Annotated in this window: 53 protein-coding genes and 1 pseudogene (1 of these 54 running past the window's edge); 36 read left to right on the top strand and 18 right to left on the bottom strand. The window is 46.0% G+C overall.

Annotated elements, in window-relative coordinates; genetic code table 11:
- Positions 1 to 1012, bottom strand: the 5' portion of a protein-coding gene (locus QUA99_RS16450) for a PAS domain S-box protein (protein ID WP_333238459.1). The gene continues 2939 nt to the left of window position 1, outside the view; 1012 of the gene's 3951 nt are visible here — the first part of the coding sequence; its start codon is at positions 1010 to 1012; its stop codon lies off the left edge, out of view.
- A 141-nt stretch (positions 1013 to 1153) separates the two neighbouring features.
- Here QUA99_RS16450 and QUA99_RS16445 point away from each other — a divergent pair, with 141 nt between their 5' ends.
- From QUA99_RS16445 to QUA99_RS16435, 3 genes are all read left to right on the top strand, one after another.
- Positions 1154 to 1501, top strand: coding sequence for a hypothetical protein (locus QUA99_RS16445; RefSeq protein ID WP_333441903.1), 348 nt, complete (start codon positions 1154 to 1156; stop codon positions 1499 to 1501).
- Between the two features lie 147 nt (positions 1502 to 1648).
- Positions 1649 to 2236 (top strand): cytochrome b/b6 domain-containing protein, encoded by a 588-nt coding sequence (locus QUA99_RS16440; protein WP_333238463.1) that lies wholly within the window; start codon positions 1649 to 1651, stop codon positions 2234 to 2236.
- A 7-nt stretch (positions 2237 to 2243) separates the two neighbouring features.
- The gene (locus QUA99_RS16435) at positions 2244 to 3602 is read left to right on the top strand and encodes an anion transporter (RefSeq protein ID WP_333411443.1); all 1359 of its coding nucleotides are present in this window, start codon (positions 2244 to 2246) and stop codon (positions 3600 to 3602) included.
- A gap of 210 nt (positions 3603 to 3812) precedes the next feature.
- On the opposite strand, the gene QUA99_RS16430 is transcribed toward QUA99_RS16435, so the two are convergent.
- Entirely contained in the window at positions 3813 to 7628 is a 3816-nt protein-coding gene (locus QUA99_RS16430; protein WP_333238467.1) for an alpha-mannosidase, read from the bottom strand.
- A 186-nt stretch (positions 7629 to 7814) separates the two neighbouring features.
- On the opposite strand from QUA99_RS16430, the gene QUA99_RS16425 reads away from it, so the two are divergent.
- The 6 genes from QUA99_RS16425 to QUA99_RS16400 all read left to right on the top strand — a co-directional run bounded on the left by QUA99_RS16425 (position 7815) and on the right by QUA99_RS16400 (position 15390).
- A complete protein-coding gene (locus QUA99_RS16425; protein WP_333238469.1) occupies positions 7815 to 9788 on the top strand; it encodes a hypothetical protein in 1974 nt (657 codons plus the stop codon).
- 78 nt (positions 9789 to 9866) lie between these two features.
- Entirely contained in the window at positions 9867 to 9983 is a 117-nt protein-coding gene (locus QUA99_RS16420) for a photosystem II reaction center protein I (RefSeq protein WP_039887172.1), read from the top strand.
- A gap of 443 nt (positions 9984 to 10426) precedes the next feature.
- Positions 10427 to 12955 (top strand): DUF3769 domain-containing protein, encoded by a 2529-nt coding sequence (locus tag QUA99_RS16415; protein ID WP_333238471.1) that lies wholly within the window; start codon positions 10427 to 10429, stop codon positions 12953 to 12955.
- Between the two features lie 248 nt (positions 12956 to 13203).
- Positions 13204 to 14487, top strand: coding sequence for an RNA-guided endonuclease IscB (gene iscB, locus QUA99_RS16410; protein ID WP_333238473.1), 1284 nt, complete (start codon positions 13204 to 13206; stop codon positions 14485 to 14487).
- On the top strand, positions 14471 to 14725 hold the full coding sequence (locus QUA99_RS16405; RefSeq protein ID WP_333238475.1) for a hypothetical protein: 255 nt from the start codon (positions 14471 to 14473) through the stop codon (positions 14723 to 14725). Before iscB ends, QUA99_RS16405 begins: the two co-directional genes overlap by 17 nt.
- Complete coding sequence (locus QUA99_RS16400; RefSeq protein WP_333238477.1) at positions 14722 to 15390, top strand: hypothetical protein; 669 nt, start codon at positions 14722 to 14724, stop codon at positions 15388 to 15390. The genes QUA99_RS16405 and QUA99_RS16400 overlap by 4 nt, the downstream gene beginning before the upstream one ends.
- 131 nt (positions 15391 to 15521) lie before the next feature.
- Here QUA99_RS16400 and QUA99_RS16395 read toward each other — a convergent pair whose 3' ends face one another.
- On the bottom strand, positions 15522 to 16034 hold the full coding sequence (locus QUA99_RS16395) for a phycobiliprotein lyase (protein ID WP_333238479.1): 513 nt from the start codon (positions 16032 to 16034) through the stop codon (positions 15522 to 15524).
- Positions 16035 to 16854: 820 nt separating this feature from the next.
- Here QUA99_RS16395 and QUA99_RS16390 point away from each other — a divergent pair.
- Positions 16855 to 19092, top strand: coding sequence for a hypothetical protein (locus QUA99_RS16390; protein WP_333238480.1), 2238 nt, complete (start codon positions 16855 to 16857; stop codon positions 19090 to 19092).
- Between the two features lie 137 nt (positions 19093 to 19229).
- On the opposite strand, the gene QUA99_RS16385 is transcribed toward QUA99_RS16390, so the two are convergent.
- Positions 19230 to 19946: a Uma2 family endonuclease gene (locus QUA99_RS16385; RefSeq protein WP_333238482.1), complete on the bottom strand. Its 717-nt coding sequence runs from the start codon at positions 19944 to 19946 to the stop codon at positions 19230 to 19232.
- Positions 19947 to 20026: 80 nt separating this feature from the next.
- Between QUA99_RS16385 and QUA99_RS16380 the strand changes: the two genes are divergently transcribed.
- Positions 20027 to 20200, top strand: a complete 174-nt coding sequence (locus QUA99_RS16380; RefSeq protein WP_333238484.1) for a hypothetical protein — start codon at positions 20027 to 20029, stop codon at positions 20198 to 20200.
- On the opposite strand, the gene QUA99_RS16375 is transcribed toward QUA99_RS16380, so the two are convergent.
- The 3 genes from QUA99_RS16375 to QUA99_RS16365 all read right to left on the bottom strand — a co-directional run bounded on the left by QUA99_RS16375 (position 20201) and on the right by QUA99_RS16365 (position 24245).
- Positions 20201 to 20932 carry a Uma2 family endonuclease gene (locus QUA99_RS16375; RefSeq protein ID WP_333238486.1) on the bottom strand — a complete coding sequence of 244 codons (732 nt, stop codon included), beginning with the start codon at positions 20930 to 20932 and terminating at the stop codon, positions 20201 to 20203.
- A gap of 229 nt (positions 20933 to 21161) precedes the next feature.
- Positions 21162 to 22571, bottom strand: a complete 1410-nt coding sequence (locus QUA99_RS16370) for a heterodisulfide reductase-related iron-sulfur binding cluster (protein ID WP_333238488.1) — start codon at positions 22569 to 22571, stop codon at positions 21162 to 21164.
- 285 nt (positions 22572 to 22856) lie between these two features.
- Entirely contained in the window at positions 22857 to 24245 is a 1389-nt protein-coding gene (locus QUA99_RS16365; protein WP_333238490.1) for an FAD-binding oxidoreductase, read from the bottom strand.
- A gap of 97 nt (positions 24246 to 24342) precedes the next feature.
- Between QUA99_RS16365 and QUA99_RS16360 the strand changes: the two genes are divergently transcribed.
- Positions 24343 to 25803: an ATPase domain-containing protein gene (locus tag QUA99_RS16360; RefSeq protein WP_333238492.1), complete on the top strand. Its 1461-nt coding sequence runs from the start codon at positions 24343 to 24345 to the stop codon at positions 25801 to 25803.
- Positions 25804 to 25910: 107 nt separating this feature from the next.
- Here the strand turns inward: QUA99_RS16360 and QUA99_RS16355 are convergent, their stop codons facing one another.
- On the bottom strand, positions 25911 to 26036 hold the full coding sequence (locus tag QUA99_RS16355; protein ID WP_333238494.1) for a hypothetical protein: 126 nt from the start codon (positions 26034 to 26036) through the stop codon (positions 25911 to 25913).
- Positions 26037 to 26149: 113 nt separating this feature from the next.
- Here QUA99_RS16355 and QUA99_RS16350 point away from each other — a divergent pair, with 113 nt between their 5' ends.
- From QUA99_RS16350 to QUA99_RS33150, 3 genes and pseudogenes are all read left to right on the top strand, one after another.
- Entirely contained in the window at positions 26150 to 26521 is a 372-nt protein-coding gene (locus QUA99_RS16350) for a response regulator (RefSeq protein WP_333238496.1), read from the top strand.
- On the top strand, positions 26518 to 27678 hold the full coding sequence (locus QUA99_RS16345) for a HAMP domain-containing sensor histidine kinase (protein WP_333238498.1): 1161 nt from the start codon (positions 26518 to 26520) through the stop codon (positions 27676 to 27678). Before QUA99_RS16350 ends, QUA99_RS16345 begins: the two co-directional genes overlap by 4 nt.
- A gap of 682 nt (positions 27679 to 28360) precedes the next feature.
- Positions 28361 to 28486 (top strand): annotated as a pseudogene (locus QUA99_RS33150) (DUF4079 family protein); the annotation flags it as partial.
- Between the two features lie 130 nt (positions 28487 to 28616).
- Here QUA99_RS33150 and QUA99_RS16340 read toward each other — a convergent pair.
- Complete coding sequence (locus QUA99_RS16340) at positions 28617 to 29600, bottom strand: DALR anticodon-binding domain-containing protein (RefSeq protein ID WP_333238500.1); 984 nt, start codon at positions 29598 to 29600, stop codon at positions 28617 to 28619.
- Positions 29601 to 29958: 358 nt separating this feature from the next.
- Between QUA99_RS16340 and QUA99_RS16335 the strand changes: the two genes are divergently transcribed.
- The 5 genes from QUA99_RS16335 to QUA99_RS16315 all read left to right on the top strand — a co-directional run bounded on the left by QUA99_RS16335 (position 29959) and on the right by QUA99_RS16315 (position 34762).
- A complete protein-coding gene (locus QUA99_RS16335) occupies positions 29959 to 30804 on the top strand; it encodes a Crp/Fnr family transcriptional regulator (protein WP_445251016.1) in 846 nt (281 codons plus the stop codon).
- A 124-nt stretch (positions 30805 to 30928) separates the two neighbouring features.
- The gene (locus QUA99_RS16330; protein ID WP_333238502.1) at positions 30929 to 31597 is read left to right on the top strand and encodes an HAD-IB family phosphatase; all 669 of its coding nucleotides are present in this window, start codon (positions 30929 to 30931) and stop codon (positions 31595 to 31597) included.
- Between the two features lie 248 nt (positions 31598 to 31845).
- The gene (gene mtnB, locus QUA99_RS16325; RefSeq protein ID WP_333238504.1) at positions 31846 to 32475 is read left to right on the top strand and encodes a methylthioribulose 1-phosphate dehydratase; all 630 of its coding nucleotides are present in this window, start codon (positions 31846 to 31848) and stop codon (positions 32473 to 32475) included.
- A 210-nt stretch (positions 32476 to 32685) separates the two neighbouring features.
- On the top strand, positions 32686 to 33720 hold the full coding sequence (locus QUA99_RS16320; RefSeq protein WP_333238506.1) for a patatin-like phospholipase family protein: 1035 nt from the start codon (positions 32686 to 32688) through the stop codon (positions 33718 to 33720).
- Positions 33721 to 33952: 232 nt separating this feature from the next.
- Entirely contained in the window at positions 33953 to 34762 is an 810-nt protein-coding gene (locus tag QUA99_RS16315) for an MlaE family lipid ABC transporter permease subunit (protein ID WP_333238508.1), read from the top strand.
- A 310-nt stretch (positions 34763 to 35072) separates the two neighbouring features.
- On the opposite strand, the gene QUA99_RS16310 is transcribed toward QUA99_RS16315, so the two are convergent.
- Entirely contained in the window at positions 35073 to 36401 is a 1329-nt protein-coding gene (locus tag QUA99_RS16310) for an SGNH/GDSL hydrolase family protein (RefSeq protein ID WP_333238510.1), read from the bottom strand.
- A 530-nt stretch (positions 36402 to 36931) separates the two neighbouring features.
- On the opposite strand from QUA99_RS16310, the gene QUA99_RS16305 reads away from it, so the two are divergent.
- Positions 36932 to 37276, top strand: a complete 345-nt coding sequence (locus QUA99_RS16305) for a hypothetical protein (protein ID WP_015174589.1) — start codon at positions 36932 to 36934, stop codon at positions 37274 to 37276.
- A 158-nt stretch (positions 37277 to 37434) separates the two neighbouring features.
- A complete protein-coding gene (locus QUA99_RS16300) occupies positions 37435 to 37683 on the top strand; it encodes a hypothetical protein (protein ID WP_333238512.1) in 249 nt (82 codons plus the stop codon).
- 247 nt (positions 37684 to 37930) lie between these two features.
- Here the strand turns inward: QUA99_RS16300 and QUA99_RS16295 are convergent, their stop codons facing one another.
- A complete protein-coding gene (locus tag QUA99_RS16295; protein ID WP_333343409.1) occupies positions 37931 to 38131 on the bottom strand; it encodes a hypothetical protein in 201 nt (66 codons plus the stop codon).
- Between the two features lie 283 nt (positions 38132 to 38414).
- Positions 38415 to 39629, bottom strand: a complete 1215-nt coding sequence (locus tag QUA99_RS16290) for a hypothetical protein (protein WP_333238513.1) — start codon at positions 39627 to 39629, stop codon at positions 38415 to 38417.
- A gap of 168 nt (positions 39630 to 39797) precedes the next feature.
- On the opposite strand from QUA99_RS16290, the gene QUA99_RS16285 reads away from it, so the two are divergent.
- The gene (locus tag QUA99_RS16285) at positions 39798 to 40235 is read left to right on the top strand and encodes a hypothetical protein (protein ID WP_333460380.1); all 438 of its coding nucleotides are present in this window, start codon (positions 39798 to 39800) and stop codon (positions 40233 to 40235) included.
- A 275-nt stretch (positions 40236 to 40510) separates the two neighbouring features.
- Here QUA99_RS16285 and QUA99_RS16280 read toward each other — a convergent pair whose 3' ends face one another.
- Positions 40511 to 41797, bottom strand: a complete 1287-nt coding sequence (locus QUA99_RS16280; RefSeq protein ID WP_333238517.1) for a glycoside hydrolase family protein — start codon at positions 41795 to 41797, stop codon at positions 40511 to 40513.
- Between the two features lie 430 nt (positions 41798 to 42227).
- Positions 42228 to 42887 carry an NAD(P)H-binding protein gene (locus tag QUA99_RS16275; protein WP_333238519.1) on the bottom strand — a complete coding sequence of 220 codons (660 nt, stop codon included), beginning with the start codon at positions 42885 to 42887 and terminating at the stop codon, positions 42228 to 42230.
- 118 nt (positions 42888 to 43005) lie between these two features.
- On the opposite strand from QUA99_RS16275, the gene QUA99_RS16270 reads away from it, so the two are divergent.
- The 5 genes from QUA99_RS16270 to QUA99_RS16250 all read left to right on the top strand — a co-directional run bounded on the left by QUA99_RS16270 (position 43006) and on the right by QUA99_RS16250 (position 47907).
- Positions 43006 to 43719 carry a DUF1997 domain-containing protein gene (locus QUA99_RS16270; protein WP_333238521.1) on the top strand — a complete coding sequence of 238 codons (714 nt, stop codon included), beginning with the start codon at positions 43006 to 43008 and terminating at the stop codon, positions 43717 to 43719.
- An 802-nt stretch (positions 43720 to 44521) separates the two neighbouring features.
- Complete coding sequence (locus tag QUA99_RS16265) at positions 44522 to 46735, top strand: ATP-binding protein (protein WP_333238522.1); 2214 nt, start codon at positions 44522 to 44524, stop codon at positions 46733 to 46735.
- A gap of 125 nt (positions 46736 to 46860) precedes the next feature.
- Positions 46861 to 47202, top strand: a complete 342-nt coding sequence (locus QUA99_RS16260; protein WP_333238524.1) for a type II toxin-antitoxin system RelE/ParE family toxin — start codon at positions 46861 to 46863, stop codon at positions 47200 to 47202.
- Positions 47177 to 47488: a transcriptional regulator gene (locus QUA99_RS16255; protein WP_333411441.1), complete on the top strand. Its 312-nt coding sequence runs from the start codon at positions 47177 to 47179 to the stop codon at positions 47486 to 47488. Before QUA99_RS16260 ends, QUA99_RS16255 begins: the two co-directional genes overlap by 26 nt.
- A gap of 17 nt (positions 47489 to 47505) precedes the next feature.
- Positions 47506 to 47907, top strand: a complete 402-nt coding sequence (locus QUA99_RS16250) for a transcriptional regulator (RefSeq protein ID WP_333238528.1) — start codon at positions 47506 to 47508, stop codon at positions 47905 to 47907.
- On the opposite strand, the gene QUA99_RS16245 is transcribed toward QUA99_RS16250, so the two are convergent.
- Positions 47904 to 48032, bottom strand: a complete 129-nt coding sequence (locus QUA99_RS16245) for a hypothetical protein (protein WP_333238530.1) — start codon at positions 48030 to 48032, stop codon at positions 47904 to 47906. The two genes, QUA99_RS16250 and QUA99_RS16245, sit on opposite strands and share 4 nt — an antisense overlap.
- Entirely contained in the window at positions 48022 to 48246 is a 225-nt protein-coding gene (locus tag QUA99_RS16240; protein ID WP_333231765.1) for a helix-turn-helix transcriptional regulator, read from the bottom strand. Before QUA99_RS16240 ends, QUA99_RS16245 begins: the two co-directional genes overlap by 11 nt.
- 184 nt (positions 48247 to 48430) lie before the next feature.
- Between QUA99_RS16240 and QUA99_RS16235 the strand changes: the two genes are divergently transcribed.
- From QUA99_RS16235 to QUA99_RS16220, 4 genes are all read left to right on the top strand, one after another.
- The gene (locus QUA99_RS16235; RefSeq protein WP_333238532.1) at positions 48431 to 48631 is read left to right on the top strand and encodes a hypothetical protein; all 201 of its coding nucleotides are present in this window, start codon (positions 48431 to 48433) and stop codon (positions 48629 to 48631) included.
- A 287-nt stretch (positions 48632 to 48918) separates the two neighbouring features.
- Positions 48919 to 50319 (top strand): transposase, encoded by a 1401-nt coding sequence (locus QUA99_RS16230; protein WP_333238534.1) that lies wholly within the window; start codon positions 48919 to 48921, stop codon positions 50317 to 50319.
- Between the two features lie 4 nt (positions 50320 to 50323).
- Positions 50324 to 50449 (top strand): hypothetical protein, encoded by a 126-nt coding sequence (locus QUA99_RS16225; RefSeq protein WP_333238535.1) that lies wholly within the window; start codon positions 50324 to 50326, stop codon positions 50447 to 50449.
- A 333-nt stretch (positions 50450 to 50782) separates the two neighbouring features.
- Positions 50783 to 52249: a response regulator gene (locus tag QUA99_RS16220; protein WP_333238537.1), complete on the top strand. Its 1467-nt coding sequence runs from the start codon at positions 50783 to 50785 to the stop codon at positions 52247 to 52249.
- 327 nt (positions 52250 to 52576) lie between these two features.
- Here the strand turns inward: QUA99_RS16220 and hisG are convergent, their stop codons facing one another.
- Positions 52577 to 53221: an ATP phosphoribosyltransferase gene (hisG, locus tag QUA99_RS16215; RefSeq protein WP_332956167.1), complete on the bottom strand. Its 645-nt coding sequence runs from the start codon at positions 53219 to 53221 to the stop codon at positions 52577 to 52579.
- A 334-nt stretch (positions 53222 to 53555) separates the two neighbouring features.
- Here hisG and QUA99_RS16210 point away from each other — a divergent pair, with 334 nt between their 5' ends.
- The 3 genes from QUA99_RS16210 to rppA all read left to right on the top strand — a co-directional run bounded on the left by QUA99_RS16210 (position 53556) and on the right by rppA (position 55365).
- Entirely contained in the window at positions 53556 to 53822 is a 267-nt protein-coding gene (locus QUA99_RS16210) for a hypothetical protein (protein WP_333238539.1), read from the top strand.
- A gap of 153 nt (positions 53823 to 53975) precedes the next feature.
- Positions 53976 to 54626 carry a glutathione S-transferase family protein gene (locus QUA99_RS16205; protein WP_333238541.1) on the top strand — a complete coding sequence of 217 codons (651 nt, stop codon included), beginning with the start codon at positions 53976 to 53978 and terminating at the stop codon, positions 54624 to 54626.
- A 52-nt stretch (positions 54627 to 54678) separates the two neighbouring features.
- A complete protein-coding gene (gene rppA / locus QUA99_RS16200; protein WP_333238542.1) occupies positions 54679 to 55365 on the top strand; it encodes a two-component system response regulator RppA in 687 nt (228 codons plus the stop codon).
- A gap of 236 nt (positions 55366 to 55601) precedes the next feature.
- Here rppA and QUA99_RS16195 read toward each other — a convergent pair whose 3' ends face one another.
- A complete protein-coding gene (locus QUA99_RS16195) occupies positions 55602 to 56435 on the bottom strand; it encodes a metallophosphoesterase (RefSeq protein WP_333238544.1) in 834 nt (277 codons plus the stop codon).
- 662 nt (positions 56436 to 57097) lie between these two features.
- Here QUA99_RS16195 and QUA99_RS16190 point away from each other — a divergent pair.
- On the top strand, positions 57098 to 57355 hold the full coding sequence (locus QUA99_RS16190) for a hypothetical protein (protein ID WP_333238546.1): 258 nt from the start codon (positions 57098 to 57100) through the stop codon (positions 57353 to 57355).
- Positions 57356 to 57671 lie beyond the last annotated feature (316 nt).

Raw genomic sequence — 57671 nt, 5'->3', positions numbered from 1 at the left:
GGGTGAATTCGTGTTCTTCTTCCGTCCACTCACAGCCGGAACCCTGGCGTTCGGCGCTGACTATTCCCGCCAGTTGACCTGCTAGCACAATCGGTACGTTTAACAGGGAAGTCGTGCCCCGACCGGAAAAATAAAGACTGGCAAGTTCTCGCGTTCTCGGGTCATTTTCTGCTGCCACCGTTGCGATCGCACTTGCGGATTTTAAAGCTTGAAAATACGCCGGACAGTCGGCGGCTGTAATGATTATTTGTACGGAGTGGAGTTTAGTATTTTGTTCGTAAAGGTCGATGCAGTGAAGCTGCGTTTGGTCTTCGCCGTACAGCCAAATACTGGCTCGATCGCAGTTGACAATACTGACAGCAGTTTCTGTTACTTCGCGGATAAATTCTTCTAGATTTTGGCGTTTTTTAAATTGACTTTTGGCTAATTTTGCGATCGCCAAAGTAGGACTGCACCACTTTTCTCTCTGGTAGGGCTGGGCAGATAGCCGCGCATCGGCTCTAATTTCTTCGCAAACTAACAGTACAGTCGGCCCTTGGAAATTGGCAAGCGATCTACCAGCGGTATTTTCCTCTATTTTCCAGTTGACCGCAGGCATGGCGCGGGCGGTTGCTTTTACCCAGATAATCCTGCCGTCTTTGCAAGTCAAGCCGCCTTCCCAACAGGCAAATTTTGGAGTTGGTTTACCGTTTTCCGGCTGTGCCAATCCGGCAAATTCAGCTTGCATTTTTCCTCGATCTTCGCAGTAAAATATGTTAAAAATTGAATGAAAAATTAATTCCTGCGATTTGTAGGCGAGGCGAGACGCGCCGAATTGATTGAGCGAAAAAACTCTTCCCACAGCGTCTAGAACAAAGTAAATTCCCGGAAAATTGTCGTAGAGAGTTCGATACCAATCCTGTTCGACTTGTTGGCTGCACGAAAGTTTTTCTGCTGCGAACTCGCCCTCCGTGCCTATCGATTGAGAATTGTTGGTTTCTGGGTTGCTTGAATGACTTTTTTTAGCAAACACTTTTGGCTTAACTCGACTGTAATAAATTTTACTTTCTGGAATTTAACTTTCTTGTGAAACTAAATTAAACCTGTTGTTTTAAAAAAGTTACAAATTGTAACAAAAATACAACTTGTCCAGCGCGCTGGTTTTTGCTTCCCAATGCAACCACTGTGTTTGTTTGTAGTTGTTAACCGTTTGCCGGCGATATTTAGCGCTAGTTGCAATGCCAGCAGGTTTAGCTGCAATTACCCGGTCTGTACTTTGAGCATCCCAGACAATGGAAAAAAGCCACAATCAAGGGTTTTAAGTATATATGATAACACTCAAATACCTAGTATTGGGACTGACCTACTTGGATTCGGTTTGGGATATTTGCCGGGACTGGGGATGAACCGGGCGGCGGTTGCAATTGTTGGGTCAGCTTTGGCGGTTGCCTTGGGAATACTTAACCTCAAAACTGCTTGGGAGGCGATCGACCCAAATACGATCGTTTTGTGTTGGGAATGACGATCCTGAATATAGTTAATTTGACTGTTTAATAAATATTTGCAAGAATTAAGTTAATTATATCTTATAATGCACGATCGGTCACAGGCTTTAGTCCGATAGTTTTTACTTAATCTTGTCCAGCAAACGCTAAGGAGGTAAGGAAGAGTGAGTACCCAACCCGCTGCGAAACCCAGACTTAATTCTGCGTTCAAACAACTGATGTCTTTACACTGGGCGATGTCAGCTTGCTATTTAGTGCTGTTTATTACCGGTCCGTTTATGGCTCAATTGCCGAGAGAATTGTCGATCCGAAATCCGCTTTACGCTTTTCACAAATCCGTAGGGGTGCTGACAATGGCTTTCCTGACTTTGCGGATTTTGACTCTCCTGCGGGTATGGTGGAAAAAATATACGAAACGCCTGCCAAAGTTTACGAAGGAATGGTACAAAAATTTGGCTCTGCACGCGACTTTGTACGTTTTTATGTGGCTAGTTCCGGTTGCTGGTTTCTTACTTTCTAACTCTATCAGAAATAATAATGTGCCATTTTTTGGAATTGTTGTGCCGGATATGTTTCCGAAGAATCCCGCAATGGTTGAGGTGGGAAGGAGTTTGCATTTTTGGCTTGGGTACACGTTTTTAGCGTTCGTAATTTTGCATATTTTAGCTCAGAAGAAAGTTGTGAGAGCTAATTGGCGCAGGTTGGCAAACTTTGTTCGCACCAAGTTCGCAAAGTCTCAAAAGGTTGGATAAATTTGCGATGGGTACTATATCTCAATTGGCAATGATAAATTTACTGCAAAACTGGCTATTTTCCACGGCGATATTTAGCGCTAGTTGCAATGCCAGCAGGTTTAGCTGCAATTACCCGGTCTGTACTTTGAGCATCCCAGACAATGGAAAAAAGCCACAATCAAGGGTTTTAAGTATATATGATAACACTCAAATACCTAGTATTGGGACTGACCTACTTGGATTCGGTTTGGGATATTTGCCGGGACTGGGGATGAACCGGGCGGCGGTTGCAATTGTTGGGTCAGCTTTGGCGGTTGCCTTGGGAATACTTAACCTCAAAACTGCTTGGGAGGCGATCGACCCAAATACGATCGTTTTTTTGCTGGGAATGATGGTCGTTAATTCGGCTTTGGGAGCATCGGGTTTTTTTCAACTAGCTTTGGAGTTTTTAACTCGCTTTACTCGTTCTCCTTTCGGCATTATGGTGGCAGTTACTTTTGGCAGCGGCATTTTATCGGCATTTTTTCTCAACGACACTACTGCTATTTTGCTGGCCCCTTTAACGCTGAGTCTGACTCGCTCTTTGTCTCTCAATCCTATCCCTTATCTTTTAGCTTTAGCCGGAGGTACTAATTTAGGTTCAGTGGCGACTGTGAGTGGCAACCCGCAAAATATTCTCGTCGGTTCTTTTTCGGGAATTAGTTATTTGGAATTTGCCCGCTCTCTCGCACCAGTAGCTTTAATTTGTTTGCTGGTTCAAGTAGCTTGGCTGTGGTTGCTTTATCCAGAAGTGCGTTCTTGCAAATCTTTGCCGGAGGTTCCCCAAGTTCGGTATCGATTGTTGAAGCCTTTACTAGCAAAAAGTTTGTGGGTGACAGCAGGACTTTTGGTAGCTTTTTTAGCGGGTGTACCTTTAGCAGAATCTGCCTGGATAGCTGCCAGTATATTGTTAATTACTAGGCGCGTCAAGTCCGATCGCATTTTGCAAGGCGTTGACTGGAATTTGCTCGTGATGTTTGCGGGATTGTTTGTGGTGACGAAAGCAACTCAACAACTGGGTTTGTTGGACAATTTAACTAATTTGACTGGTACGCCGCTGAGTTTGTTGGGAGTAACGGTAATTCTTTCTAACTTAATTTCTAACGTACCCGCAGTGTTGGTTCTGCAATCGGTGATTGTCAAAACAGACACGCAAGCTTGGCTGTTGTTGGCGGCGGGTTCTACTCTGGCGGGGAATTTAACTTTGTTGGGTTCTGTGGCTAATTTAATTGTAGCTGAAGTTGCAGGGAAATCAGGCGATCGGCTGACTTTTAAGGAGCATTTGCGGTTCGGGCTGCCGCTGACTTTCATTACTTTGGGAATAGCTTATTTTTGGCTGTACTAAAAGGCTACGATCGTTGCACTATCATGCTCGTACAATTAAATTTTAGCCTCGCGCTTTTATCTGTGCGAACTGGAGTTGTTTTCCATGAACTACAGAAATTCACAGGCGGGACGCCTGTTCCACAGAGGGCGCAGAGGGGAGATGACAAGAGAATAGATGAGAGGGAAAGAGGTAGGTTGACAAATCCTTGCAGATCTCGGTATAAAGTCTTTAGGTCTCTGTTTGGCGCACAACTGCAAAACTCGCGATTTTCCAAGGCTCTATCTTAAAACCTCGTCCTTCGGGTAACTTTCCCGACAAATTCGCAGGCCGTCCTAACAAATCTACTGGCTCTACAATCTCTAATCCCAAATCACTCTTGAATTCCAGCACAGCCTCCTTCCCCTCGGATTCGCAACACCGCAAAATCCACACGTTAGAATCTTCTTCCGACTGTTTGAAAGCCATCAAAACTAAATTGTCGGCCGACAAATCTAAGAAATTCCCCACTGCGGGTAAACTCTTGTTTCTATTTTCTCCCGACTGTGGCAACACCTTTACTAGCAGTGGTAAATTCAACTCGTACCCGCGCCGAACTGTGCCGGCCTCTTGCCAATTTCCGCTGTGGGGATAGACTGCACAAGTAAATTCGCTGATTCCTTTATCTGCTTGTTCATCCGGCCAAGTCGAACCACGAAGCAAAGTCAGCCGAATTCGATTCGGTTGAAGGTCGCAACCGTATTTGCAATCATTGAGCAAACTCACTCCAAAACCGTCATTGCTGATATCAGTCCAGCGCAAAATCGGCACTTCCCATTTGGCTTTTTCGGCGGGTGTTTGCGGCTTGGTTGTGCGATCGATCGCACCGCCGGGAATTTCGCAAGTTGCAAAATCTGCTTCTACATTTAACCCAAAGGCTGCTTTTACTAAAACGTGACTTTCTTGCCAATCTGCCACTGTCTTGATTTTCAGCAGCGGCGAACCTATTTCTACTATATAATCTTGGCAAAACTCCGATTTGCCAATTTGTCGGACTACGCGCAAACTCTGCCGTATTTCTCCCTGTGCTATCCAGGAAATATCTTTCAGTATCGGCGCTGGTAGTTGATGTTTTTCATAATTTGGGTCGATGTTCCAAGCATCCCAATATTGGCCGCTGTCTTGAAATGCTTGCAGTTGATTGCCGCCCGCTGCATTCAGGACTTCTCGGTTATTTACTTTATCCCAAATGCTGGATAAATCCCCGGTTTTGCCGTCTACTGTTGCCCGAATAAATTCATTTTCTAAAACCATTTGTGCGGCTGCAAAATGCGTTTCTTGACAAGGTGTGTTTTTTTGTGCTATACCGTATGTAAGTTTTGATAACTCTGTATTTTTTTCGGTTTCTGGACTCGCGGACGCATTATCTACAGTTTGAGCGTCTTCGCGACACAGCCAAAACACCCGGTAGCCAAGGGCGGGGAGATTATTTGCCCAGAATAACAGTGTAGATTGCGATTGGAGTCGATCGCCCCTGACAATCTGCGAAGCCAGTCGCCGTCGGGACAAGTCGTAAATTTGCCAAGCTGAATCAGGGGAATCGGGAAGCGTTACAGCGACAACCTCAGAGCGCGACCAATTGAGAGTATTGAAAATCAAAATCGGTTGAGCGTCGGGCTGCGGAGGATTCGGCAGAGAAATTTGAGCTGAGATGGCATCCAAAGATTTTAGCAGGATTTCGCGACAAGTGCGATCGACCTCGGCAAAGGCTATATTAGCATCCGCATAAACTTGGGCGATCGCAGAACCGGGCAAAATATCGTGAAACTGGTTAAACAAAATTTGTTTCCAAGCAGATTCTAGCTCGGATTTCGGATAAACAGCACCAGTACAAATCGTTGCCAGCGTAGACAGCAACTCCGCTTGGTAGAGCAATTCTTCGCAGCGGCGGTTTTGGCGTTTTTGGTCGGCGCGAGTCGTGTAGCAACCCCGGTGGAATTCTAAGTAAAGTTCGTCTTTCCAAATGGGAAGAGTTTTGAGTTGTGAGATGGAATGATTTGGATCCGAAATTGCCGACAAGTTTGACAATTCTCGCGCCCGCAAATTCCCTACAGTTTCGGCAACGAGCAAATTTTCCTGATTGTCCGATTCTGAAACATCGATTTCGGGCTTAGTTGCGGAAATTGCCGACAAGTTTGACAATTCTCGCGCCCGCAAAATCTCCTGATTATCCGGTTTTGCAACATCGCTTTCCTGCGAACTTTCCGCAACTTCAGGCAAAAACTGACTCTCAATCAAAGACAAATAATCAACCGCTTTCGCAAACTCCAACTTCGGGAAGAAAGGCGACATTTTCCAGCGTTTCGCCACCTCCAACATATCACGAGTCGGGCCGCCGCCGTGGTCGCCAACCCCAGGCAACCAAAGAGCATCTTGCAAACCAGTTTTAACTTGCCAGTCAAAAGCATAACTTGCCATTTTCACAGATTCTATACTTTCGCCAATGGGAGGAGACATCATGCTAAATATTTTAGTACCGTCCAACCCTTCCCACCAAAATGCACTGTGGGGAAATTCCGTTGTATCATTCCAACGCAACTTTTGCGTCACAAAATAATCAACTCCACCTTGCCGCAAAATCTGAGGTAATTGCCACCCAAAACCGAAAGTATCCGGTAGCCAAGCCACCCGCATCAATTCGCCAAATTTTTCTTTTGCGTAACGCTGTCCGTAAAAAACTTGCCGCACCATTGATTCAGCGGAAATCAAGTTTAAATCCGGTTCTACCCACATCCCGCCGACAACTTCCCAACGTCCGACGGCCACCTGTTTTTTAATCGCAGTAAATAAGTCCGGCCGATGTTCTTCCATCCAAGCATAAAGCGCCGGAGTTGAATGACAGAAAATTAAATCGGGAAACTCCGATTGCAATTTCAATACCGACTCAAAAGTTCGCTTTGCCGCTTCCCAAGTTTCCGGGACAGGCCACAGCCAAGCTAAGTCTAAATGAGCGTGACCGACCAAATAGATTTTACCTGTATATATAGATGTCAGTTCACCACTTTCTCCTATATATATAGATGTAGCGTTGCCGTTTTCTCCAACCTGCGAAACTTCCTCTCTTCCTCCTCCCTCTGCGGCCTCTGCGGCCTCTGCGCTTCCCTCATCTAAATCCCCAGAAAAAGATGTCCGATCGACACTTTCTCCTATATATATAGATGTAGCGTTGCTATTTTCTCCATCCTCAAAAACCCCCTCCCTTCCTCCTCCCTCTGCGCCCTCTGCGCCCTCTGCGGTTCCCTCATCTAAATCCCCAGAACAAGCCCGCAGATACCCCAGTAAATTGTGCCGCAAAACAGACAGCGAGCGATCGAACTTTTCGCGATCGCCCACCGCCGACCAATCAATCAAATCCATCGCCAAATCAATCTCAGATTTCAGCGTTTCCCCCTTGACAAACATGGGGCGACTTGCTATTGTTTCATTGGAGAGGTATTGGGAATTTACATTTTCTAAATTTCGACTTAGCGAATTTTGCAAAATCTCTAATTCGGCAGCCACAAAACCCGGATCGAAACAAGAAGAGTCAGCAGCTTCGTACAAACAAATCGATCGCACTAAAGCACCTTTATCGTGACCCGGACTTACCAACCGCAAAATTACTAAAAATTCATCTCCGGGATTGGCCGACGAACTCAACAAAACTCGATCGGCAAAATCAAATAAATCTCCCCGTCCGACTAACTCGCCGTTGACAAAAATTTGAGCATCTTCAGCCCACCAAGTCAAACTCAGCAGCAACCGCAAACCAACCACAGGATAGCCGTGCAAATTGTCAGGAATTACAAATTGCTGGCCCAAATACAAAACTTGTTTCCCCGACAGCCAAGCAATATGTCCTTTGCTGTTAAGTTCAGCAACAGGACTGTTACAAATATTTACCGAAGAGACAGCAGAGTCAGAATCGCAGTACCTCCAACCAGACTGAACCTCCACTTGACTTAGGCGGCGCAACTTTTCGACAGTGGCAGAAATATTGTTGCTAGCAGGTGACACAGAAGCGCTCATTTTTAGCTAAAATCAAACTTGTGTAGGAATCAAAGATCGGATTGAACCGCGAAGACGCAAAGGACGCGAAGAAATAAAGGTTTCAGAGGGTTTGAAGCGGAGATTAAGATCTCGCTTTGATTTTACAGCAATATTTCGCAATGCCGGCGCGAATCTAAAATCTGAATTGAATAATTATCAAAACTTATGTCCAACGGTTACTACGGCCCCTACCAAAGCCGACTATTAAATTTTATATCGAAACAGTCCCGCCAAGTTGCCGACAATTGCGATCGAACTTGGCGTCAAATTAAAGAAGCAACTCTCACCGCCACCCAAATCCTGCTTTATCCAGCTTATTTGCTGGTGCAAAGTTCCCGACTGCTAGGGCGACAGTTGCGGGAATCAAGTCAAAAAGTAGATTTACCGGAACTGCAAGAATTTGGCGGCGACGAAAACCCCGATTTGCCACAAAATTGGTATCAGGGGGAAGTTTCCGAGGAAAGTTCGATCGCCGAAATTTTACACCTAGCCGAAAATTTACTAAACTCGTCGCAAACCGCGAAAACTGTAGCCAGCTTCCCGCTGTTAATTAATCAGGGAAATACTGCTAGCGATTTACCTCCGGCTATCAATTTTAGCGGACAAATCACAAAGCATCAAACAACTTCCGTCTTAGAACACCCGCTGGCTAAAACTGGATTAAAACCGCAACCGAAAGTTGAGGGAATTGCCAGTTTTATCCCCGCTCGCACTTTAGTATTGGTCGGAAGAGAAAATCAGATATTAGATATTTTGACACCCGAACAGCAGGAACTGCTCGAAGGTCGCATAACTTGGGAAGTAGCAAACTGCGGGCCCGAACGGCGGGAAATTACCCAAAAAGAATTAAAATTTAATCTCGGTTTGGAGTCGGCTGCCAAAAAAGCGCAGTTGCCGCCGGTGCGTCGTTTTTGGGAATTGATGGCCTGGCTTCAGACGAGCCCGGTTGCTCTGAAAAGAAATCAGTTTGGAGAATCAATCCTCGCAGTTAAAAAATCGATCGACCGCAATGCCATCCTAGTTCAAAAAGCCCGCGCCCAGATCGAATCAAAAACCGCACAGCAGTCAATTGCGGCATCGAATTCGATCGACCACAATACCCCAAAACTAGAAACTAATTTTAACAGCAAGTTCGATCGACCCCCTAGTCCTCTCTCCTTTGTTACATTACTCGATCGCGCCGCCGTCAACCTCGAAGAATTTACCCTGCCGCCATCGGCAAAAACAACCGCCGCACCCACAGACAACCCCGGAGTAAAAATTAATACATCCGGCACCGAAACCAATTTAGATTTGTCCGCCCGCGACATCCTCGAAAAATACGCTCGCAACATCGAACAAATGATTTGGTCGTCAGTAGACCACCTTTTGGGCAAAGAAACGGCAGCAAGTGATAATACGGAGAAATCCCTTGCAATTCAGTATTATTTGAAACAGCGACAAGAACAAGAAAACACAGAAAAAAGCCCAGAGGTCGATCGACCGTGGCTGAATTGGCAAGACTTATTTGGGGAACCAGCACCCCAGCATTTAATCGACGGCAGTTCCGAAACCGAGGCAGCAGCTCAAAGCTCAATATCACAAGCCAGTCAAAAAGTCAAGCATGAAATTGCAGAATTAGGAGAATTGCCCGAAGGTCGATCGACCCCTGTCTCAATCTCCCCTTACCCCGAAGCAATTCACCGGATGCTCGGTCAGCTAAAACAGAGCTTGCTCGCAAAAAGCTCAAAAAGTCAACCCCAACCAGCATCTGATTTAGCAGTTACTCAAAAAAATAGCTCTGCACTCGCAGCAGAATCAACCCCAGGGCGCGCGCCGGAAACCCAAGTGCCAAAAAACACCAACCCGAACACCGGACAAAACAACCAATCCCCAGCAGCAATCACCGCGTCAACTAGCAAATACACCCCCGCAACCCGCGCAGCCGAACCCAAAAATCCCAGCGCAGGCGTCCCAGCAGAAGACGACTACTTAGAAACAAAAGCAGAATCGATGGGATACATTAAGCACCCCCTAGAACAAGTGCTCGAATGGCTCGATCGAGTTATGCTGCGGCTAGAAAACATCGCCGAGCAACTCTGGAATTGGGCAAAAATCAACTTGCCAAAAATCCTCAAAAGCAAAGATAAAATTGACTAATCTTTAGCTTATGATAAAAAAGTTGCTGCAACAGCAGCAAATCCGCTCACTATTATGCCATCTTTGGAGACTCCCACAGTGCTAACCCTCAAAATCGTAGTTAATGTAGTTGTTTTATTTTTTGTTTCCCTGTTCATATTTGGATTTTTGTCCAATGACCCAGCCCGGAACCCCAACCGCAGAGACATGGAATAAACAAGTTATCCCGCCCGCTGGCTGGGGGCTACGCCACCGTAGCCCCCCAGCTAGCCCGCAAACCCGCAAAAATTAGTCGAACAAAACTTGACCGAAAGCATCCAGGATACAAGCCCCCGGATTCATCCGTGGAGAAATAAAAAACCTGTATCCGATGAAACTTTCCCCCCGACTCGATCCGTGGGGTCAATGCTTCAATGTAAAATCTAAAATCTAAAATCTAGAATCGATTGACCTCGCACCAGCAGCGAGGTTATCTTGTGGCGAAAGCAACTTCTGAAAGCAGCCCTATTCCGGCGCGCCAAAGCCACTGCAAATTTTAGATGTCAGATTAATGTTTAAACAGTTGCCTTTTCGATGCAAAATTTTCAATAATTTGCACCCTATAAAATCTAAAATCTAAAATCTAAAATCTAAAATCGGATGACTTACCTGTTGTAACTATGCCCTATCCGGTACCGCCGCCAGAACCCCCTGGCATCATCTACATCGCAAAGCCAAAAAAAGTCGCCCTCACTGTCGCGGCCGGCGATGGAGACACCCTCCGCAACCCCGCAGAAATACCGGAACCAAGCCCAGATATCGTTCAACCAGAACCCACACCGGCCCCAGCAGAACCCGCAGCCACACTCCTGGGCACCACCCCAGCCACGGATGAGCCTTCAGAAATCGCCGACCCCCTAGCGGAAGTGGAAAGTGGCGACGCAGTTCTGGGATTTCAGCGTCGGCATCCTGTGGGAGAACCCGAAACAAAGACTGTTCAGCAAGATTCCTCGTTTACGGCTTACCAATTGGGTTCGGTAGAAAATGCCATTGCCATTCGGAATCGGGAACGAACCGCAGAGGCGCAGAGAAAACAGGAGAGAAATCTTGTCGGAAAGCAGGAAAGTTGGTATCAGGCCCAAGGCCGGCAGTTAGAAGATAAGTCCCCCGAACCTGCGGAGATTCCCGTTCCCGAACCGGCGCTAGAACCAGCACCCAGCGGGCAACAGGAGTTCGACATTCCCGCACCAGGAACTGCCCCCGCACCCAGAACACCCGCAGCGCCGACACCGAAACCTAAACCAGCCGCGCCGGGAGTCCGCACCGCCCCTTCTGGGCGGACGGTTCCTTTCCCCGTGAGTCCGGCCGATACTATTGAAGTTAAGGCCGACAGCCAAGAATTCGACGACAAGCAGCAAATTGTGACGGCGGTTGGTAATGTCGTCGTGCGGTTCCGGCAAACTGTGATTGATGCCGATCGAGCGATCGTCAACTTAGTCACCCGCCAAGTGGTAGCATCCGGCAATGTCGCCTATACCCGCGGCCAACAAGTAGTGCGCGGCCAGCAGATGGAGTTCAATCTCGGCCTCAACAGCGGCGCAGTCGAACAAGCCAGGGGGGAAATATTCCTGCCCGCAGCAGGTAGCGAATTGACCCCCACACTGCCGACAGATATCAGTGCTGGAACGATTCTCGAACAGCCGCTGAGCGATCGAATTACCAGCCAGCAGCCCCTGCGCGGAGTCAAATCCCCCGGCGCTGCTACAGTCACTATCGGCGGCGGCGGACAGCTAGCAGCCCCCCAAGTGGTCGGCGCGGTCAACCGCATCCGCTTTGAAGCAGAACGCATCGAACTGCTGCCAGACGGCGCGAGGGTAGCAACCAACATTCGGATTACTAACGACCCATTTTCCCCGCCGGAATTTGAATACAGGGCCCGGAGGGCGACGATTAGAAGGATTTCGCCCACGGCTGAGGAATTGGTCACAACTAAACCCCGCTTGGTGTTCGACAACCGGGTGAAAATACCCGTGTATCCCCGCAGGCAAGTGTTTGACAGCAGGCAGCAAAACGGCCCGTGTTTGACCTTTGGCTACGACGGGGGAGACAGAGGCGGTTTGTATGCCGAGTGCGGTTTTGAGGTGTTGCAAAACGGGCCGGTGCGGCTGACTCTGACGCCCCAAATTTACTTGCAGCGTCTCGTGGCAGAGAATGGCGGTAATCCGTTTTCTCCCGACAGCTACGGGCTGAAAGCAAGGTTGGGCGCTAGCCTGGGCCCGCGCACCAGGCTGGACGGATCGGCAATATTTCTGAGTTTTGAAAATTTCCCGAACTTGCCGGAAAACAGCTTTCGGGGCAATTTGCGCCTGCGGCAGTCGATCGGCACTCACACACTGGCAGCAGAATACAGTTATCGCGATCGGCTGTTTAACGGTTCTCTGGGCTATCAAACCGTGCAAAGCAGCCTGGGGGCAGTCCTCACTTCCCCAGTCATCCCACTCGGAGGCACGGGCATCAATCTCAGCTACCAAGCTGGGTATCAATTTATCAATGCTGACACCGATCGAGCAGACTTGCTCGAACCAGTGCGGGAAAACAACCGCGTCGATCTGGGCCGTTCCCAAGTTAGCTTCGCCTTGAGTCGCGGCTTCAACCTGTGGGAGGGCGAACCGCTGCCCCGCACTCCCACCCAGGGTTTGAGGTATACGCGGACGCCGGTGGTTCCTTTCTTGCAACTGGCCTTGGGACTCCGGGGAGTTGGCACTTATTACAGCAGTGGCGACAGACAAAATTCCCTCGCCGGCAGTGTCGGCATTCAAGGGCAGTTCGGTCATTTCTCCCGCCCTTTCCTCGATTACACTGGGTTTAACGTGACTTATACCCAGGTGGGGCGGGACGGTATATCGCCGTTTTTATTCGATCGCTTAGTAGATTTGAGAGTCCTGTCTTTTGGACTTGTCCAGCAAGTTTACGGAGGCTTTCGAGTTGGATTTCAAAGTGCTATTAATTTAGAAAGCGGGGAAACAATCAGTACGAATTACACTTTAGAATACAGCCGCCGCAGCTACGCAATCATTTTGCGTTTTAATCCTGAGCGTCAAGTCGGCAGCCTGACTTTTAGAATTAGCGACTTCAACTGGAACGGCACTCCCCAACCTTTTTCCGGGGACGCGCGAACTGTAGAAGGAGGCGTGCGTTTATCCGATTAATTCAAGTCAACAACTCAACGTCAACCCTTCGGGTATGACGGGAGGGCAGAAATTGCTCTAGTTGACCAGACTCAGGTTCTCGTAACCTACGTTACTTGACTCATGAAACCTACAAATGCGTGCCAGTTTGTAGCTCTTTCGTACAATTTTAAACAGGCGTAACGAGTTAAACCAGTGAGTTGTACCCATCAAGGTCAAATAACATTGTCGAGGCAAACTTTACCAACGCAAGTTGAGAGTCGTAAGTAATGCGAGTTTTCGTTCTAGACAAAAACCTCAATCCTCTTGACCCCTGTCATTCAGCAAGGGCAAGAGAGCTACTTCAAAAAGGGAGGGCTAAAGTATTTAAGCGCTATCCATTCACCATCGTCATGCAAGATAGAACTGTCGAGGAGTCTACAGTTCACCCGCACCGAATCAAAATCGACCCAGGCAGCCAAACAACGGGCATTGCTGTTGTTCAAGAAGAAAATGGGCGCGTCACCAATGCCTTAGAAATCTCCCACCGAGGGCAACAAATCAAAGACTCCCTTGAGTCTCGCTCTTCATTAAGAAGAGGTCGTCGCAACCGTAAAACCCGTTACCGCAAACCTCGATTCTTAAACAGAGCCCGTAAGGCTGAGTGGCTACCCCCTTCTCTTGAGAGTCGAATCGCTAATATTGAAACTTGGGTTAGACGAATTAGAAAGATTTGCCCAGTTACCGCAATCTCTCAGGAGTTAGTTAGGTTCGATTTGCAACAACTTCAGAACCCTGAGATTAACGGAGTAGAGTACCAAAGAGGTGAGTTATTCGGGTTTGAGGTCAAGGAATATTTGCTCGCCAAATGGGGAAGAAAATGTGCTTACTGTAGTGCAGAGAATCTCCCATTAGAAATAGAACATATTGTTGCTAAGTCAAAAGGAGGTAGCAATCGTGTCACTAACCTAACACTGGCTTGTCGAAAGTGTAACGAAACCAAGGGAAACTTACCTGTTGAGCAGTTCCTTAAGAAGAAACCTGACCTGCTCAGCAAGATTCTCAGGCAGACAAAAGCATCTCTTAAAGATGCGACGGCTGTTAACGCTACTCGGTGGAAATTGTACAGAAGACTTCAATCAACAGGCTTACCCGTAGAGGTAGGAACTGGGGGTCGCACAAAGTTTCACCGTAAGACCAGAGGGATTGAGAAACATCATTGGACAGATGCTGCTTGTGTAGGCGCGTCTACCCCAGAAAAGTTGTTGCTACAAGGCGTAAAACCTTTAAAAATCGTAGCTAAGGGACACGGAACTAGGCAGCGATGCCGCCCCGACAAGTACGGTTTTCCTGCACATCACGCTCCCAAGGCTAAATTCTTTATGGGATTTGTCACTGGAGACATGGTTAAAGCTGATATCCTGTCGGGTAAATACGCAGGTAAGTACACAGGAAGAATCGCCATTAGATTTAGACCGAACTTCATGTTATTGCTGAGAGAACAACGATTTGATGTTCACCCCAAATACCTGAGAACCATTCAAAGGGCTGATGGCTATGAGTACCGAATCTAAAAAAAACAAGGATGCCCTAACGGGCAGTTTGTTGGTTGGTGGCAATTCCCCACCCGTTAACCTTCGGTACGGGCGACCCCTTGCCGCATTTCAGTTGGGAATTGGTCATTGGGAATTGGTCATTGGGAATTGGTCATTGGGAATTTGGAACCAACAGTCAACAGTCAACAGTCAACAGTCAACAGTCAACAGTCAACAGATAACAGTCAACAGTCAACAGTCAACAGACAACACATGACAGAAGTGACCGCAATATCTGCACAAGCAGCGGCTCTGCTGGTTCACTACGGTTTTGACCTAGGTGGCAAAAAAGCAGAGAAATTGGCGGGTGAATGGCTGACTAAGTATCCCGGCTATTGGCTGCGTTTAGCAGTGGTTGAAGCGCTTTATCAAGGGCGCTACAAGGCTGTTTCTGTCGGACAGCTATTAAGTATGTGGCACCGGATAGGCCAACCTCTCTATCATTTCAATCGCGAGTTTGAACGCTTGGTATGCAACAATTTTCCTCAAAATTTAACCCTTGAAAATGATGCTCAACTGCCACAGGAAGATATACTTTTATCGAACCAGGAATCGGAAAGCGGTGTCGCAGAGTTAGATTTGCTTGGGCTGTCAGAGTCAGAAATCGATCGGGCGCCTGATGCAGAAATCCCGACAACAGAGGCCCACGAAACAGGAAAATTGCCCGCAGCCGATCGCACACAAGAAAATACAGAATTTGTAGTATATGAAGATGTGGATGTTACCGCCCTCGCAGATCGAGCCGAAGCCGATCGCAAATTAGCGGACAAACCTGTGGCAAAATCCTTCCCAGTTGTCAAACACACTGATTTTCACACTAAGTTAAAAGCCATTGCCCGAGAAGGCCGCAGAAAGAAAGGAGAAAGCAGAAATAAGCTGTAATACCATTTTCTATTTTCGATTAAAGAATTGGGAATGACCGCTCGAACTCGCGGTTTGAATCGCGGGCCTACAGTTGAATTCTTCTTGGTAACTGGTGTAATTTTTGGGAATTACATAGTTATTGGTGAAAGTTAAGTTTTCGGGCTTACTCCCATCCGAATTTCCGAACAAAAAGACGCTTGTTCCGTACCGTTAGCTTGCTTGACAACGCTAGTCCGAAGCCGCAGGTTAGGCATGAGATACCACAGCCTTTCTTCGGCATGGAGGGTGTCTGATTCTGTAATCAATGTCAGCACATCGTCGCTGCCCATCACGTAGTGGCCCTTACCCTTGTCTTGCAACACTTTGCCTTCGCAGGGATTATCGGGATTGGGTACGATCGCTAGTATTGTAGAACCGATTTGTTTAGCTTGGTTGCGATCGGGAATACCGTCCCAAGAAACCCGAAGACTGGTTAGCCCAGTTGAGGCTGGGTTAATCGAGTGTTGTTGGCAAAGTTTGACGACTGCTGCATCGCTAGCCGTCAGTATTTCTATTTTGAGGTCGGATTTACCCGCCTGCAATTCCCCAGAATTGAGATTGTGTACGGTGCGCTGGGAAAACCATTTGCCTGCACTTAACTCGAAAAACTCGATAACATCCATGAAATTTGTCTCTAAACTCAATACTGCTCTATTTTCGATCGCGACTTGCGCCCTATGGAGTCAGAAACCCGGTTTCTTCCTGCGTACCTAGCGGTCAAACCAATGATTTTATCTGTAAACCCGGTTTAAGAGTGCAAGTCCTGTTCTATATTTTAAAGGAATGGGGCGCGCCTGCAAAACTTTCCGAGAGCTTTGAATGATAGCAGATTGCAGGTGCGGTTGAGGTACGAAGCCCAACCAGGGGACATCTGCTTCGCTGATGCAACGGAACGGACAGAAAATTAGAGCATCCGGCATCATGTTTCGCTAACAGTCCTGGACGCAAAAACCCGGTTTCTTCAGGTAATTTTGTCATCTTCGCTCGAAGGTGACAACGAGAAACCGGGTTTTTTGGTCGAGTGCGTCCAGGACTGCTTAAAAAAGCCTTGTTCCCACATCAAATAGGATTGCCGCACATCAAAATTTTTAGCTTGAGTGTGTCGATAGAGCGACAATCATTCCTCAAAGATCGGCTATGTTAAGAAAAACAACGATATATGTCAGCTTTTGTCGATCGGTAAATTTTGCGCTGTTGAGTTGAATGATATTAGCTGCGGTTTACTTGAATCGCACTCCTTAAAAATTATCAAAGCAGACTCAGACTAAAAAACGAGCAATTCATCGAACCATCACCAAACCGAGGGCAGCACCCTAGTAGCAAATAGCATTGAAATATGTCATGCTAAGTCAAGAACTAAATCAAGAGAAAAGATTCTCGATCCGGTTTCCAGCAGGGTGCAGCTAGCGATCGTATACATTAAAAAAAGACATCCGTAAATTTATGAGCGAGTTTACACAAGGACTGGAGCAAATGCAGCCCGCAGAAAAGACGCACTACCTGGGAATCCTGCCAAATCAGCTAGCAGCGAGTTCAGACTCAGAAAAATTATACAGCTTACTAACAGATTACAATTTTATTGAAGCCAAGCTGTCAGCATCGGGAGTACAGGCGCTAATAGAAGATTACGATTTAGCAACAAATCCCGATATTATTATAACCTCAGACCAAAAAGCCGACCAACTCAAATTAATCCAAGAAGCCATTCGGCTTTCTGCCCACATTCTAGCCAAAGACCAAACCCAACTAGCAGCCCAACTAATTGCCCGCTTGATGCGCTTTGAAAATCCAGAAATTCAAGCACTGCTAGCACAAGCAAAACACCAAAAAAAACCCTGGCTGCGGCCGCTAACTCCCAGCTTTACTCCCCCCGGCGGGAGATTGCTACGCACCCTCACCGGACATACAGATTGGGTACAAGCTGTAGCAATCACCCCCGACGGCAAGCGGGCAATTTCTGCCTCATCCGACCACACTCTCAAAATTTGGCACTTAGAAACAGGAGAAGAACTTTCCACCCTCAAAGGTCATCTTACCTACGTCAATGCTGTAGCTGTCACCCCCGACGGCACTAAAGTAATTTCCGGTTCTTGGGACAATACTATTAAAATTTGGGATTTAGAAACTGGACAAGAAATATTTACCTTTGCCGGCGATACTTTTGCCGTAGAAGCTGTAGCGGTTACTCCCGAAGGCAATCGAGTAATTTCTGGTTCTTGGGATGGCAGTATTAAAGTTTGGGACTTGAGAACCGCAGAAGTAATCTTTAACTTCAAAAGTCACAGCAGTTTTGTCCAGTCCGTAGCAGTAACTCCTGATAGCAAACGGTTGATTTCTGGGTCTGGTGACAATAGCATTAAAGTCTGGAACCTAGAAACGGGAAAAGAACTTTTTACTCTCACAGGTCATGCAGATTGGGTAAAAAGTGTAGCAGTTACTCCAGACGGCGAAAAAATAATTTCCGGGAGTTACGATGGAACTGTTAAAGTCTGGAGTATATCCGAAAAAAAGCAACTTTTTACTTTAGGAAAACACAGCAGTTTCGTTCAAGCTGTAGCCGTCAGTCCCGACGGGAAACGAGTAATTTCGGCAGCAGGCGACAAAACGCTGAAAGTGTGGAATTTGGAAACAAAAGAAGAACTTTTCACTTTTACCAATCACATCGCCCCCGTCAATGCTGTAGCTGTTACCCCCGACGGCCAGCGGATAGTTTCTGGTTCCTCGGACAAAACTCTCAAAGTTTGGCACTTAGAAATAGGAAAACAAAATTTATCATTTGCAGGTCACGATGACTGGGTAAATGCTGTAGCAGTGACGGCGGACGGTACGAAAGCGATTTCCGGTTCAGGAGACAACAGCATTAAAGTCTGGAATCTCAAAAACGGACAGGAACTTTTTACAATTCCCGGACATGAAGATTGGGTAAAAGCGATCGCAATCACACCGGATAGCGAGCGAGTAGTTTCGGGTTCCGGCGACAAAACTGTGAAAGTTTGGGATCTAGAAACCGGAAAGGAAATCTTTACTTTCACTGGTCATACAGACTGGGTAAATTCTGTGGCAGTGACTGCCGACGGAACGATGGCAATTTCGGGTTCGGGAGACAAAACTATTAAAGTTTGGAGTTTAGAAACAGGAGAGGAACTTTTTACTTTTTTAGGTCATGAGGACGGGATAAAAGCTGTCGCAGTTACTCCCGACAGCAAGTGGATTATTTCGGCTTCCGGCGACCAAACTCTGAAAGTTTGGAGTTTGGGGAAAGAAAAGAATATTTTGGCACATTTCTGGAATTTAGCCGTCAAAAATCTACTTTTCACTCTCAAAGGTCATGAGAGTTTTGTGAATGCTGTGGCAGTTACGGCAGATGGCAAATGGGCGATTTCTGGCGGGCGGGAAAACCATCTGAAAGTTTGGAATTTGTCAAGTAGAAAAGAAATTTTTACTTTGGTAGGTCATGACGATGCCGTAACATCTCTGGCGACTGTGGGAAATAAGGTGATTTCTGTTTCGGATGACAATACTCTCAAAGTTTGGGATTTGTTAAGTCGAGAAGTAATTGCTAGTTTCAGGGGAGATAGTGCTTTGAAATCTTGTGCTATTGCACCGGATGGGGTGACAATTGTGGCGGCGGAAGCTTCAGGACAGGTGCATTTTTTGAGGTTAGAAGAGGGGGAAAAATAACCTACGTGTAGGGACACGGCATTGCCGTGTCCTTACAAATATAATGTGAAATTAGCGGGATTTGATATTAATTATTGAGGGTGCGCAGTCCACACCTTACGGTAATGTAGCCCGATCGCTCTTTTCCCCAATCTAGTTTACAATTGTTCCGGGTCAATGCCCATCGATCGCAGTCTTTCTGCCAGTAAAGCTGCCTGCTGTTCGGCTTGTTGGGCCCGCTGTTCGGCTTGTTGGGCCCGCTGTTCGGCTTGTTGGGCCCGCTGTTCGGCTTGTTCCAAGTTGCGAGAAACCTCCTCATAACTTGCAAACGGTTCGCCGTCAGGGCGATAAATTTGCAACTCTTGACCCGACAAATCAAAGCGAATTCCCAGTCGGGGACTGACCCAATTTTCGATCGCATCAATTACGTCCAAACGCCCCTGCGAACGCATCCAGCCGCTGAAATCGTTGCGTTCCGGGTCGTACAGGTAATACTCCTCTACCCCGTGGCGATCGTAAAATACCTGTTTTTTATTCATTTCTGTTAGCCTGTTACCGGGAGAAAGAATTTCAAACACTACTTGCGGCGCGATATTTTCTTCTTCCCACTGCTTGTAAGAACCCCTATCTCCTTTCGGTCTGCCCGAGACTACCATCACATCCGGGCCGACGCGAATCTTGTTATCTCCTTCGACGGGATACCACAGCAAATCCCCCGCGACAAATACATTCGGGTCATCGGCAAAAAGCCACGCTAAATTTTGTTGGATGATGAGTATCCAGCGAAATTGTTTGGTATTGTCAGACATTGGTTCGCCGTCGCTGTCGGGGTAAATTACATCAGGTTTTTGAGGAGACTTGAGTTGAGTTACCATAACTGTTGTCCGGGGTTAGGGACTGTTTAATTTAATTTTAGCTTGTCGGAAGAGTGAGAAGTGCGATCGGGAGCATCTCAATGAAAGCAGTTAAGCTAGAAATTGGAGTTTTAAGGCTCTCTTGCTGCGAGGAAAGAGGAAGAAGGAAAGAGGAAGAAGGAAGGAGCCAGAAGAAGTGTTTTTACAAATATGAGATGCTCCCAGTGCGATCGACCTTTTTGATCCAATCCAAAACAGCCAAATCTCTAACTTGATTAGTCTGGGTTAATTCCCATTTCTCGCAACCGTTCCACCAAAATCTGCGATCGGCGTCGTTCTGCTGCTAAAGCGGTTTCTGCAAGTTCGGCCCGCTGGCGTTCTGCTGCTAAAGCGGTTTCTGCAAATTCGGCCCGCTGGCGTTCTTCCTCTAACAGTTGACAAATCTCAACGTAGGAGAAAAACCTCGTTCCATCCGGTCGATAAATTTGCAATTGAGAACCCGATAAATCGAAGCGAATTCCCAATCGAGGACTCGCCCAATTTTCCATTAATGCGATCGCATCTAACCCGTCTTCTGCCCGCAGCCAGCCTCTCAGTTGGTTGTTGCTAGGATTGTAGATGTAATATTCTTCAACTCCGTGGCGATCGTAAAATAGCAATTTCTTCTCCATTTCATCCTGCGTGTTGCCAGGAGAGAGAATTTCAAACACAACTTGCGGTGCAATTCCTGACTCATTCCACTGCTGGTAAGAACCGCGTCTCCCTTTCGGTATGCCGAACGCAACCATCACGTCGGGGGCATTAACAATATTCGGTCTTCCCTCGATTGGATACCAAAACAAATCACCCGCTACGAATACATTCTCGTCATTAGCATACATCCATTCTAAATTTTGTTCGATGACGAGAATCCAGCAAAATTGGTCAGTATTATTTGCCATTGGTAAGCCGTCGCTGTCGGGGTAAATAACTTCTTGCTGAGTAGGGGATGGGATTTTAGTTACCATAACAGTTGTCAGGGGTGAAAGACTGTTGAATTTAATTTTAGCAGTTTGGGAAGTAGTCAGAAGTGCGATTAAGATCGGGATAGCTACGCTTCACGACCTTTCTCAATATAATAACCTATTCCTCTTGCTCTCTTTTCTCTTCCTCAGCGCCCTCAGCGCCCTCTGTGGTTCATTAAAAAAAATCTCACTCAGCAGCGAAAATAGGGCAGACACCGCCCGCCCTACAAAACTACTTTCTCAGCAACTTCACGCCGCGAATCGAATAATCCAAAAGCTCAATTGGGTGCATTAAAGTAACTTCCTTTCCCTGCAACTCCAAATGCTTCTTAATTTGCAAAGAACAACCCGGATTAGAAGAAGCAATCAACTCCGCCCCAGTATTCAGCAAATTCTCCACCTTTTGCTGTCCCAATTCATCAGCAACCTCCGGCTGAAGCATATTGTAAACCCCCGCACTGCCGCAGCACAAAGCCGCATCCACAGGTTCTTTTAACTTCACCCCAGGGATTTGTTGCAGCAACTGACGCGGCTGCAAACTAATCTTTTGCCCGTGCAACAAATGACACGCATCCTGATAAACAATTGTTAAATCACCCTCAATCAAAGGATGGAGTTTCGCCGTAATTCCCGCACTTGCCAAAAACTCCTGCACGTCCTTCACATTAGCAGCAAATTTCTCAGCTTTCTCTCGATAATCCGGGTCATCTGCTAAAATGTGACCGTATTCTTTCAAAGTGTGACCGCACCCAGCAGCGTTGATTATCACCACATCAACGCCAGTATTTTCAAAGCTATCAATCATTTGTCTCGCCAAAGCTTTCGCCTGTTCCGCTTGCCCTTGGTGTTCCGGCAAAGCAGCACAGCATCCCTGACTTTTAGGAATCACAACCTCGCAACCGTTAGCCGTCAAAACTCGCACCGTAGCCTCATTAACTGGCGAAAATAACAGCCGCTGGACGCAGCCTAAAATCACGCCGACTCGATAGCGTTTCTCCCCTTGTGCCGGAATTACCTCAGGCAAATTATCCCGGAAAGAATCAACAGTAACTTTCGGCAAAATTGATTCCATCGCCGCCAAGCGGGGAAATACTTTTTTCAGCAAACCTGTTTTGCGGACAAGTTTTGGCAGTCCTAATTTTTGATAAACAAACAGGGGTACAAGCAAAGGCCGCAATCTGTGAGGATAAGGAAACAGATTAAAAATCAGAGTCCGCATTAGATTGTCGGAAAAAGTGCGTTCCTGATTTCTGGCAACTTGGTGGCGAGTTGCAGAAATTAATTTGTCGTATTGAACTCCAGACGGACAAGCTGTAACGCAGGCCAAACAGCCCAAACAAGTATCAAAATGCTGCGAGGTTGCTGCGTTTAAAGGTGCGTCGCCTTCGTTAATTGCATCCATTAAATAAATGCGGCCTCTAGGCGAATCCATTTCTTTGCCGAGTACGCGATAACTCGGACAAGTTGACAAGCAAAAGCCGCAGTGCACGCAAGTATCGATTAATTTCGGGTCGGGCGGATTTTTGGCGTCAAAACCCGGGATTTCAAGGGTTTCTAAGTGGGGATTTTGTGCTAAAAATTTGCTTTCTTTGGCTGGTATTAAATCGTCGCTGGGAACTTGAATTTTTTCTGATGTTTGCATAATATATTACCTAATTGTTTTGGTTCGTAGTAAGGACTTTAGTCCTTTCAAATTGCCAGCCTAAATTCATCAAGCAAACAAAAACTTCTCTTCTCTTCTTTTCTCTTCCTTCGCGCTCTTCGCGCCTTCGCGGTTCGTTAAAAACAAATCTAATTCACAAATAGACATCTCCCGAAAAGCCAGTATTTAACAGGCAGGATGCCTGTTACACAAGAATTATTCCAGAGGTCTAATGATTTAGGCCGGGATTCAATAAAAACTGAACTCCTTACTACAAAATTTAAACTAAATACCGCTGATAAAACGATGGGGACTCAAAAGATTTTCCGGGTCAAACTGATGTTTAATACGCTGCATTAAAGCGATCGCACTTCCAGTATAACCCCAAACATCTAACTGCCGCTTGATGTCGGTCGGCGCTGCTAAAACAGTCAGAAAACCGCCTTTGGCTTCGCACCCCCTGCGTACCTGCAACAGCGTATCCGCCGTCGCAGTCTCAAACCGCAACACCCCCAAACCGCTGCCTGCATGAATCAAAGCGTCCTGTACCGGCAATTCGTTAATGGCCGTTACAGCTTCCGACGATCTGATTCCTATTTTGCAAATAATTGCCGACTTTGTGCCAGAATCCCACATTGTTTCTGGCAATCTTTGCCATAACTGATGCTCATCATTTTCGCAGCAGCTAGTGCCTTGCAAACCCAACTTTTCGGCAACTTGCAGCAAGCGGGCTGATTGTTCTTTAACGCTCTCTGCGATACTTTGAAATCTTACTATCAATCCTTTGCCCTTTCCTAAACCTAATTTTGCTACTAAATCAGGTGACAGCAAATCAACGGCTGTCGGAGTCAAAGCAGAAGACAATAAGATTTGAGTTGCTTGAGCTAAAGCATTAGTTTCTCCTGTGAGCACTACGGTTCCCGACGCTTCAGGCAGCGGATAAACTCGGAAAGTTACTTGACTGATGACGCCCAATGTGCCGTAAGCACCGGTAAACAGTTTCATCAAATCGTAGCCGGCGACATTTTTAACAACTCGACCTCCGGCTACAGCAATTTGGCCGTCCGATCGCACAAAGCTAATTCCCAACAGCATATCGCGAACGCCCCGATAGCGGTGGCGCAGGGAACCCGCGTCAGCAGCAGCGACAATGCCGCCCAAGGTTGCTTCTTGTGGATATGCTGGGTCGATCGCCAAAAATTGATTTGCTCCGGCTAAAATTTTCTGCACGTCGGCAAACTTCATCCCGGCTTCGGCAGTCACCGTTAAATCGCCCACAGCGTGTTGTACAAGTCGATTGAGGCGCGAAGTGCTGACAGCCACAAGCCCCGCTGCATTAGAAGAACCCCCTAAATCTCCCTTAAAAAGACCCACTTGGAGTGAATTCTCCCTAGGGGAGTCTAATTTAACTAAACCGCCCCAATCAAGTTTGCTGCCGCTGCCACAAGACAAGACGGCACATCGATTTTGCGCAGCCCAAGCAATGACAGCCGCCAGTTCTTCCTGAGTATTCGGATAAAGGGTACAATCTACTTTCCTGTCGGCGGCAACAGCTTTTTGTATGCGTTCTTGCCAAAATGGCTCTGTATCTTGCCACAGACAGATGCCTGAAGCGCCGACAATGCTTTCTAATTCTTGTGTGCTAACGTAATTTTCGGTAGAAAAAAATTTCATTCAGGTTATCAGACGCCCGGTAAAACAAATAATCAAATGACTGCCTAAAACTATTAAATATTAAGAAGGGCGCGATATTGTAAACATGAAGAAACAAATGTCAGAAAACCGACTATCAGTAGGAATTACCGGTCTCAACGAAGTGATTGGCGGCGGCCTAATACCTCAGCGCTCTTATCTGGTGCGCGGCGGCCCGGGTACTGGCAAGACTACACTGGGCTTTCACTTTTTGGCCGCAGGTGTGGCTCTGGGAGAAAAGGTGCTGTTCATTACTTTAGGAGAACCGGAAGCGCAATTGCGCGCCAATGCCGAATGGCTCGGTTTTGACATCGAAGCGATCCCGTTCCTCGATTTGAGCCCCTCCTCAGAATTTTTTACCGAAGTTCAAACCTACGACATTTTTTCCGCCTCCGAGGTAGAACGAGAACCCACTACGCAAAAAATTATCGAACAGGTACAAGCTGTCAAACCGCAGCGGGTGTTTTTGGATGCGATTACTCAATTCCGCTACTTAGCTACAGACGAGTTCCAATTCCGCAAACAAGTTCTATCTTTTCTGCGCTTTTTAGTAGAAGGGGGGGCGACGGTGGTGTTCACCTCCGAAGGCACATCAAGTGCTCCCGATGATGATTTACAATTCATCAGCGACGGAGTAATTTATTTAGAACTGCTGCCTGAAGGGCGCACCGTGTCTGTCACCAAGTTTCGGGGTTCCAACTTTCGGGATGGCCGCCATTCGCTGCGTTTGAGCGAGACTGGAATGCAGATATTTCCGCGACTGCTGCCGGATAATTACCAGCAGGATTTTATCTCGGAGCCGATTTCTTCGGGGATTCCAGAAATGGACGAAATGCTGCACGGTGGATTGGAACGGGGTACTGTGTCGGTGATTAGCGGGCCTAGCGGTGTGGGAAAAACCACGGTGGGCATTCAGTTTATGAAGGAAGCAGCCGCAAGGGGGGAGCGATCGGTAGTTTACATTTTTGAGGAGTCAACTTCTACTCTGCTGCACCGCTGCGAATCAGTTAACATACCGATTCAGCAGATGATCGAGCAAAAAAGTCTTTCGGTGATACCTGTCGAACCTTTGCTGTACTCGCCTGATGAGTTTGCCAATATGGTACGCACAGAGGTGGAGGATCGTCAGACGCGGATTGTGATGATTGACAGTATTTCTGGCTATCAGCTTTCGATGCGGGGGCAAGATTTGGTTAGCAATTTGCACGCTTTGTGCAAGTATTTGAAGAATATGGGAGTCACGGTAATTCTGATTAATGAAATAGAAACTCTTGCTGGAGATTTCCGAATGACCGAGGTCGGCATTAGCTATTTGGCGGATAGTCTTGTGTTTATACGCTACCTGGAACATCAGTTGCAGGCTGGAACAGAAATCTGCAAGGCGATCGGAGTCATTAAAAAACGAGTCAGCAATTTCGAGAAAACTATGCGAGAACTCGATATTACTCGCTACGGTATCAAAGTCAGCAAACCAATACGGGGACTGCGCGGCATTTTGAGCGCTGCGCCGCTCTGGATGGATGTAGAAAGTGAAGATTGAAGCGGGGCTATTTCTGCTGTTTTTGGGCTAATCCCGGCTAATTTTGAAATAGTTAGTTTATTGCATAATTTAATGTTAATTTATTAGTACAATCTGTCGGGAGCATCTCATATTGGTAAAAACACTTCTTCTGGCTCCTTCCTTCTTCCTCTTTCCTTCTTCCTCTTTCCTCCTGCCCCGCAGCCTCGGGCCTCGGGCCTTAAAACTCCAATTTCTAGCTTAACTGCTTTCATTGAGATGCTCCCAATCTGTCTCTCTCATTTGTATGGTAGTCTCGCTCCCCCTCGCATCCCCCACCCTGCTTCAATCTAAAATCTAAAATCTCAAATCTAAAATCGATGGATGGATGATTAGCAATTCAAGAATTCTGGCGGTAGATCGCAACCAGCGCAATTTGGAACTGCTGTCGCAATTTCTGCACAAAGAAGGATACCAGACGATGATGGCTTCCAGCTTTGAGGAGTTTGGACGGGCGATCGACGAGCCTCATAAAATCGGGATAGCTTTAGTAGATATTTCTGGTTTCGACCGCCGGATTTGGGATTGCTGCGAACAACTGCGCAGTCACCAAATCCCTTTTTTAATACTTTCGCCCAAACAAAGCGCTGTGATTCAGCAGGAAAGCTTATGCCACGGTGCTCGCAGCATATTAATAAAACCTTTGGCCGTTAGACAGTTACTGAGCCTTGTTCACAGCTTGCTAGGAGAACCTCCGTGAGTCAAATTTTATTGCTTGTCGAACAAAAAGAAAATCGCCGCCTCTTGTTAGAATGGTTAGCAGTTAACTACGTGGTATTGCTGCCCACTTCAACTAATGAAATTGACGATTTATCGCAATTCAATCAATCCTTTGGCATGGGTATTATTGACGGTCTTGCCCTCAAACGCCACTGGCAGTGGGTAGCAAAAAAAAAACAAGCCGAACATCCGGTTATTCTGCCTTTTCTTTTAATTACATCGCGGTCGGATGTGGGGATGGCAACGCAATTTCTCTGGCAGACAGTAGATGATTTAATTCTAGCTCCGATTGAGAAGATAGAATTGCAAGCGCGGGTGGAGATTTTGTTGCGATCGCGGCAGTTGTCTTTAACCCTAAAATTGTCTCACGACCAACTCGATCGCTCCCTGCAAACAGCCCAAGAACTTAACGAGAGCAAAACATCTTTATTGTACATGATATCCCATGACGTTCGCAATCCTTTGAACTTCATCATTGGTACTACACAACTTCTTAGTAAGTACAAATTGAAATTAACAGAGGATAAAAAACAAGAACTGATAGATAAAACTCAAGCAGCAGCAAAAGGCATAGATTTGTTATTAGACGATGTTCTGCTCATCAACCGAGTTGAGTCAGGGAAAGTTGCGTTTTGCATAATCCCGCTAGACTTAGGAAGCTTTTGCAATCAGGTAGTAGAAGAGTTTCAGAACAGCCAGAAATTGAAACCTGAAAATTCTCAGGTGGCGCTGATTTTTGTCAATCACAGCCCCTCTGCGACTGCGTGTTTGGAGGCAAGCTTGCTCCGGCGGATTTTGATAAATTTGGTGTCTAATGCTATTAAGTATTCCCTCCCAAATACTCAAGTAACTCTTGAACTAAAAGTCACCGAAACCGAGGTAGTTTTCTCGGTAGAAGACGCAGGCATTGGTATTCCTGCTGAAGACCAAAAACGGCTATTTGAGTTTTTTTACCGGGCTAAAAATGTCACTCGAATTCCCGGTACTGGACTAGGGCTGAGCATTGTCAAAAAATGCGTTGATTTGCATGGTGGCGATATTACATTTACCAGTACCGAAGGAGTCGGTAGCAAATTTACAGTAACGTTGCCGATCGCAGAAGTTAGCAGCGCTCGAGTGTCCCCTGTAACGGATTAAACTATAGTAGGCATTATAAAAAAGCAATTCAATGTGGAACTTGAATATATAATGGCACTCATCCATTCAGCCCTCGCAGTAGCGGTAGTATTCCCAATTATTGGCACTGTTGTGAATGGGGCGTGACAGACTCGCCTGGGACCGCTGCAAACCGCTGACGGTAGCAAAAGCAAAATTCCCCCGGTTGTCGGCCCGGAACACCTAAAATTGGGCATATTGCTCACTGGTGCGATCGTCGGAATGGGAGCATCTCATATTTGTAAAAACACTTCTTCTGGCTCCTTCCTTCTTCCTCTTTCCTCCTGCCCCGCAGCCTCGGGCCTCCTGCCTTAAAACTCCAATTTATAGCTTAACTGCAAAAGTGAGATGCTCCCGTCGGAATTACCTTAATTGCCCTTGCCTACTCTATTTATTTTAACAGTATTGTGGAGAAGGAGTTGTGGAGCAAATCGCCGATGCAAGTGGCTTTCATTATACTAATGTTTGCCGAGACAATTGCTTGTTTTGGATTTTTATATCTAGCAAAAGAGAAACTTTGGCGGGGAGTATTTCCCGTTTCAACTGGTGTCGGTTTGGTAGTTTGCGGATTTCAATAGGCGATTTTTCGCAGGGATGATGAAAGGCTGGTTTATCATTTTTATTACGGCATCACTGCGGCACTGTTAAAGGTTTTTCCTGGGCAGTTACGCCGGAAATTTATCAGGAGGATCGCTCGCACCGCTGGCGAAAAATTCACACAGTTTTAAACTGCATCGCCCTGCTGCTATTTCTCGGTCAAAAAGTTACGGGTTATCGCGATTTGTTTTAGATTCCTTTAACCTGGCAAAAAGAACACCTCAATCGGTGAGGTTTCAAAAGTTAAAATTGTCAGAAACCAGCGCCCAAAATACAGTAAATTCATCTATTTTTTGTTGAGTATTTTTTTTATTCTGACTAATTCAAAGCTCTAAAGGAGCAATAGCGTTAAAGAAATTTTCGAGCAGCGAGCGCAACAAAGATTGAGTTGCTAAGATTAAACCCAATCGGGCTTGGGCGAGTTTTGGCTGTTCTATTTTAACTTCTCCCCAAATTCGGCACTGGCTGTAAAAAATCTGAAAGGCTTCGCTCAAATTATTGGCTAATTTGAAATAATTGACAGGTTTTTCGAGTTTTTTTGCCTCAAAATTCGGATATAAATTATCTAACACTGTTAACATTTGCGATATTAAACTGCGTTCTGCTGGATGCACTAACCGCAGTCGATCGCCCTCATCAATCCAAGGGATAGGATTTGGACTCGCCAGCGACCAAATTTGCGGCGCTGTAGTGACATCGGGCTGGGCGATCGCAATTATCCGATCGCGGTGGGCCATTCGCAGCAGGGAACAGCAGCGCGCGTGGCTGTACTGAATGGGAAACAGCCGATCGGCACACACAACAGGAGATAATATTCTAGATTCTGGAACTGGGAGGTTCGTTTGAGCTAAACGCTGCAACCAGACGGCTAAACCTGCATCAGTCAACTCCAACTCAATAATTCCCGCCGGCGCGACTTTAACGGCGAAATCTGGGTAGCACAGCGGTTCGAGAGTTTCGGCCAACTGTGCCGCGATTGTCTGCGGTGTCTGCTGCCAAGTTTTAGCCAATTTCAGGGCGATCGCAGACACGTACAGCACCCGCGCGCTATCTTTACTCCGATTTAACGGAAATATTGCACCATTCTCAATTACTTGTTTAGGAACAGGCAAGATGCCTGTGAAGCGAGAAGAAAATTCATCTCTCGCTTCACGGGCATCTTGCCCGTTCTTGAGAATGGTGTCACCTATGAGATTTAACGGAATTTTCCCTAGTGTCTCTTGCTGGGCGATCGCGCTTTGGAACCTTGAAAGCAAGAAACACTTCACTGTAAGTTCTGGGCACTGCGAGAGATTTGCTGTATCCATATCGGCCGCTCCTGCGGTAACAGGGACTGTTGACTGTTACCGCTTGCACTGTTGTTGTACGTTAAACCGCTGATGTCAGAGATGCTCGATCGACTCCCTCGGACGGGGCTACATCGAATTAATCTGCTTTATAGCGATTTTTGGGCTAAATATTACAATAAATTTACGACAAATTTTTTGCTGACCTCTACCATTTTGATGTATTTTTTGCTACATTGAATCTTTCGGTAAAACTAAGAAAAATCTGCACAGTTAAGAAGCGTGCAAGCTTGATCGGGGGTTGGCTGTCTCACTTTGTATCGCGCTGCGAGCAAAAACCGTTTTTGTCAATGATTAAATATATCCCAGAGCCTCACCTATGCAATCAACTTCCACACCTCTAGAGACTATCGATCGACCGTTTATCACTTGGCAGCGAATTATCGACTGGGCCCAGGAACACTACCGCTGCCGGACTTTTAGCAAAGACGAGCGGATTCCCGCAAGACCCGGACTGCTGTATTTAGTCCAGAAAGGTTCTGTGCGGCTCGTAGGCAGCGCTCAAGTTAGCGCCGCAGCGGCGAAGTCAAAATCCGCTGACAAAACTACAGAAGAAGCTTTTTTGGGCTTCGTCGGCGCCGGTCAGCCTTTTGAACTGGTTGCTCAGTCTCCGTTTACTCTCCAAGCTTACGCCCATGCCGATCAAACTCACGTAGTGTGGATGTACTGGCACGACTTGGATAATTGGCCTCACTTTCGCAGGGAAATTTTGGATGCGTTTCGCTACCAGCACCAGCGGAAACTTCTCTGGCTGAGCACTTTGGGACAGCGCCGGACGATCGACCGACTGCTGGGATTTCTCACTTTGTTGATCGAAGAGTTCGGCGAACCTTACGTAGGTGAGGACGAACCGGAGGTGGTTCGGGGCTACCGGCTGCCTTGGACGTTGACTCACGCTCAAATTGGCAGCGCCATCGGCTCAACGCGGGTGACGGTGACGCGGCTGATGGGTAAGTTGCGATCGAAAGGTTTGATTAATACTGAGGATGATAATTTAATCTGTTTGCCGGCTAAGTCTAACCCTCAAAAGACAAAAAACCCAAAGCAGGATGTAGAAGCATTCCTCGAAGATTCTCTCGACGAAGATTCTCTCGACGACGATTCTCTCGACGAAGATTCCCTCGACGAAGATTCCCTCGAAGATTCTCTCGAAGAATCTGCATAAAATCCTGCGGGCAATTGCCAACAAACAGCGCGTCGCTATTAGTTGTTGGCTGTCGCGCTCAGTCGCTCGACAGTGTACGATGAATTGTGTAAACTTTTCCCGTTCTCGAAAGGTGCGACTGGCAATGACCGATAACAAGCAAAAATCTACTATCCCGAACAGTCAGCAACGGGTGGTATTCTGCGACTTTGACGGGACGATAACCGTTGAAGAAACTTTTGTGGCAATGCTCAAGCATTTCGCACCGGAATTGTCGTCTCAACTGATGCCTGAAATATACGCTAGAAGGCTGAGTTTGCGATCGGGAGTGCGGCAGATACTAGAGTCTATTCCCTCGGAATGTTACGGGGAAATTGTGGAATTTTCTAGGGGAAAGCTGATGCGGCCGGGATTGGTGGAATTGCTGGATTTTTTGGACGAGAAAAAGGTAGATTTTGCGATCGTGTCCGGCGGTCTTCGGGTCATGGTAGAGACGGTAATGGGCGATTTGGTACACCGGGCGAGCGTTATTTACGCTGTGGATGTCGACGCTAGCGGCCCTCGCTTGCAAGTCAATTCTGAGTTTGAAGGAGATGAGGAATTGGTGTCTAAGGTGCGGGTGATGGGGCAGCACCCCGCCGAGGAACAGGTGGCAATCGGAGATTCGCTGACGGATTTTAATATGGCTTTGCAGGCTTCGTCGGTGTTTGCGCGCGATCGGCTTGCCCAGTATCTAGACGAACAACAAAAGCCTTATACTAAATGGGATAATTTTTTTGATATCTTGGAAAGTTTGTCCCAGAAATGGAATTGAAACTATCGCCTTTCTCAGGTAATATAAATTCCGTTTGCATCGGTATTGTATGATGTTAAATTTTGTAGGGGCGGGTTCACCAACAATAATTGCCCGTAATAAACAATATAATAAACCCGCCTCCGTGCAGATAAGTCCGATGCGACCGAATTTGATATAAGCTTTGCACGAATTACCCTACGTTTAGATAGGCGAGCGCAATTCCTATTAACCTAAAAAGTAGATCAAAAACTGAGGATTTATAAAAAATGAGTGGCGATTTGAGATCCGATTTAATTGCAGCAGCCAAACATTTTTACGATCGCGGTTGGATGGTTGGTACTGCTGGCAATCTTTCAGCCCGCTTACCAGATGGCAGTTTTTGGATTACTGCTAGCGGCCGCGCGAAAGGGCAGTTAACAGAAGCAGATTTTATCAGAATGAGCTCAGACGGCGCAATTGTCGAGCAACCTGTTCCCGACAGCCGCCCTTCGGCCGAAACCAGCATTCATTTAGCAGTTTACAATTGTTTTCCAGACGCTAAAGCTTGCTATCACGTCCACTCCATCGAGGCAAATTTAGTTTCTCGGCTAACAGCAGGAGATGCAGTGCCTTTACCCGCGATCGAAATGCTGAAAGGTTTGGGGATATGGGAGGAAAACCCGCAGGTGGCGATACCCCTATTTGCAAATTATTTGGAAGTCCCTAAAATAGCCAAGGAAATTGGCGAATTCTTTGCCATTTCTGCACCCTCTGTACCCGCTTTGTTAATTCGCGATCACGGCATCACAGTCTGGGCAAACTCGCCAGCGGCCGCCTACAATTACGTTGAAATTGTAGAATACATTTTTCGCTATACGATCGCAGCCCGCCAATTAAATTTAGATTTGAGATGGTAGATTAGGACAGCAGAGGTAGGGACACGGCACTGCCGTGTCCCTACGGTACTCGCGAACGGGGGTGTACTTCATAAACCTAGAATCTGGTGTATGTAGGGTGTGCCGGGCCGCCCACATTACCGCTATGAGTAGCCCGTCAAACCACTTTTGCGTCCAGGACTGCAGGAAACGAGCAAACATCCAGAATAGACAACAATATAGACAACAATTATGGCTAAATATACCAGGATTTTATCCATAGATGGAGGCGGAATTAGAGGAATTATCCCCGCGCAAGTAGGAGTTAGCATTGAGTCAAAGCTGCAACAGAAAAGTGGCAACCCAGATGCGAGAATAGCTGACTATTTTGATTTAATCGCCGGCACGAGTGCGGGAGGAATTTTAACTTGCATCTATTTGTGTCCCGATCCTGAAAATCCCAGCAGACCTCGGTGGTCTGCCCAAGACGCTGTTAATTTTTCGATTAAGAGCGGTCGCGACGTTTTTAAGAGTTCATTTTGGCAAAAACTCAGATCTATAGACGGTTTGATAGATGAGAAATATGCGAGCGATCGCTTAGAAAAATTATTTTGGGAAAACTTTAGAGATTGCAAACTCAGCGAACTGCTAAAACCTTGTTTAATTTCCAGTTACGACATCGAAAGGAGAAAAGCTCACTTTTTCGATCGAATAGATGCTCAACAATATCCAGCAGAAGACTATTTTATCAGAGATATAGCCAGAGCCACATCTGCCGCTCCCTCTTATTTTGAAGTTCCAAAAATCTACTCTTTGACTAACGAACGCTACGCTTTAATTGACGGGGGAGTATTCGCAAACAATCCGGCACTTTGTGCCTATGCAGAAGTTAGAAATAAATTCAGAATTCCAGACGAGCGCCGCGACAAAGGCCCGACAGCAAAAGATATGGTAATTTTATCCTTGGGGACGGGAGAAGCTCAGAAAAAATTCCCCTACGAAGAAGTGAAAAATTGGGGTCAAGTTGAGTGGGTTGAGCCTTTGATTAATATCATGATGACGGGAGTTGCTGAAACTGTAAATTATCAAATAATCCAAATTTACGATGCGGTTGAAAGACCGAATCAATATTTGAGAATTAGTCCAGATTTGAACCGCGAACAACCGCTGCCGATTGATGATGCCTCGGAAGAGAAGATATCGGAACTGCTGAGAATTGGCAAGGATCAAGCCGAAAAATATAATGAACAGTTGGATAAGTTTATCGACTTGTTGCTTGCCGAATAGTCATAATATTTTAGATTTTAGATTTTAGATTTTAGATTGGGAAATGAGTGATGATTACCGCAGAATCAATCAGTGCCAATCTAAAATCTAAAAAAGTATAGCGTACCAACTGCCGGGCAGGCAGACAGAAAATATATGTTGACAAATCGTGGAATAATTGCTGTAGGATTGCCGAAAATCTCTATGTGGCAGTGCTTCGCCCTGTTTGCAATTAATCGCGAGCCCTCAGTCATTGGTTAAAAAATATCAAGAACGCGATCGACATTTAGATGAAACCTTCAAGAGCAGGTGGTTTCAGCGGTTTTTAGTGACGCTGTTCCTGGGCGGCCAAGTGCTGCTGCGGATACTCCAAGGCAAAATAGACCGCCGCCAAATCATGGAACATTTAGTAACAGTAGGCCTGGATTCCTTCCGCTCCGTGCTGCTAATAGCCCTTTTTGCCGGCATGATTTTTACCGTTCAATCCGGCAGAGAATTGGTTCGGTTTGGGGCGGTTGGGGCGGTTGGAGGTGCTTTTGCTGTGGCATTTTGTCGCGAATTAGCACCACTTTTAACGGCCGGCGTGGTGGCGGGACAAGTAGGTTCTGCCTTTGCGGCGGAGATAGGAGAAATGCAGGTGACGGAACAAATAGACGCCCTGTATATGTTAAGAACAAATCCGGTTGATTATTTAGTAGTGCCGAGGGTGATAGCTTGCTGCATCATGCTGCCGATTTTAACAATTTTTGCGGTAGCGGTGGGGATTTTGGGCGGGCTGTTTGTGGCGGTTAATTTTTACAATTTGGAACCGTCGGTATTTTTGGAATCGGTGCGGACTTTTTTGGGGCCTTGGGATTTAGTAAATGTGGCGATTAAGAGTTTTATTTTTGGGTTAATAATTGCCCTTGTCGGTTGCGGTTGGGGGTTGACGACGGCGGGTGGAGGGAAAGGAGTAGGCCAAGCTGCAACGGCGGCGGTGGTAACTTCTTGGGTGTTTATTTTTGTCGCGGATTTGTTTTTATCGCTGTGGATGTTTCACGAGTTGGGGATTCCGAAAAGTTGATAATCTTGGCGATTTTAGCCGGAGTCAGGAGTCATTCGATTTTAGATTTTAGATTTTAGATTTTGGATTGACTTGCGCGAGATAAATGCTCTTTCTTGAGGATTTTCGATTTGAGATGCTTTCGATTGATTCGACGGATAAATCACGTGGCGGGTACCATCAAGAAATTCGCTTGTCAAGATGCTTAAATATTAAGGGTTTGAAGAATCATCAACGCCCAACGTCGGTAAGGCGATGGCTAAAAAATAACATGAAGATTTTTTCAACCGCAGATGAACGCAAATAAACGCTGATAAAATTGCATCAGCGTTTATTTGCGTTCATCCGCTGATATCTGCGGTTTAAAACTTTCAACTTGAGACTTTAGATTGGAGAAAGGAGGGCGATACACTCGAATTGCTTTAATTGGCACTTTCCCGTCAGTTTCGGGGACGATTTCGAGGGTGTGTTTGGAGTTGCTCAAATTCTGAGCTAATGTTGTAGGGTATTCGCGGCTTGAATCTGCAATCTTTGGCCGAACGTATGAATCAACAAACATCGGGCGCACCTGCCAGGAAATCTCAAAGCCTTTAGGCGTCTGTTTTTTAGAGTATTCATAGGCATTTTTCAGCCACCAGTTTCTCGCTTCAATCACGACGCGGCCAGAGTTTGAGATAAAAAGTTCGCCGTTTTTACCGCTGCCGTCGTAACCTGTTTTAGAACCTACAACGTCAAATTTAAACTTGCTGGCGTCGCTGTTAATCTCAGTAATTACGGCTTTCCAATCTTCGACGATTAGCGGTTTTTGGCTGGATACTTGGAGAATAGCCGGCCAAGCGACACCAAGACTGAGGCTAGGTCTGGTGATGCTGTAAAGTTCAGGAAATTCTGAGGGTTTTTTGCCGTCGATCGCAATTCTAGCAGAAATTGCGTTGCCGTTGAAGGTTTTATCGGCGATCGCATCTATTCTATTTCCTTCAAATTCTAAAACCAACTTCCCATCTTGCCATTTAACATCGCTGCCAACTGTATAGGTTTTAACTAAATCCTGCTGCGGTTGAGAAGAATTTGGGTTGTATCGCAGGTGCGGTTTAATGAAAGCAGCTAGCAGAAAATTTCCCCAATCGTTGAGGTGAATTTCATCCTTCAATAGCTGTTGTGGCTGCAAGCGATTATCTTTCAAATACCTGCGCCAAGGTTCGCGAATTTCGGCGATTTCGCAGCCGTATTTATCGGCTAACTCAGGCAGCCATTGAGTAGAATGAGTATTGTGCCATTCGTATCTGTTTACTTGTTCTGGGTCGTCGCTGCTGCCTGTCGGCATCCAGTCGATGTGGTCTGAATGCAAGAGTATTTCGCTAGCAGTGCGACGGCGGACATTGGCAATTATGGTTTCGTAATCTTCACCGCCTCCGTAGACGTGAAAAATTAGCAAATCAGGATAAAAAGGGTACAAATCGTGTTCGCTGGGACGGATTAAAATTGGGGCATAAAATCCTCCGATCGCCCGATTTTCCACAATTAAATCTGCATTGGGAAATCGCTGTTTCAAATCCTTTACTACATCTTTCCACCAATCTTGTTCTGTGATGGATTGACCGTAGAATAGAATACGCACTTGGCGGCGGTTTTTTGGAGTGCTAGCCGCAAGTAGCCCCATAGTCCTTTGAATCCTCGCTCCAAAAGTAGCATTATTTTCAATAGGAGCGGGTGGGGGAAATGGCGTATCGGCAGCGATTATTTTGATGAGCGGAACTAACAGAAAGCTCACACACAAAAAAAGCAGCCACAAGTAGCGGTAAATTTTTGATTTTATGCTCTTTCCCTGCCGTTTGGCCATTGTTTTATTTGTCCGTTCTGTAAAACCTACTCATAACTAAGCTGTTGGGCATCTAAGTTAGATTTGTGGGCGGGTTATGAGAACCTACCCCACAAAAACTTCATCAAACTTGACTGTAAAATTTAGATACGCTTGGACTTACCAAGAGTAGCTGTAGGGTGCTCTTCGGCGCACCTTACGAGAGCTTTCGGGTACAGGACGCGACCTCACGAGTAGCTTTCGAGTACAGGGCTGGCACACCTCACGAGTAGCTGTAGTTTAGCCTTTATCGAAATATATTACCAAATTGAGCGAGACAAAAAGTGATATAATGCCAGCTAATTAATTGCAGGAGATCGATCGCACGTCAAATGGATTACAAAACAGCCCGCAGTTTTCTGATCGACCAAGGAACCGCCCTCGAAACCAAGAAAAATCCCGACGCCTTCCTGATGCGTCTCAAACAAGGTCAGCCGCCCGTACCGGGACAAGTGACATCGATTTTATTAGCTTTAAAAATATTGTTTGAAGGGCTGCAAGAATCTCCAATGCTCGATCGACAATTAATCTCGGCACTGCATTTACTGTCAGTAGAAGGTTTGCAGCAATTTGAAGCTGGACTGCGCAGAGGAGTTTCTTGGCCGCCGCTGCTGAAGGAAGACTTAAATCGAATTGCCATCGCAGTCAAAAATATCTTTTCCGGCGTCTGGCAATAATTAGCTCGGCAACCACCGATCCCGCTCCCCACCGCCAGCAAACTCAAAATTTTATCCTACAAATTTTTGTAAAATTTTATGTTAATCTGGCTACATTTACCCTCAAATTGTGGCAGTTTAATATAATCGGTTCTAACCAGCAATTGGAGAAACTACTCATGAACGCAGAAGAACAGGCTAGACAACTAATTGCACGAGAAAGGCAGCATAGCGAACACTTGCAAGAATCTATGCTCAACCGTTCCTCCCACGAGCTAGAAACACCTCGGGAGGGAATTGCTGAAGAAAAAGCCAGAGAATTAATGGCTCAAGAAAGGCAGCACAGCGAACACCTGCACGACTCTATGTTAAGCCGTTCCTCCCAAGAGGTAGAGGGATCGATCGCACCCGATGACACTGACAAATAAATTTTGTTAACACAAGACTTACAGACAAAAAACCAAGAAACCTGGTTTTTATACCACAAAAAACGGCTGTCAAAATGTTTTTGTGTAAACAACCAGGTTTCTGCGTCCTGCAATAGTTCAGCAGAGCAAAACTATACTCAAATCGAGGCGGATTTCAGGTGCAATCAAAACAGCCCGTGCTTAGTTTGCAGCCGCTATCACCAACCTCAACGCGCCCTGCATATATAGCAAGAGAAAATGCCAAGTTCTACTGCTCGCGAAAGCTTTCGAGGGATGCCAAAAGACTTGGCAGTCCGGCCAGGGTAGCAGACACCAAAGCCTCATCTTTGTAAACTCGCGATCGGACAATACGGATACTTTTGGACGCAGAGATTATAGAGTCTCGCCGTTCCGAATTTCCGGTTTCAACCCGCCCTAAATTTTTTGTTTCTCGCGTCACACAAAACATAGCAGTATCCTCAGTTTATCCCTAGATATGCGCCCGTCAATTTTCTCAGGGCTTGGCTCAATATTTTTATTATTATTCAGATAGGTAACAGAAAGAAAACCATGAAATAATTATTTACGAGAGTCAGGGATCGAGTAAAACTGCATAACAAGTCTTAAGCTGTTACGCATTTAAACCATTAACGAGCCAGGTAAGGTGCGTCAGCTAGAACACTTACTATACATGGGAAACGCTTCTTTACGCTCCGCACCCTACTATCCTCCTTTAAATGCCGAACAGCTTATTAATTTGTTACAGGCCCCTCCTGTTTAAGCCGATCGCCCGCGACGACACAGACACCAGCAATCAAAAAGGCGATCGCCCCCACAATCGCCGTTGTAACAGCAGGAATCGCCTTTGGTGCCACAAACACCACAGAGTATAAACTCATCCCCAGGGAAAAACCGCCAAAATACAACCCTACGCCGAATCCTCCTCTGCGCGGAGGTACCAGAGACAAAGCAAAAGGAACTGTACCAGTAGCAATCAAACTGTTGGTAAAAATCACAGCCAAAACAGTCGCAGCCACCATCACCAACCCCTGACTAAAAACCATTGCTAACAGCAAAATAGCCGTTGCTACCAATCCACCCAACAGCATCCGCTGGTTTCCCCAGCGCACCGCAATCACCCCAGCTAGCAAAGAAGCAACAGCTAAAGCCAAAGTAAATCCCGCCATTAACAACTTACTATCAACACCGGCTATTTGAGTTTGGAAAACATGGGGCAAAATCCGTTCCCCCATCGCCCGACTTCCCCAAGCAACAGCGATTCCCGTCACCGCAATTAACCCCACCGCTGTGATAGAAACTCCCTCAGAAATTGCACTAGCCGGAAGCAATTCCGACAGCGCAACATCAGGATTAACCGATCGCAAAAAAGCCACCGCACCCAACAATACAAACGAACCAACAGCAAAAGCAAAAGCTGGCCCCAAACTCAGAATAAAATCCCCCGCAACAGGCCTTGCCGCCCCAACCAATCCCCCTACAAGCACCAACAAACTCATGGCTTGGGGCAACTGGCTTTGAGTTGCATATTGGCCCAACAGCGACACTGCGGGCGATCGAAACATCGCCATTGCGATCGACCAAGCTACTATTACCGCAGGCAAAATCCAGCGCAGGGGCGAGACTGGATTGCCGAAAATAAAAATAACCGGAATCGCAATAAATAGCACCGACGACAGAATAGTGCCGACAACAATTAGCGGAAAACGAGTGCCCATCCAGTGACGCTGCTTGTCAGAAAGCCAGCCAAAAAAAGGTTCGATCGCAATTGCCAAAGAATCCTCTAAAATTCCGATACCCCTGTCGAATCCCGCGAAACCAAATCCCGCTAAAAGTTGAGGCAAATACAGTCGGTAAAGCATCCAAGTCAGAGTAATTGCCCCCTGCAAAGCTGCCACGCCTCCCACTTGCCGCCACAAAATTAAAGACTGAGATTGAGATTTTTTCATGTTTTTGACAAAATTTTATGCGATCGGCAGGGGGCCGGTTTATCTCTACTGTTAGCTACCTAAAATATATCTGGTGAAACCCGCACCTTGTATTTTGAAAGAGGTAAATGCCGATTTATCGTTGCGCGGGGGCGGGTTTATGAGATGATTGGTCTTAGGCACTGATGGTTGGTAAAAGCTGCCCCTACAAGTTATCATTCTTTAGCTATGTTTTTTGTACCGCATCCCCTTGTAGCACCAACAGTTATAGCTCAAATTAGACCGACTGTGCAAAGCTTGCCCGATGGAGACTACCGCTACCGAGACTCCTTTGGGATCGATCGACCTTTTCGAGAAATTCAATTTCGCAAACAAGACAGATACATCACCGGCAGCGATTCCGACCAACGCACGGGAAAAAGTTACTGCTTCCGGGGAATCCCCCAGCAGAACAACATTATTAACCTCACGGTAGCGATCGAAATTTCCCCGAAAACAGCACAGAAAACCGAGTGGAAATTAGCACCGGGAAACCCCATTAATTTCGACAAGCTTTATCCGCTGCAAGCAGGGCCGGGATTAGAACTGTACAAGTGTTTGACAGCATTTTTACCAGAATTGAAATAGTGATTATATCAAATCCGGTAGCATCGGAATTAATATTACCCACAGCTTTCGACAGGGCAGTGCCGTTTCCCTACCGCGATTAATTGTAGGGAAACGGCACGGCGCCGTGTCCTCTATATCATTTCTGAGTGCAACCGGAAACGATATTACCCCTAGTAATAGCGGATAAAACCATTTTTTTGCCCTTAGTCCTGAGTTTTATTAAATCTGCTAGATTGCACCGGATATCTCTCGGACACGGCAGTGCCGTGTCCCTACCTTTGTGTTAATTTAACCTAAGAACCTGCATTTTCCAATTCTTCCCGCAGCATTTCCCGGTAGACTTTCGGCAAACTAGAACTCATAGAATTGTTCTCAATTCCATATCCCAAACTCGTCCAAGTTCCCGAAAGCATCCGCAATACCTCAGTTAATCTTTCCTGCCGCAGCATCTCTGAAATATCAGCTTTCCAAAACTTGCGATCGCTCAACCAAGCATAAACCACAGCATCCTGATCTTCTGGTTGAAAACTGTAGTCTTCCCAGAATAAAAAATTAGCACGACGGGCCTGATAGCGCTTAGCTTTCTCCTTCCAAGTCGTAGTCAGAAATTGATACCGGCCCGCAGCGGTAGTACACTTGCCTCGATTCGGGCCATTAACAATCTTCACGCACCAGTCAGGATGGCGGCTCAAATCTAATATGTATTTGCCACCGTAAACAACGTGATAAGGTCGAGCAACATTCGACTCGCTAGCTGAAATAGTTCGCATTAGCGCTCGAATGTAAGGATCGCCGGTTTTCATAGCCAGCGGCGGGAATTTTCTCACCTCACTCCCCGACTGCGAAAACTGCTGATTTCCCGGCAAATTGGCAACTAAAAAAACACCGCCGCCAATCACAGCGCCGATTAAAAGTATAAATCCGAGGATTTGAATTTCCGATCGCCTCAGCAAACCTCTTTTTCGACGGCCCAATTTCTCAGCTTCTAGCCAAGTCATTTCCATTTCCGAAATTTCGGCTAATTTTCGAGCCGCCCGCATCCGGCGCACCCGAAAATCGTATTGATATAGCGGCGCGGCTACCAGCGTTAGACTCGATAAAACGCCCGCCAATTTAATCAGCCAGAAATCTAATTCACCCGCTACGGCAACATTTGTCAGAGTAGATATTCCTGTTAGTAACTGAGCCGGATCGATCGATCGCGCGGGCCAATAAAAAATAGCAAGTTGCACCAGCAGCGACAGATTAAATGCAAAAAAAATCACTACAACAGCATTCAAGCCTTCTCGCAAGTGCGATCGAATACCAGTGTGCCTGCGCTTGAACTTGCGCGCAACCCGCCAGCGCCCCGGCAGCATAATTAGTAAGGGATTTAAGATTTTGACGGCGAACAAATGAAAAACAAAAAACAAAGGCAACTGAATCAGCCAAGCCGCCAGCAGTAGAGTCAGAAAGCCGATATCGTTGCTGACAAAAGGAATGCCCCTGCGAAGGACAAAACTAAAACTCTGAGCGAGAGCAAATGCCCTTAACCACGAAATCGGATAGGGGAACCAAGCTGGCCACTTGAGAGTTTTCATGCTGGGAGAGAGAAAATTTAACGGCGAATCGTAAAACTATTAAGATTTTGCCAGATTTGGCGATCGGAAAATTGTTGTAGGGTGCGTCAGCCCCAATCTTTGACTCAAATCACATCTTGCACCATTCTCGATAAGCCTTTTTTGGGCGGGCAGGATGCCCACCCCACAAGAAAATGCACTTTTGTGGAACAGGCATCTTGCCTGTTCTTGACAATTGTGCAACATCTGCGATCCAAATCAAATGGTTTTTTGTCTGACCGAAAGCATCCAGGATACAAGCCCCCGGATTCATCCGTCCAGAAATAAAAAACCTGTATCCGATGAAACTTGCCCCCCGAATTTATCGGTGGGGTCAATGCTTCAATTCTTTAATCTAAAATCTAAAATCTAAAATCGATTGACGCACCGAACCCAAGCGAGGCTAATTCAATCAAATCACACTGGCAAACAACTCCTCAAAACTCTTTTGCGGAGCCTCCGGCTTCGCGACAATTTCGACAACCTTGTTGCGAGAATTCGGCAGAAACAGCGCTTCCACGCACACTTGGGCTACCTTGGTGCGCGAAATGCTGCTCTCAAACATTGTGTCCGCACTCCTCATGACGATCGCATCTGAATTATCATCATTTTTGAGACCGCCCGGACGAACGATCGTATAAATCAAGCCGCTTTTTTGCAAATATTCCTCAGCTTGTTTCTTCCAAACCAAAATCAGCCAGAACAAATTCAGCGGGTGAAAAAACTGAGAGACGCACAGAGAAGTCACCAGCACAAAATGCTCAATGCCCTTAGCCTTAGCTGCATCCACCAAATTTTTAGTACCTTCAAAATCCACCTTGTAAGGCGCTGTCGGGTCAAAACCAGGGGCCGCCCCTGTCGCGCACAGCAATACCGTACTATCGCCGATGGCATTGCCCAGGGAAGTCGCATTTAATACATCCCCGGTCACTAACTCAGCCTCCGGTGGTAAAATTTGTCTAGCTGTGTCTAAATTTCGGACTAAGGCGCGCACCGGAATGCCTCGCTTGACTAATTCTGCGACGATTCGGCGGCCAGTCTGACCTGTGGCTCCTGCTACAAATGCTTTCATAAGTCGAGTTATGCTGAACTAAGGGTAAGTTTTGTTACTATCGATTTCTCAATTGTAGGGAGAAAACTTCCTGAACACATCCCCAACCCGATCGGTGCGTATTACAGGAGAGTATAGGATGAAGCAGGATTCCGCTGAATATCAAACTTTTGAAGCTTCTGACCAAAATTACTACCCAGATGTGAGTTTCCGACAGCCCGAAAGTGCAAGTGCCGATGCAGTAGAGGAAGTTGAGCCGATTTGGTTTCACGCATATTTTGAAGACAGCATGGAGATGTACGCGGATGCTGAGACGGTGGCGAAGCATTTGAACAACCACAAGAGTTGGTTTTGCCAGTGCGCTTGGCCGATGAAGGCCGAGCCGATCGGAGAAAACGGCTATGATTTATTAATCGGGCGTTTTGGGGCTTTCGGCTACCGTGTTGAAGCCAGAATTGGTTTAGAGTTGCTGCCGCCGGATGCTGAAGGCTGCTATTTGATTAAGACTATTCCGGTTCCGGATTATACCTCACCTGGGTATGAAGTGGATTTTCGATCGGCGATGAAGCTACTGGAAATACCGTCTCAAGAGTTTGCCACCGATTGGCCTGCGTCGGAACGTGCTAAGCTGCCGCCTGCGATTACCAGTGCTACGTGGAAGCTAGATTTGGCTGTGGGGGTTTGTTTTCCTAAGTTTATTCGATCGATGTCTCAACCTTTGATAGAAAAAACCGGCGATGCGCTTTTGGAAAAAATTATCAAACAAGTTAACCGGCGCTTGACTTATAAAACTCAGCTTGTTTTTCACCAAAGTTTGGGAATTCCTTTTCCGAAAAATCCTAAGAAGCATTAAGTGCGATCGCACTTAGGAATGAGAATTAAATAACTTACAATGCGTGATGTTCTTGTGGGATGGGCGTTCCGCCCGCCCTTTCTGGACGGGCGGGACGCCCACCCCACTTTCAAGAGTGTAAATTATTTAATTCGCGATCCTTAATCACCTTTGTAGGGCGCTGATGGCGCACCTTACCATTAAGTGCGATCGCAATAACTCATATCATTTTTTATTTGAGACTTCGGCGTTAGCGCTCTGTCGAACGATTTTAGATTAAACAATTGGGAATAACTGCTTTTGTATGGGTTGGGATCGCGGGTATACAGTTGCTTTTTTGAAACTGATATCATTTGAAACTGATATCACTTCCTTCGCGTGCTAAGGGCGTACCTTACCCCTATTTTATTGCACGGAACACTTGCTTTACCTGCTAATTCCAGTAACCCAATTATTGCTAATAAAATTCAAGGTAAGGTCGTGATTGTCTTTTGAAATATCCTCTTGTATTATCACCATAATTAGTTTTTATTAGGGGTCAAATTGGCACGGGTTGGACACAATAGTTTCAAGTCAGAGGTCATCAACTTTGAGAGCATTGTTATTAAAAAATTCTCTTTCTGTCGTAATGCTTTCCCTCCTTATTCCCTGATGATTAAGCAGTGTAGCCCATGCAGTTCAAAGCTGGCTCCGATCGCCCTCCGAAACCATCAAGTGTCTCAGATCACAAAACCGATCGATCGCCCTCACTGCCAAAAAACCTAAAATTATGTCAAATTAAGTAAAGGGGGATCGATCGCTTTTGCCATATCCGTAGAAAGTTATGACAACAAAACTAAGAGCTACAGACACAAAAAAAATGGAGATAGACTGGCAGCAGTTGAGGGCAAACCAAGAACTAATTCTCAATCAAGTAGACAATGCGATCGCTATGTTCGACTCGTCTGACTGCTTAGTTTTGTTTAACAAAAAATTGGCCGGAATCTGGGGACTGTCACCAGAATGGCTGGCAACAAAGCCCAAGTGCCACTTGCTGTTTGCAGAAATTGTCGATCGGGGTTACTTGTCTGTTGAGCAGTGGCAAGACTTTCAGCAAGCACTCGAAAAATCTCAGGATGGAAGTTTATCATATTATTTCGAGCAATCTAATGCGGTTTGTTTGGAGGTGTGCGCCACGATTACCAACAGCGGCGGACGGCTGTTTACCTTTAGAGATGTTACGGTATACCAAAACTCCCAAGCTAGCTTGAACGCAGAAGTCAGGCGGCTGAGCTTTCTTTTAGGTTTAACCGAACGCCTGCAAAACTCTCACAGTTTGCAAGAAATAGGTCAGTTTGCCCTCACCTATCTGGTAGGGGCAATGAATGCAGCTTTCGGAGATGTCAAGGTGATTAACGGCCAGGGAAACGACCGGCAAGCGTCGGGGATTTGCAACCAAGTTTCTGGTCAATTTTTGGCTACTTACGGGGAACCCGTAGTCGCAGGAATGCAAGAATTGCTCGACCAAGGCATTCCCTACGGCATAGGTTTGCTGTGGGAAGTGGTGAAAACTCGTAAACCTTTGTTCGTAGAGGATTATGCCCAACATCCCAATGCCGTGCCGGAATTTCGGCATCCGGGAATCGGACAACTGGGCATTTTTCCGATCGCAGCCACCGACGGTACAATTATTGGCGTACTGACGCTGGAGTCCCGCAACGTCAAAAAACTGCAAACCGCCCTCAACCAAGAAGTGCTGGAGGCTGCTTGCCGAACTCTGGGGGCGGCGATCGAGCGGGCTCAGACACAAGAAAACCTGCGCCAAGTTAACGAACAATTAGAGTATTCTTCTCAGTTGAAATCCGAGTTTTTAGCGTCAATGTCCCACGAATTGCGGACGCCTCTTAACAGCATTCTCGGCTTTTCTGACTTGCTGCTGCGGCAAACAGCCGGACAGTTGAGCGATCGACAAATCAACTATTTAGACCTGATCGAAAAAAGCGGCCAGCACTTGTTGCAGTTAATTAACGATATTCTCGATCTTTCTAAAATTGAAGCGGGGAAAGTAGAACTCAATTTACAACCGGTTCGCGTTCACGAACTCGCGACAGACTGTATAAAAATGATGCAGCCGCGGGCAGACAAAAAGCGCATCGGTTTGTCTTTAGAACTCGACTACCGCATTACTAAAGTTTGGATCGACGAACGGCGAGTGCGACAAATTGTGATTAATTTACTTTCCAATGCCATCAAATTTACCCCAGAACAAGGACAAGTTAAACTCAGCGGGCGTCTGGTCTACGGCAGTGAAATAAAGGGCGACTACCGGCCGGATTGTTCTCCTGTAAATGCCAGCACTCCTTATTTTTGTTTTGAGGTGAAAGACTCCGGCATCGGCATTCCTCAAGACCGCTGGCACTTGCTATTTCGACCTTTTCAACAGGTCGATTCTTCCCTGACTAGACGGCACGAAGGTACAGGTTTGGGTTTGGCTTTGACTAAACGTCTGGCAGAATTGCACGGGGGAACTGTTTCTTTTCAATCGGTTTGCGATCGGGGAAGTCTTTTCCGCGTTTGGCTGCCGTTGACGGAGATGCGTCAACAGTTGGGAAACTTTGCTTCTTGCGCTTTGGATACCAAGTTAGTTCCTGCTTCTGCGATTGCTTTACCAATTGGCAGCAAGCGGATTTTGGTTGTCGAAGACCAGCCTTTTAACCAAATGTTAATTTCTGAGGTGATGGAATTGGAGGGGTACGGGGTAGAGATACTCGCGGATGGGAAGGCGATGGTCGATCGTATTCTCGCTGCCTCTGCGGCCCCGGAGTTGCTGCCGGATTTGATTTTGATGGACATTCAGTTGCCGGATGTTGACGGCTTTGAGTTGATGCGTCGAGTTAAAGCAGATCCTGTCTGGGAGTCGGTACCGATGATTGCTGTGACGGCGATGGCGATGCCCGGCGATCGCGATCGATGTTTGGAAGCTGGCGCTTCTGGTTATTTAAGCAAGCCACTGGATCTGAATTTGACGATCGCTACTGTCCGTTCTTTTCTCACTTAAACAGCATTTACCAAACAAAATGATTCAATCCATACCGCAAATTGTCATCAGATTAGTTTGGCGAGGGTGGGGTGGGGGCGATCGTTTTCAAGTAAACTAAGCCATCATGCGTTTATAATCGAGTAGTGGAAGTTCAACTAAGACAAATTCAGAACTATCTAACAGTAGACGGAAGAAGCCCTTTTGCAGAATGGCTAGATGCTTTGCGAGATCGGCGAGCTATAGATAAAATTGAAAAGAGGCCCAGGCGCGTCGAGTCAGGCAATTTGGGTGACTCTCGCTTTGTTGGAGAAGGAGTCTGCGAGCTGAGAATTAACTATGGGCCAGGATATCGCGTTTATTTTGGACAAATCGGGTCAACAATAGTTCTCCTTCTCTGTGGTGGAGATAAAAGTACCCAAGAACAAGACATTGAAAAAGCTAAAGAATATTGGAGAGATTATGGAAGTCAAAGCACCGAGGAGTAGCAGTTACCGAGAATATCTGATGTCATCTCTAAAAGAACCCGAAAGAGCTGCTGGCTACATTGAAACTTTTTTGGAATTAGAAGAAGGTGACGAACCAGAATATTTATCATCTGTGTTGAAAGATGTAATTGAGGCGATCGCGCAAATAAATCCTGTTTTGGAAGAAGTAAAGTCGCGCTACGAAAAACTAGATCGAATGCTTTCAGAAACTAAGGGTGCTGAAATTTATGCTTTGGTTGAGTTGCTGGATGCACTGGGGTATCGGATTGCGATCGCTCCCAAGTAGATTAGTTTGATGATTGTATGGTGAGTTTCGATCTAAATATTTACAGCAGCTTGCTCTCTCAATATCAGCCTCGAATTATCAAAACAGAAGAGGAAAACGAGATATTTTTGGAAATTGTTGAAGAATTACTCTCACGTCCAAATCTGACTCCCGAAGAAAATGCGCTATTAGAATTGCTGGTAAAACTGATTGAGGATTTTGAAGAGCGGCACTATCAACTTAATACATCAACGCCCAAGTCAAGGTTGCTGCATTTGATGGATGCTCGGAGTCTAGGAGCAGAGGATTTAGTAGAAATTATGGGTTCGAGTGAGGCGGTAGTTGAGGTAATTAACGATCGGCTAGAAATCAGCAAGAAACAAGCTGAGGCTTTGGGGAGGTTTTTTCACGTCGATCCGGGGTTGTTTCTGTTCAATTAAGCGATCGCACTCTGTAATGTCTCGGAGGGCGATCGCTTCCAAGTAGATTGATTTAGTGAAGGTGGGGGCGATCGCACCTGGGCCGCTGCTTGGATAGTTGCAAAGCGATCGCACTCACTCCTCAAAAGAATTATCTCCAAGCAATTCCAACAACTCATCCCAAGAACAGCCAAACGTTTCCTTAATGCGGCTAACTGCGTCTATTTCTATCTTCGCCATTGGCTGCATTGCATAACGGCGAACGGTAGTGTATGTGACACCAGAACGTCTGCTTAGTTCGTTAAGGCTCCAGTTCCGCTCTTCGCAAAGCTCTTTGACTCTAACTTTTACTCGATACATACCCATTAGCTTATGAGTATTTCAGTGTCAGAACTAGAACTTTCACACCTATGTAGTTAAGTACATATGTTGACGCATATGCGCTAGCGCTATAAAATGAATAATCAAGTCAAAAGCCAGCGCCTCTACCTACCAAGTGTCCGCGCTGACTCTGGCTCCCTTTTGAAATGGAGACAAAACCATTATGACTTACAAAGAGTGCCTCAAGCCTTGGGCGGTTGCCCGTTTGCTTCCCAATTTGCAATGGGCGATTGTCGGGCGATACCGCAATCGATCGGACGCTGACGGACATCTTCAGTTGTGTCGCCAGCGAGTCCCCGATATCCGATTGAAAGTTGTGTTTGCTTTGCCCGATCGCACTGATTTGACACCTCATGACCGATAACGGATCGTAGGAATCGGTTTTTTAGCTAGCCAGACGGCAAACCCCACACTATACCGATCGAAGGTTAGTGTGGGATGAGAGGCGCGTGATACGAAAATTCCACCTTTTTATGACCTCGCAAGCACAGCTTGGAGCAATGAAAAAGGTGGATGACGACATCAAAGCACAACAAGTATCTTTATTTGATAGGTCAATTTTGTTGTTCGATATAATTATTTAATTGCTTGACATGGTGCAGTATTTTTTGGTATTTTTATACTAAATAAATGCGTAAAGATCGTAGCGCAATGAAGACAACATACCAGTATCAGTTCTATCCCGACACCAGTCAAAAGTTAACACTCAACCAATGGCTGAGAATTTGCCGTTATTGGTACAACAGGCAGCTAGGTGATCGATTCGATTGGTGGGAAATGAACCGCAGTGCTGTGAATGCTTGTCCATTGATTGCTAGTATCTCTGCGCCCAGGGAAAAGCCCAACTACTACTCGCAAAAACAACAATTGCCCGTCATCAAGAAAGACTTGGTAAAAGTCTTCCATAGTGGCGAGATATTGGATTTTAAGCAGGTAGACTCAACTATCCTGCAAGATGTTTCTAAGCGAGTAGATCAAGCCTTTGAACGGTTTATCGTAGGATACAGCAAGGGCGGGCGATCGGGTAAACCCCGATTTAAGACTGAAGCGGATTATCGGACGATGACCTTTTCTACGGCTAACAATAATTGGATTAAATTGGTTCGTAAGAATTGGTTTTACATCCGATTGCCGAAATTAGGGGTCATAAAAGTTCGGAAGCACCGCTCAATTCCTGACGGATTTACCATCAAGCAAGTTAGTGTAACCAGAAAGGCTGATGGTTGGTTCATTCAATTAATGCTCGAAGACTCTTCTGTTCCTGAATTCACGCCTGACAAGATTGTCCCAAATTGGGACAACTCAATTGGGTTGGATGCGGTACTCCACGAAGATGTCTATTTGGCAACGTCCGAAGGCGAGAAGCTACCCTCGTTAAAACCGCTTCGCAAAAATCAAGCTAAGTTAGACCGTATTTCAAGGAAACGAAATAAACGGAAGCGTGGTTCTAAAGCCCGACGTAAATTAGCCAAAAAGAAAGCTAAACAACACCAGAAGATAGCTCGTTCTCGCCAAGATTTCCATTATAAAACTGCTCACAAGCTTGTGAGGTCGGGAGCTAAATTCTTTTTCCATGAAGACTTGAACCTAAAAGGCTTAACGAAGCGGAACAAAGTTAAGCAAGATGATGAGGGTACTTACCTGCCGAACGGTCAATCAGCTAAATCAGGACTAAACAAGTCTTGGTTGGATGCTGCATTTGGTCAATTCTTTAAGACGCTGGAATACATAGCAGAAAAAGCTGGATCAGTCGTCATTCCGCAAAAACCTGCTTATACCTCAATGGTTCTGGGGTATCGGAATGAAATTATTTTCACCCATTGCGGTATCCGAAACTATTGGGATGAGCAACATTCTTTGATGGTCGATCGCGATGTGAATGCAGCGATTAATTTAAAGAAACTGGGGTTGGACATTTTCCCCAGTATAAAACGCCGTCGCGGGAATCTTTCTGTAGTAGGAACTATAGATGATAGTACCGCGAAGGAAATTTTGCACACCCTTCATCGGGCTGCAAAGACGCCTACGCCATACTGTACTGAGTTGGCGTAGGAGTATGTCACGGAAAAAGAAAACAGCCCCACGTGAGGCTGTCTTCGATCGCACTATTGTATTTGCCACTGCTGGGCCTCCTACTTTTCCAACTGCCACTAATGCTGGGTTTACTGCCACAGAGGTGTAATTTATTACATTTCATGATGCGAAACGCTAAACTCAATAGTAGAGAAATTTTAGATTGAATGTAAAATCAACTTATCTTAACCTAACTCAACTATTTCGGCGATCCATCGGGGACATCTCTTTTCAGAAACGAGGGGAAAGACTAAAGAATACAGCACAATCAGTTCTGGACGCTATTAGACTAAGGAAACCGGGTTTTTTACCCCGATTAAAAGTCTGCATTCAGTATTTTCGGAAAAAATCCGATTTCTCGGCGATCGTGCGTCAATCCTAGCTAAATACCTAAATCCTTTGTCCTTGCCGATCGGTGACCAAACTTTACCTATCATATTCCATGTCAAACAAGTCGCCCTGCATCATGTTGGTTGATGACGAGCCAGCTAATCTGACTTTACTGGAAGAGTTATTGCACATGAAAGGATACGCCACAGTATCGGCGCAATCTGGCCAGGAAGCCCTCTCCCTCGCGCGCGCATCTCGACCCGATTTAATTTTACTAGATATTATGATGCCCGAGATGGACGGTTTTGATGTGTGCGATCGCCTGCGGAAGGATACGGCATTGCAAACTGTACCGGTGATTTTTTTGACTGCCCTCGACGACGATACCTCTCGCCTCCGAGGGTTAGAAATGATGGCAGACGATTATTTGACAAAGCCTTTTAACAGTCGTTTGTTGCTGGCAAAAGTGGAAAATATTTTGCAGTTGAGTCAAATGCGATCGCAAGCTGTATCTTCCCAATTCAACCAGCAGGTAAAAGAGCAAAGCAAGCGCCAAATCGCCGCAGCTTGGGAAGCCAACGAATATCTTTCCGAAAAATTTCAGCTATTTGTGCCGGAGCAGCTTCTCGGACGAATTGCGCCGCAAGGAATAGAATCTATTCAGTTGGGCAATGTCACAGAAGAAGAGCTGACTATTTTATTTTGTGACATTCGCGGGTTTACTGCGATCGCAGAATCTCAAGAAGCTCGCGAGACTTTTGAATGGTTGAACGCTTTTTTTACTCAAATGAACGATTGCATAACGTCCCACGGCGGGTTTATTGACAAATACCTAGGTGATGCAATCATGGCAGTATTTGACAAGCCGAACTCTCACGCTATGAATGCGATCGAAGCGGCAGTAGCAATGCAAGAAAGATTGCAGGAATTTAATGCCAGCCGCCACAAATACAATTTAGAATCTCCAGTCAATATCGGTACCGGAATTCATACAGGTATGGGCATGATCGGCACCTTGGGCTCCGATCGCCGCATGGACTCTACAGTCATCGGCGATGTAGTAAATACAGCTTCTCGGTTAGAAAATTTAACTAAAATATACGGCTGCCAAATTATTGTTAGCGAAAATGCGATCGTTCATGCGAGAGAATTTCTAAATGGCATAAGTTCCAACTCAAACTCAAAAGAAAGTCTATTATTAAAGTGCGACTTAGAAGTGGAAACACAGGAGAGTATTATTTCTAGTTGTGGGGCGACTGCTACAGACAGCGATTTGCCCGGAAACAATTATTACTATCGCTGGATCGATCGAGTAACCCCGCGCGGCAAGCAGCAAGCTATAGAAATCTACGAAATCTGGATTGCATCCAGTCCAGACTCGGAGGCAAAGCGGCTTACCCAAGTTTTATTTGACAAAGGAATTCAAGGATGGCAATCCGAAAAATTTGTCGCCGCCTTGGGATATTTTCAACAACTAATCGAACAAAACCCTGCTGATACAGTCGTCAGTTTTTATATAAATCGCTGCCAGGAAAAACTAGGTTTGATACCTGCAACTAGCAGTTCAGAAATGAGCTAAATAGAACCAGTTCGTATTGAGTAATTCAGTCCTCTTTATTAGCGCACATAAAAGCCAAAGCGAAGCTAAAATAATCCCGTTCGTAGTGAGGACTTGAGTCCTTTTTATTAGCGCACACAACTACTAAAGTCCTGCCTACAAACCTATACCAATTCTGAAAAGTACGCGATCGTCTGTAGGGACACGGCAATGCCGTGTCCGGCGCGGGGAGTAGGACACGGCATTGCCGTGTCCCTACTGTTCGCATTGAGATAATTTGTATAAGATTGAGGGTTGTAGCAAGAGTTTTTGTAATTGGTATGATGAGAAAACTCTAATTTTAGACCGTCAAACAGTCGTCAAAACTTGCTCTCTCAACTTCCCGATCAACTCATTAACCCCCCCCGCATTCAAACGGTAACTCAGAGGATGACCGATCAAATAAGCCGAACTTTCAAACAAAACATCAATTTCCACCAAACCATTTTCCCGCAAAGTTTTGCCAGTCGAAACCAAATCCACAATTGCCTCCGACATACCCGTAATCGGCCCCAACTCCACAGAACCGTAAAGCGGCACAATTTCCACCGGCAAATTCAAATTGTGAAAATATTCCCTTGCACAGTGTACGAACTTAGAAGCAACTCTACCGTGAGGAGGTAAATCCACCGTTCGCCGGTAAGAACTAGATTCCTTCACCGCCACAGACAGCCGACACTTGCCAAATTTTAAATCAATTAAATTGGCAACTTTCGGAGTTTTTTCCCGCAAAACATCATAGCCAGCAATCCCCAAATCCGCTTGACCGTATTCCACATAAACTGGCACGTCGTGAGTCCTTACTAGCAAAGCTTTTGCTGTGCCGGTCGGGTCATAAATTTGAAGTTGTCGGTTAGAGGAATCGAGAAAAGCACTGAAGTCTAATCCAACCGATTTAAACAGCCGAATGCTATCTCCTAACAGTCCGCCTTTGGGAAGTGCAACAGTAATCATGTCAATTTTTAGAGTGTAAATTGCTCAATTTGGCAAGGGGGCGATCGCGGTCTAAGCAGAAACAGCTTTTACCCTACTCAGAATAACACATAGAGTTCACAGCTAAAAATAAATTTCGGGTATTGCTCGATCCTTTGTTTGGGTATATATTATATTTAGTAAGTTTTGATTGAGTCACGTTTTTCAATGGCGGTCATTCGATTTTAGATTTTAGATTTTAGATTTTGGATTGACTTGCGCGAGATAAATTCGGGGGACGCAAGGATTTTCGATTTTGGATCGATCCCACTGATCGATCGCGTGGCGGGTACCACCTTTGAAAGTCTTGGTCAGTATGGAAAACAATCAAGAGTTTGAGAGTCAACAATTGGACAGAAAATTTCACAGTGTAAACCCGGATTCCCTCAAAAAAATTACAGTAGATGAAATCCTCTCAGGCGGTGGTGTAGAGGCAGAGGAAATGCACTATACAGTGACCGTACCTACCGCTAACGATGCCAAAATCCACAGAGACAGATCGTTAGATGCCAAATCAAGTGTGTTCGATACAGCCCCCCGATCGAAGTTTGCAGAAAAACGCGGAACGCTGGGAGGCTGTTAATGTAAAATGCTTGCAGAGGCTGGTGCAGACAACGCGGCGATCGCGCGCAAGCGTTGCCCTCGAAGAGGATCGCCATTTAGTCTCGCGCCTTTGTGTATTCAACTCTAAAACTTAAAATTGCACGAACGATCGGAAACAGCTAACAGCTACATTATGACCAAATTGACTCTGGTAATCGGCAACAAAAATTATTCCTCTTGGTCGCTGCGCGCTTGGCTGGCGATGAAACAAGCTGGACTGGAATTTGCCGAGGTGAGAATCCCCTTAGACTGGCCGACAACCCATGAGGAAATTCGGCGCTATTCTCCCTCGGGAAAAGTGCCAGTTTTAATCGACGGCGACTTGAAAGTCTGGGAATCTTTAGCAATTTGCGAATACGTGGCCGATCGCTTTGCAAATGATTTGTGGCCGGCCGATGTAGCGGAACGGGCGATCGCCCGTTCCATCAGCGCCGAAATGCACGCGGGGTTCCAAAATTTGCGCGAAAATATGCCGATGGACTGCCGCAACCGCTATCCGGGAGAAGGGATGACTGCTGGTGTCGAAGCCGATATCGATCGCATCTTTGCTATTTGGCGCGAATGCAGACAAAAATTCGGAACAGGCGGCAATATGCTATTCGGAAAATTCACAATTGTTGACGCTATGTTTGCCCCCGTTGTCATGCGTTTTGTCACCTACGGAGTCAAATTAGATTCAGTAACAAAAGCTTATGCGGATGCGATTTTGGCCTTGCCTGCCATCCAGGAATGGGTAGCAGCAGCTTGCAGCGAAACGGAAAGTATTCCACACATTAAAATCTAGGAAAAATCAGTTTACTTAACCTAAAATCTCAAATCTCAAATTTGAAATCAGGATGCGGATTCTTTTAGTTGATGATGAAGTTGAGTTAACTGACCCTTTGAGTCGAGTCTTAACGCGCGAAGGTTATATAGTTGATGTGGCATTTGACGGAGCAAGTGGCAGCAATTTAGCAATGCAGGGCAATTACGATTTGCTAATTTTGGATTGGATGCTGCCGAGACAAACCGGACTGGCAATTTGCCATAATTTGCGATCGCAAGGACGGAATACGCCAGTGCTATTTCTCACCGCCAAAGATACGGTAGACGATCGCGTACAAGGACTCGACGCCGGTGCAGACGACTATTTAGTCAAACCTTTTGAACTGCGAGAACTGCTAGCCAGAGTCCGCGCATTGCTGCGGCGGCCTCCTACTTTTGATGCCGAGGTTGCTGTCGGGCGGCTGCAAGTTGCAGATTTACAGCTAGACTACGACAATCAATTAGCTTATCGGGGCGATCGCACAATTGATTTATCAGAAAAAGAATGTCAGTTGTTAGAATACTTAATGCGCCATCCCGGTCAATTGCTAACACACGAACAAATCCACCAGTATTTGTGGAGTGAAGCAGAAAAACCCAGCAGCAATGTATTAGCAGCTCAAATTCGCCTGCTGCGGCGCAAAATAGAAGCCCCGGGCGAATCTGTACTAATTCACACAGTCTACGGCAGAGGCTATCGCTTTGGACAAGCCAGCTAATAATAATAGGAATTGCCCAAAAAATCTTTTAGGTAGCCATGCACACCTCACCTTCGGCATATATAGCGTTTCTCAGTAACATGAGGTACTATCTGGCTGACGGGCATAGGCCTCCGTGGGCATACCTCACCACCCTTGAGAACCGCTATATAACTTTATTTACTTTCGGAAAAACCAGGGCAAGCTTTGTACAAATATTATCTGTTATCGGGAAAGTTGACGCCCTAAACCAGGCCTTACGGATGAGAAACCAAAGTAATTACTGTCACCTCCGGCGGACAAAATAGCCTCCCCGGCGAATAAGTTCCCAAACCGCGATTCACGTACAGCAAATTACTCCCAACCTGATGCAAACCGCTAGCCCATTCCCAGTGAGTAACTACTCGATTGCCACCCGACACAAAAGGAATCCACTTTCGCACTGGTTGAGGAATCCAATAGCCAATTTTTCTGACCCAAGCGTACAAAGGGCCGATACCGGGAATAACGATTTGACCGCCGTGAGTGTGCCCTGACAACTGCAAATCAATCCGCCAATTTTGCAGCTTTTCAGCAGTATCAGGATTGTGAGACAATACAATCCGAGGAATCGCGGAATTTATTGATGCCATTACAGGTTCAGGCGCAAAATCTCCCGACCAAAAATCTGCCAACCCAACTAAAGCCAGTTCTGACCCCAAAGGATAGATTGCTTCGTTGTACAAAACCCGAATCCCGACGCTATTTAAAGCATTAGCAACCTCTCTTTTTGCCCCCGGCCAGTGGTGGTCGTGATTGCCCAAAACCGCGTAAATTCCCACCCGACTTTGCAAGTTTTTCAATCGCTGCACTAAGCCGTAAATAGGTGTCGGATCGTAGGTAATAAAGTCACCCGTTAAAAAAATCAGGTCGGGTTCGGCTTCATTAGCGGCAGCAATCGCCTCTTCTAGCAACCATTCCGACAGCCGCACCCCATCATAGTGAAAGTCAGTAAGCTGTACAATTTTAGTATCGGATAGATTTACTGGAAGATTGGCGATCGGTATTGTTAAATTCTCTACCCGCAATTTCCCAGTTAATAACCTGTGCATAAATCTAAGGTTTATTGACAGAGCGAAACCTCTAGCTTAGCAAATAAACAGGCAAGACTGCAAAACTAGATATTTTCCCCTCTTTCTTCTGCCATAGGACTAATGAGTGTTGGCGGCAGACTAATAACTACAGTATTGGAGGCAAAAATTGGGATTAACTCAAAAAAATTGCAACAGAAATGCCCAATCTTCATTTAGGCTTCCTCGCCAAATAGAGCTTCGGACTATAATTTTATTGAATTACTAGGGGCTTAAACGACAAAATAGATTGCTAAGCGACTGTTTTACTCAATTTAAAATATAAACTATTTATTACATCTAATATTAATTAATTAATTTAATTATTAATTAACAGTTAAAAGTTAGTAAATTAGATGACATTTTAAATACAAATAATAGATTTATTAGTAGTAAACTTTGATTTATTAATACAAGTCAGTTTTTTGAATAGTTATATTTTTTTATAATGATGATTGTTTAACTCAATTTATTCCTCGATTTAATAGAATTCAGACCGAATTTGCTCCGATGGTTTGATAACTACTAACTAACGTTGAGTGCGCTAGAGTTACGATCGCACTAGCTAGCTAAATTGTCGATCGAATGCCACCCGTATTGTTTTGGCCTGACGCGCCCAACTACTACAGCATTTTTATAATATTATGACTTGCGTAACAATCTGTTTAAAACGCGATCGCTCCTCTTCAGACTGGCATTCCCCGCCCCGCATCTATATTCTTTTGGCAATTGCTCAAAGCCCAGACTTGCGCCACATCCCCAGAGAATCCGGCTACCACGGGAAGATTGCGGCTACCAAACAGTATATAGCGGCAACTTCGACGGATGCTCTTTACTGCGTTAATATCGCATCTTGCACCAATGTCAGCAACGGCCTCGCGTGTCCGTTCCACAAGAAATAAACTCTTGTGGCGCGGGTTAGAGGCCCGCCCGGATTAAGACTGTTGCGACGGGTGCAATATCAGAGTTCATCTTCAAACCATCAATTCACGCCCGCGATCGCCCATCTCTCTCCTGTCATCAGCTTTCCTAATCACACTCATCAGTTAAACTGTCGCCAAACCCCTTTACAAACCTTAACAACACAGTTAATAATATAAACATCATCCGAACATTGACAACCAAATACAGCAATCATAAAACCATGACCACAACCTTACAGCAGCGCTCTAGCGCCAACGTCTGGGAACGCTTCTGCGAGTGGGTAACATCCACCGA

Source organism: Microcoleus sp. F10-B2, assembly GCF_036704965.1.
GTDB lineage: Bacteria > Cyanobacteriota > Cyanobacteriia > Cyanobacteriales > Microcoleaceae > Microcoleus.
The sequence above is the reverse complement of the archived record's forward strand: the minus strand, read 5'-3'. Positions and strand labels throughout refer to the sequence as shown.

Excerpts from the sequence above, each read along its gene's own strand:
- QUA99_RS16445 (WP_333441903.1), top strand. The coding sequence starts at position 1,154 with ATGCAACCACTGTGTTTGTTTGTAGTTGTTAACCGTTTGCCGGCGATA.
- QUA99_RS16435 (WP_333411443.1), top strand. The coding sequence starts at position 2,244 with ATGGGTACTATATCTCAATTGGCAATGATAAATTTACTGCAAAACTGG.
- QUA99_RS16430 (WP_333238467.1), bottom strand. The coding sequence starts at position 7,628 with ATGAGCGCTTCTGTGTCACCTGCTAGCAACAATATTTCTGCCACTGTC.
- QUA99_RS16425 (WP_333238469.1), top strand. The coding sequence starts at position 7,815 with ATGTCCAACGGTTACTACGGCCCCTACCAAAGCCGACTATTAAATTTT.
- QUA99_RS16415 (WP_333238471.1), top strand. The coding sequence starts at position 10,427 with ATGCCCTATCCGGTACCGCCGCCAGAACCCCCTGGCATCATCTACATC.
- iscB (WP_333238473.1), top strand. The coding sequence starts at position 13,204 with ATGCGAGTTTTCGTTCTAGACAAAAACCTCAATCCTCTTGACCCCTGT.
- QUA99_RS16405 (WP_333238475.1), top strand. The coding sequence starts at position 14,471 with ATGAGTACCGAATCTAAAAAAAACAAGGATGCCCTAACGGGCAGTTTG.
- QUA99_RS16400 (WP_333238477.1), top strand. The coding sequence starts at position 14,722 with ATGACAGAAGTGACCGCAATATCTGCACAAGCAGCGGCTCTGCTGGTT.
- QUA99_RS16395 (WP_333238479.1), bottom strand. The coding sequence starts at position 16,034 with ATGGATGTTATCGAGTTTTTCGAGTTAAGTGCAGGCAAATGGTTTTCC.
- QUA99_RS16390 (WP_333238480.1), top strand. The coding sequence starts at position 16,855 with ATGAGCGAGTTTACACAAGGACTGGAGCAAATGCAGCCCGCAGAAAAG.
- QUA99_RS16385 (WP_333238482.1), bottom strand. The coding sequence starts at position 19,946 with ATGGTAACTCAACTCAAGTCTCCTCAAAAACCTGATGTAATTTACCCC.
- QUA99_RS16380 (WP_333238484.1), top strand. The coding sequence starts at position 20,027 with ATGAAAGCAGTTAAGCTAGAAATTGGAGTTTTAAGGCTCTCTTGCTGC.
- QUA99_RS16375 (WP_333238486.1), bottom strand. The coding sequence starts at position 20,932 with ATGGTAACTAAAATCCCATCCCCTACTCAGCAAGAAGTTATTTACCCC.
- QUA99_RS16370 (WP_333238488.1), bottom strand. The coding sequence starts at position 22,571 with ATGCAAACATCAGAAAAAATTCAAGTTCCCAGCGACGATTTAATACCA.
- QUA99_RS16365 (WP_333238490.1), bottom strand. The coding sequence starts at position 24,245 with ATGAAATTTTTTTCTACCGAAAATTACGTTAGCACACAAGAATTAGAA.
- QUA99_RS16360 (WP_333238492.1), top strand. The coding sequence starts at position 24,343 with ATGTCAGAAAACCGACTATCAGTAGGAATTACCGGTCTCAACGAAGTG.
- QUA99_RS16355 (WP_333238494.1), bottom strand. The coding sequence starts at position 26,036 with ATGAAAGCAGTTAAGCTAGAAATTGGAGTTTTAAGGCCCGAGGCCCGA.
- QUA99_RS16350 (WP_333238496.1), top strand. The coding sequence starts at position 26,150 with ATGATTAGCAATTCAAGAATTCTGGCGGTAGATCGCAACCAGCGCAAT.
- QUA99_RS16340 (WP_333238500.1), bottom strand. The coding sequence starts at position 29,600 with ATGGATACAGCAAATCTCTCGCAGTGCCCAGAACTTACAGTGAAGTGT.
- QUA99_RS16335 (WP_445251016.1), top strand. The coding sequence starts at position 29,959 with ATGCAATCAACTTCCACACCTCTAGAGACTATCGATCGACCGTTTATC.
- QUA99_RS16330 (WP_333238502.1), top strand. The coding sequence starts at position 30,929 with ATGACCGATAACAAGCAAAAATCTACTATCCCGAACAGTCAGCAACGG.
- mtnB (WP_333238504.1), top strand. The coding sequence starts at position 31,846 with ATGAGTGGCGATTTGAGATCCGATTTAATTGCAGCAGCCAAACATTTT.
- QUA99_RS16320 (WP_333238506.1), top strand. The coding sequence starts at position 32,686 with ATGGCTAAATATACCAGGATTTTATCCATAGATGGAGGCGGAATTAGA.
- QUA99_RS16310 (WP_333238510.1), bottom strand. The coding sequence starts at position 36,401 with ATGGGGCTACTTGCGGCTAGCACTCCAAAAAACCGCCGCCAAGTGCGT.
- QUA99_RS16305 (WP_015174589.1), top strand. The coding sequence starts at position 36,932 with ATGGATTACAAAACAGCCCGCAGTTTTCTGATCGACCAAGGAACCGCC.
- QUA99_RS16300 (WP_333238512.1), top strand. The coding sequence starts at position 37,435 with ATGAACGCAGAAGAACAGGCTAGACAACTAATTGCACGAGAAAGGCAG.
- QUA99_RS16295 (WP_333343409.1), bottom strand. The coding sequence starts at position 38,131 with ATGTTTTGTGTGACGCGAGAAACAAAAAATTTAGGGCGGGTTGAAACC.
- QUA99_RS16290 (WP_333238513.1), bottom strand. The coding sequence starts at position 39,629 with ATGAAAAAATCTCAATCTCAGTCTTTAATTTTGTGGCGGCAAGTGGGA.
- QUA99_RS16280 (WP_333238517.1), bottom strand. The coding sequence starts at position 41,797 with ATGAAAACTCTCAAGTGGCCAGCTTGGTTCCCCTATCCGATTTCGTGG.
- QUA99_RS16275 (WP_333238519.1), bottom strand. The coding sequence starts at position 42,887 with ATGAAAGCATTTGTAGCAGGAGCCACAGGTCAGACTGGCCGCCGAATC.
- QUA99_RS16270 (WP_333238521.1), top strand. The coding sequence starts at position 43,006 with ATGAAGCAGGATTCCGCTGAATATCAAACTTTTGAAGCTTCTGACCAA.
- QUA99_RS16265 (WP_333238522.1), top strand. The coding sequence starts at position 44,522 with ATGACAACAAAACTAAGAGCTACAGACACAAAAAAAATGGAGATAGAC.
- QUA99_RS16255 (WP_333411441.1), top strand. The coding sequence starts at position 47,177 with ATGGAAGTCAAAGCACCGAGGAGTAGCAGTTACCGAGAATATCTGATG.
- QUA99_RS16250 (WP_333238528.1), top strand. The coding sequence starts at position 47,506 with ATGGTGAGTTTCGATCTAAATATTTACAGCAGCTTGCTCTCTCAATAT.
- QUA99_RS16240 (WP_333231765.1), bottom strand. The coding sequence starts at position 48,246 with ATGTATCGAGTAAAAGTTAGAGTCAAAGAGCTTTGCGAAGAGCGGAAC.
- QUA99_RS16235 (WP_333238532.1), top strand. The coding sequence starts at position 48,431 with ATGACTTACAAAGAGTGCCTCAAGCCTTGGGCGGTTGCCCGTTTGCTT.
- QUA99_RS16230 (WP_333238534.1), top strand. The coding sequence starts at position 48,919 with ATGAAGACAACATACCAGTATCAGTTCTATCCCGACACCAGTCAAAAG.
- QUA99_RS16225 (WP_333238535.1), top strand. The coding sequence starts at position 50,324 with ATGTCACGGAAAAAGAAAACAGCCCCACGTGAGGCTGTCTTCGATCGC.
- QUA99_RS16220 (WP_333238537.1), top strand. The coding sequence starts at position 50,783 with ATGTCAAACAAGTCGCCCTGCATCATGTTGGTTGATGACGAGCCAGCT.
- hisG (WP_332956167.1), bottom strand. The coding sequence starts at position 53,221 with ATGATTACTGTTGCACTTCCCAAAGGCGGACTGTTAGGAGATAGCATT.
- QUA99_RS16210 (WP_333238539.1), top strand. The coding sequence starts at position 53,556 with ATGGAAAACAATCAAGAGTTTGAGAGTCAACAATTGGACAGAAAATTT.
- QUA99_RS16205 (WP_333238541.1), top strand. The coding sequence starts at position 53,976 with ATGACCAAATTGACTCTGGTAATCGGCAACAAAAATTATTCCTCTTGG.
- rppA (WP_333238542.1), top strand. The coding sequence starts at position 54,679 with ATGCGGATTCTTTTAGTTGATGATGAAGTTGAGTTAACTGACCCTTTG.
- QUA99_RS16195 (WP_333238544.1), bottom strand. The coding sequence starts at position 56,435 with ATGCACAGGTTATTAACTGGGAAATTGCGGGTAGAGAATTTAACAATA.
- QUA99_RS16190 (WP_333238546.1), top strand. The coding sequence starts at position 57,098 with ATGACTTGCGTAACAATCTGTTTAAAACGCGATCGCTCCTCTTCAGAC.